The 57,671-nt window shown below is 34.4% G+C and carries 52 protein-coding genes and 10 pseudogenes (2 of these 62 running past the window's edge); 24 read left to right on the top strand and 38 right to left on the bottom strand.

The genetic code is table 11. The features are described 5' to 3' along the window. The 5 genes and pseudogenes from N7U66_RS22415 to prfB all read right to left on the bottom strand — a co-directional run. Window positions 1-453 carry the 5' portion of an outer membrane beta-barrel family protein gene (locus tag N7U66_RS22415; RefSeq protein WP_390886615.1) on the bottom strand. Its footprint begins 168 nt before the window's first position, so 453 of the gene's 621 nt are visible here — the first part of the coding sequence; the start codon lies at window positions 451-453; the stop codon falls past the left edge of the window. A 226-nt stretch (window positions 454-679) separates the two neighbouring features. Further along, entirely contained in the window at window positions 680-1,603 is a 924-nt protein-coding gene (locus tag N7U66_RS21260) for a carboxypeptidase regulatory-like domain-containing protein (RefSeq protein ID WP_313791382.1), read from the bottom strand. 107 nt (window positions 1,604-1,710) lie between these two features. Beyond that, the gene (locus N7U66_RS02505) at window positions 1,711-2,070 is read right to left on the bottom strand and encodes an ArsC/Spx/MgsR family protein (protein ID WP_267677184.1); all 360 of its coding nucleotides are present in this window, start codon (window positions 2,068-2,070) and stop codon (window positions 1,711-1,713) included. Window positions 2,071-2,139: 69 nt separating this feature from the next. Then, window positions 2,140-2,488 (bottom strand): annotated as a pseudogene (gene arsC / locus N7U66_RS02500) (arsenate reductase (glutaredoxin)). A 39-nt stretch (window positions 2,489-2,527) separates the two neighbouring features. Then, window positions 2,528-3,633: pseudogene (gene prfB, locus N7U66_RS02495) on the bottom strand (peptide chain release factor 2). Window positions 3,634-3,818: 185 nt separating this feature from the next. Here prfB and N7U66_RS02490 point away from each other — a divergent pair. From N7U66_RS02490 to N7U66_RS02475, 4 genes are all read left to right on the top strand, one after another. Next, window positions 3,819-4,838, top strand: a complete 1,020-nt coding sequence (locus N7U66_RS02490; protein ID WP_267677183.1) for a threonine aldolase family protein — start codon at window positions 3,819-3,821, stop codon at window positions 4,836-4,838. A gap of 221 nt (window positions 4,839-5,059) precedes the next feature. Beyond that, window positions 5,060-6,436, top strand: coding sequence for a hypothetical protein (locus N7U66_RS02485; RefSeq protein ID WP_267677182.1), 1,377 nt, complete (start codon window positions 5,060-5,062; stop codon window positions 6,434-6,436). Then, window positions 6,405-7,292, top strand: coding sequence for an OmpA family protein (locus N7U66_RS02480; RefSeq protein WP_267677181.1), 888 nt, complete (start codon window positions 6,405-6,407; stop codon window positions 7,290-7,292). The genes N7U66_RS02485 and N7U66_RS02480 overlap by 32 nt, the downstream gene beginning before the upstream one ends. Before the next feature lie 268 nt (window positions 7,293-7,560). Beyond that, the gene (locus N7U66_RS02475) at window positions 7,561-8,091 is read left to right on the top strand and encodes a hypothetical protein (RefSeq protein WP_267677180.1); all 531 of its coding nucleotides are present in this window, start codon (window positions 7,561-7,563) and stop codon (window positions 8,089-8,091) included. A 59-nt stretch (window positions 8,092-8,150) separates the two neighbouring features. Here the strand turns inward: N7U66_RS02475 and N7U66_RS02470 are convergent, their stop codons facing one another. Next, window positions 8,151-8,474 carry a YbaB/EbfC family nucleoid-associated protein gene (locus N7U66_RS02470; RefSeq protein ID WP_267677179.1) on the bottom strand — a complete coding sequence of 108 codons (324 nt, stop codon included), beginning with the start codon at window positions 8,472-8,474 and terminating at the stop codon, window positions 8,151-8,153. 139 nt (window positions 8,475-8,613) lie between these two features. On the opposite strand from N7U66_RS02470, the gene N7U66_RS02465 reads away from it, so the two are divergent. From N7U66_RS02465 to N7U66_RS02455, 3 genes are all read left to right on the top strand, one after another. Continuing rightward, on the top strand, window positions 8,614-10,683 hold the full coding sequence (locus N7U66_RS02465) for a S9 family peptidase (RefSeq protein WP_267677178.1): 2,070 nt from the start codon (window positions 8,614-8,616) through the stop codon (window positions 10,681-10,683). Window positions 10,684-10,754: 71 nt separating this feature from the next. Further along, window positions 10,755-11,795 carry a PLP-dependent cysteine synthase family protein gene (locus N7U66_RS02460; protein ID WP_267677177.1) on the top strand — a complete coding sequence of 347 codons (1,041 nt, stop codon included), beginning with the start codon at window positions 10,755-10,757 and terminating at the stop codon, window positions 11,793-11,795. A 136-nt stretch (window positions 11,796-11,931) separates the two neighbouring features. Next, window positions 11,932-13,191, top strand: a complete 1,260-nt coding sequence (locus tag N7U66_RS02455; RefSeq protein WP_267677176.1) for an aminotransferase class I/II-fold pyridoxal phosphate-dependent enzyme — start codon at window positions 11,932-11,934, stop codon at window positions 13,189-13,191. A gap of 69 nt (window positions 13,192-13,260) precedes the next feature. Here N7U66_RS02455 and N7U66_RS02450 read toward each other — a convergent pair. Both N7U66_RS02450 and N7U66_RS02445 read right to left on the bottom strand, forming a co-directional pair. Further along, window positions 13,261-14,380, bottom strand: a pseudogene (locus N7U66_RS02450) (GTP cyclohydrolase). 60 nt (window positions 14,381-14,440) lie between these two features. Further along, window positions 14,441-15,409, bottom strand: coding sequence for a transporter (locus N7U66_RS02445; protein ID WP_267677175.1), 969 nt, complete (start codon window positions 15,407-15,409; stop codon window positions 14,441-14,443). Window positions 15,410-15,528: 119 nt separating this feature from the next. On the opposite strand from N7U66_RS02445, the gene N7U66_RS02440 reads away from it, so the two are divergent. The 5 genes from N7U66_RS02440 (at window position 15,529) to N7U66_RS02425 (ending at window position 21,047) form a co-directional block, all read left to right on the top strand. Then, window positions 15,529-15,792 (top strand): DUF4834 family protein, encoded by a 264-nt coding sequence (locus tag N7U66_RS02440; RefSeq protein ID WP_267677174.1) that lies wholly within the window; start codon window positions 15,529-15,531, stop codon window positions 15,790-15,792. Window positions 15,793-15,846: 54 nt separating this feature from the next. Next, window positions 15,847-17,637 (top strand): hypothetical protein, encoded by a 1,791-nt coding sequence (locus tag N7U66_RS02435; RefSeq protein WP_313791381.1) that lies wholly within the window; start codon window positions 15,847-15,849, stop codon window positions 17,635-17,637. Window positions 17,638-17,732: 95 nt separating this feature from the next. Continuing rightward, entirely contained in the window at window positions 17,733-18,290 is a 558-nt protein-coding gene (locus N7U66_RS21255) for a YfhO family protein (protein ID WP_313791380.1), read from the top strand. Then, on the top strand, window positions 18,283-19,566 hold the full coding sequence (locus N7U66_RS02430) for a glycosyltransferase family 4 protein (RefSeq protein ID WP_267677173.1): 1,284 nt from the start codon (window positions 18,283-18,285) through the stop codon (window positions 19,564-19,566). The genes N7U66_RS21255 and N7U66_RS02430 overlap by 8 nt, the downstream gene beginning before the upstream one ends. 14 nt (window positions 19,567-19,580) lie before the next feature. Next, entirely contained in the window at window positions 19,581-21,047 is a 1,467-nt protein-coding gene (locus N7U66_RS02425) for a lipopolysaccharide biosynthesis protein (protein ID WP_267677172.1), read from the top strand. A 73-nt stretch (window positions 21,048-21,120) separates the two neighbouring features. Here the strand turns inward: N7U66_RS02425 and N7U66_RS02420 are convergent, their stop codons facing one another. Together N7U66_RS02420 and N7U66_RS02415 are read right to left on the bottom strand one after the other, a co-directional pair. Continuing rightward, on the bottom strand, window positions 21,121-21,564 hold the full coding sequence (locus N7U66_RS02420; RefSeq protein WP_267677171.1) for a hypothetical protein: 444 nt from the start codon (window positions 21,562-21,564) through the stop codon (window positions 21,121-21,123). A 338-nt stretch (window positions 21,565-21,902) separates the two neighbouring features. Further along, on the bottom strand, window positions 21,903-22,835 hold the full coding sequence (locus N7U66_RS02415; RefSeq protein ID WP_267677170.1) for a hypothetical protein: 933 nt from the start codon (window positions 22,833-22,835) through the stop codon (window positions 21,903-21,905). Window positions 22,836-22,961: 126 nt separating this feature from the next. Here N7U66_RS02415 and N7U66_RS02410 point away from each other — a divergent pair, with 126 nt between their 5' ends. The 3 genes from N7U66_RS02410 (at window position 22,962) to N7U66_RS02400 (ending at window position 24,518) form a co-directional block, all read left to right on the top strand. After that, window positions 22,962-23,180: a hypothetical protein gene (locus N7U66_RS02410; protein ID WP_267677169.1), complete on the top strand. Its 219-nt coding sequence runs from the start codon at window positions 22,962-22,964 to the stop codon at window positions 23,178-23,180. A 17-nt stretch (window positions 23,181-23,197) separates the two neighbouring features. Continuing rightward, window positions 23,198-23,479, top strand: a complete 282-nt coding sequence (locus N7U66_RS02405) for a DEAD/DEAH box helicase (RefSeq protein WP_267677168.1) — start codon at window positions 23,198-23,200, stop codon at window positions 23,477-23,479. Between the two features lie 259 nt (window positions 23,480-23,738). After that, window positions 23,739-24,518, top strand: coding sequence for an SDR family NAD(P)-dependent oxidoreductase (locus N7U66_RS02400; protein ID WP_267677167.1), 780 nt, complete (start codon window positions 23,739-23,741; stop codon window positions 24,516-24,518). Window positions 24,519-24,575: 57 nt separating this feature from the next. Here N7U66_RS02400 and N7U66_RS02395 read toward each other — a convergent pair whose 3' ends face one another. Continuing rightward, the gene (locus N7U66_RS02395; protein ID WP_267677166.1) at window positions 24,576-25,271 is read right to left on the bottom strand and encodes a hypothetical protein; all 696 of its coding nucleotides are present in this window, start codon (window positions 25,269-25,271) and stop codon (window positions 24,576-24,578) included. Between the two features lie 201 nt (window positions 25,272-25,472). On the opposite strand from N7U66_RS02395, the gene N7U66_RS02390 reads away from it, so the two are divergent. Further along, window positions 25,473-26,576, top strand: a complete 1,104-nt coding sequence (locus tag N7U66_RS02390) for a DUF3667 domain-containing protein (protein WP_267677165.1) — start codon at window positions 25,473-25,475, stop codon at window positions 26,574-26,576. A 3-nt stretch (window positions 26,577-26,579) separates the two neighbouring features. Here the strand turns inward: N7U66_RS02390 and uvrA are convergent. Beyond that, window positions 26,580-29,377, bottom strand: a pseudogene (gene uvrA, locus N7U66_RS02385) (excinuclease ABC subunit UvrA). Between the two features lie 242 nt (window positions 29,378-29,619). Between uvrA and N7U66_RS02380 the strand changes: the two are divergent. Together N7U66_RS02380 and N7U66_RS02375 are read left to right on the top strand one after the other, a co-directional pair. Next, window positions 29,620-30,204 carry an RNA polymerase sigma factor gene (locus tag N7U66_RS02380; protein ID WP_267677164.1) on the top strand — a complete coding sequence of 195 codons (585 nt, stop codon included), beginning with the start codon at window positions 29,620-29,622 and terminating at the stop codon, window positions 30,202-30,204. Window positions 30,205-30,261: 57 nt separating this feature from the next. Then, complete coding sequence (locus tag N7U66_RS02375) at window positions 30,262-30,405, top strand: hypothetical protein (RefSeq protein WP_267677163.1); 144 nt, start codon at window positions 30,262-30,264, stop codon at window positions 30,403-30,405. 67 nt (window positions 30,406-30,472) lie between these two features. On the opposite strand, the gene N7U66_RS02370 is transcribed toward N7U66_RS02375, so the two are convergent. Next, window positions 30,473-31,129, bottom strand: a complete 657-nt coding sequence (locus N7U66_RS02370) for an endonuclease III domain-containing protein (protein WP_267677162.1) — start codon at window positions 31,127-31,129, stop codon at window positions 30,473-30,475. 45 nt (window positions 31,130-31,174) lie between these two features. Between N7U66_RS02370 and bcp the strand changes: the two genes are divergently transcribed. Next, on the top strand, window positions 31,175-31,633 hold the full coding sequence (gene bcp, locus N7U66_RS02365; protein WP_267677161.1) for a thioredoxin-dependent thiol peroxidase: 459 nt from the start codon (window positions 31,175-31,177) through the stop codon (window positions 31,631-31,633). Between the two features lie 66 nt (window positions 31,634-31,699). On the opposite strand, the gene N7U66_RS02360 is transcribed toward bcp, so the two are convergent. Both N7U66_RS02360 and N7U66_RS02355 read right to left on the bottom strand, forming a co-directional pair. Next, window positions 31,700-32,815 (bottom strand): DUF2914 domain-containing protein, encoded by a 1,116-nt coding sequence (locus N7U66_RS02360; protein WP_267677160.1) that lies wholly within the window; start codon window positions 32,813-32,815, stop codon window positions 31,700-31,702. A 140-nt stretch (window positions 32,816-32,955) separates the two neighbouring features. Beyond that, a pseudogene (locus tag N7U66_RS02355) lies at window positions 32,956-34,406 on the bottom strand (TonB-dependent receptor). Between the two features lie 95 nt (window positions 34,407-34,501). Between N7U66_RS02355 and N7U66_RS02350 the strand changes: the two are divergent. Beyond that, a pseudogene (locus N7U66_RS02350) lies at window positions 34,502-35,277 on the top strand (MBL fold metallo-hydrolase). A gap of 77 nt (window positions 35,278-35,354) precedes the next feature. After that, entirely contained in the window at window positions 35,355-35,792 is a 438-nt protein-coding gene (locus N7U66_RS02345; RefSeq protein ID WP_267677159.1) for a hydrolase, read from the top strand. Between the two features lie 4 nt (window positions 35,793-35,796). Here N7U66_RS02345 and N7U66_RS02340 read toward each other — a convergent pair whose 3' ends face one another. The 14 genes and pseudogenes from N7U66_RS02340 to N7U66_RS02280 all read right to left on the bottom strand — a co-directional run bounded on the left by N7U66_RS02340 (window position 35,797) and on the right by N7U66_RS02280 (window position 49,258). Next, window positions 35,797-37,530: a hypothetical protein gene (locus N7U66_RS02340; protein ID WP_267677158.1), complete on the bottom strand. Its 1,734-nt coding sequence runs from the start codon at window positions 37,528-37,530 to the stop codon at window positions 35,797-35,799. Next, window positions 37,518-38,741, bottom strand: coding sequence for a DUF4249 domain-containing protein (locus tag N7U66_RS02335; protein WP_267677157.1), 1,224 nt, complete (start codon window positions 38,739-38,741; stop codon window positions 37,518-37,520). Before N7U66_RS02335 ends, N7U66_RS02340 begins: the two co-directional genes overlap by 13 nt. Then, window positions 38,729-39,067: a hypothetical protein gene (locus tag N7U66_RS02330; RefSeq protein ID WP_267677156.1), complete on the bottom strand. Its 339-nt coding sequence runs from the start codon at window positions 39,065-39,067 to the stop codon at window positions 38,729-38,731. The genes N7U66_RS02335 and N7U66_RS02330 overlap by 13 nt, the downstream gene beginning before the upstream one ends. Then, window positions 39,027-39,980, bottom strand: coding sequence for a DUF4249 domain-containing protein (locus tag N7U66_RS02325; protein WP_267677155.1), 954 nt, complete (start codon window positions 39,978-39,980; stop codon window positions 39,027-39,029). Before N7U66_RS02325 ends, N7U66_RS02330 begins: the two co-directional genes overlap by 41 nt. 277 nt (window positions 39,981-40,257) lie before the next feature. Next, window positions 40,258-40,716, bottom strand: a complete 459-nt coding sequence (locus N7U66_RS02320; RefSeq protein ID WP_267677154.1) for a hypothetical protein — start codon at window positions 40,714-40,716, stop codon at window positions 40,258-40,260. Next, window positions 40,700-42,769 carry a TonB-dependent receptor gene (locus tag N7U66_RS02315; protein ID WP_267677153.1) on the bottom strand — a complete coding sequence of 690 codons (2,070 nt, stop codon included), beginning with the start codon at window positions 42,767-42,769 and terminating at the stop codon, window positions 40,700-40,702. Before N7U66_RS02315 ends, N7U66_RS02320 begins: the two co-directional genes overlap by 17 nt. Beyond that, entirely contained in the window at window positions 42,726-42,989 is a 264-nt protein-coding gene (locus N7U66_RS02310; protein WP_267677152.1) for a hypothetical protein, read from the bottom strand. Before N7U66_RS02310 ends, N7U66_RS02315 begins: the two co-directional genes overlap by 44 nt. Before the next feature lie 9 nt (window positions 42,990-42,998). Further along, window positions 42,999-43,409: a hypothetical protein gene (locus N7U66_RS02305; RefSeq protein ID WP_267677151.1), complete on the bottom strand. Its 411-nt coding sequence runs from the start codon at window positions 43,407-43,409 to the stop codon at window positions 42,999-43,001. A gap of 619 nt (window positions 43,410-44,028) precedes the next feature. After that, window positions 44,029-44,688 carry an alpha/beta hydrolase gene (locus N7U66_RS02300; RefSeq protein ID WP_267677150.1) on the bottom strand — a complete coding sequence of 220 codons (660 nt, stop codon included), beginning with the start codon at window positions 44,686-44,688 and terminating at the stop codon, window positions 44,029-44,031. Continuing rightward, window positions 44,688-45,017 (bottom strand): hypothetical protein, encoded by a 330-nt coding sequence (locus N7U66_RS02295; protein ID WP_267677149.1) that lies wholly within the window; start codon window positions 45,015-45,017, stop codon window positions 44,688-44,690. Before N7U66_RS02295 ends, N7U66_RS02300 begins: the two co-directional genes overlap by 1 nt. Before the next feature lie 4 nt (window positions 45,018-45,021). Further along, a pseudogene (locus tag N7U66_RS02290) lies at window positions 45,022-46,273 on the bottom strand (dihydroorotase). Further along, a complete protein-coding gene (locus N7U66_RS02285) occupies window positions 46,270-48,123 on the bottom strand; it encodes a vWA domain-containing protein (protein ID WP_267677148.1) in 1,854 nt (617 codons plus the stop codon). Before N7U66_RS02285 ends, N7U66_RS02290 begins: the two are co-directional and overlap by 4 nt. Window positions 48,124-48,249: 126 nt before the next feature. Then, complete coding sequence (locus tag N7U66_RS21250; RefSeq protein WP_313791379.1) at window positions 48,250-48,456, bottom strand: hypothetical protein; 207 nt, start codon at window positions 48,454-48,456, stop codon at window positions 48,250-48,252. Then, window positions 48,434-49,258 carry a glycosyltransferase family 2 protein gene (locus N7U66_RS02280; RefSeq protein ID WP_313791378.1) on the bottom strand — a complete coding sequence of 275 codons (825 nt, stop codon included), beginning with the start codon at window positions 49,256-49,258 and terminating at the stop codon, window positions 48,434-48,436. Before N7U66_RS02280 ends, N7U66_RS21250 begins: the two co-directional genes overlap by 23 nt. A gap of 128 nt (window positions 49,259-49,386) precedes the next feature. Here N7U66_RS02280 and N7U66_RS22790 point away from each other — a divergent pair. After that, window positions 49,387-51,289: pseudogene (locus N7U66_RS22790) on the top strand (M61 family metallopeptidase). A gap of 71 nt (window positions 51,290-51,360) precedes the next feature. Here the strand turns inward: N7U66_RS22790 and N7U66_RS21245 are convergent. The 9 genes and pseudogenes from N7U66_RS21245 to N7U66_RS02230 form a co-directional block, all read right to left on the bottom strand. Next, window positions 51,361-51,567 (bottom strand): sensor histidine kinase, encoded by a 207-nt coding sequence (locus N7U66_RS21245; RefSeq protein WP_313791377.1) that lies wholly within the window; start codon window positions 51,565-51,567, stop codon window positions 51,361-51,363. Continuing rightward, window positions 51,530-52,129: a sensor histidine kinase gene (locus N7U66_RS21240; RefSeq protein ID WP_313791376.1), complete on the bottom strand. Its 600-nt coding sequence runs from the start codon at window positions 52,127-52,129 to the stop codon at window positions 51,530-51,532. Before N7U66_RS21240 ends, N7U66_RS21245 begins: the two co-directional genes overlap by 38 nt. Beyond that, window positions 52,101-52,427: a GAF domain-containing protein gene (locus N7U66_RS21235; protein ID WP_313791375.1), complete on the bottom strand. Its 327-nt coding sequence runs from the start codon at window positions 52,425-52,427 to the stop codon at window positions 52,101-52,103. The genes N7U66_RS21240 and N7U66_RS21235 overlap by 29 nt, the downstream gene beginning before the upstream one ends. A gap of 237 nt (window positions 52,428-52,664) precedes the next feature. Next, complete coding sequence (locus N7U66_RS02255) at window positions 52,665-53,429, bottom strand: TIGR02757 family protein (protein ID WP_267677144.1); 765 nt, start codon at window positions 53,427-53,429, stop codon at window positions 52,665-52,667. A 55-nt stretch (window positions 53,430-53,484) separates the two neighbouring features. Continuing rightward, window positions 53,485-54,143 (bottom strand): annotated as a pseudogene (locus N7U66_RS02250) (ABC transporter ATP-binding protein). A gap of 51 nt (window positions 54,144-54,194) precedes the next feature. Further along, the gene (locus N7U66_RS02245) at window positions 54,195-54,464 is read right to left on the bottom strand and encodes a DUF5916 domain-containing protein (RefSeq protein ID WP_267677143.1); all 270 of its coding nucleotides are present in this window, start codon (window positions 54,462-54,464) and stop codon (window positions 54,195-54,197) included. After that, entirely contained in the window at window positions 54,436-55,293 is an 858-nt protein-coding gene (locus tag N7U66_RS02240) for a DUF5916 domain-containing protein (protein WP_267677142.1), read from the bottom strand. Before N7U66_RS02240 ends, N7U66_RS02245 begins: the two co-directional genes overlap by 29 nt. A 4-nt stretch (window positions 55,294-55,297) precedes the next feature. Then, a pseudogene (locus N7U66_RS02235) lies at window positions 55,298-55,971 on the bottom strand (DUF5916 domain-containing protein). Next, window positions 55,968-56,693: a carbohydrate binding family 9 domain-containing protein gene (locus N7U66_RS02230; protein WP_267677141.1), complete on the bottom strand. Its 726-nt coding sequence runs from the start codon at window positions 56,691-56,693 to the stop codon at window positions 55,968-55,970. The pseudogene N7U66_RS02235 and the gene N7U66_RS02230 overlap by 4 nt, the downstream one beginning before the upstream one ends. Before the next feature lie 218 nt (window positions 56,694-56,911). Between N7U66_RS02230 and msrA the strand changes: the two genes are divergently transcribed. After that, entirely contained in the window at window positions 56,912-57,433 is a 522-nt protein-coding gene (gene msrA / locus N7U66_RS02225) for a peptide-methionine (S)-S-oxide reductase MsrA (protein WP_313791374.1), read from the top strand. Window positions 57,434-57,600: 167 nt separating this feature from the next. Then, window positions 57,601-57,671: the 5' portion of a hypothetical protein gene (locus N7U66_RS02220; protein ID WP_267677140.1), read on the top strand. The gene runs 244 nt beyond the window's last position; only the first 71 of its 315 coding nucleotides appear in the window; the start codon lies at window positions 57,601-57,603; its stop codon lies off the right edge, out of view.

Raw genomic sequence — 57,671 nt, 5'->3', positions numbered from 1 at the left:
GTAGTTCTTTTTATTAAAATCACCACTTGTTGGTTGGTCTAACGTTAATCTTGTGTTTTCCATTCGAAGACCTAATAAATACGAAAACTTACCAATCTTACTTCCATATTGGGTATAAAAAGCGGTCAAGTACTCTCTGTAATTAAACCGATTAGTTAAATCGGTATTCACTTCAAAAGTATTGGTGTCTGCATTTAGAAACTGCACAATGTAATCTGTGTTTTGGTCATTAAAATTCCCGCGATAACCCGCTTCAAATTGTGATTTTTCACCAATAGGAAGTACATAATCGGCTTGCAATAAGATGCGTTGTGAATCGACAAGGTTAGCCACCAATTCAGAAGTAATACCGTTAACGTTTACTGAAGAATTCTCATTGTCATAGCTGTCTTCATACTGAAAATCAAAGGTAAATTTATGTCCGCTAGTATTAAATTGTTTATCAAAATTCACAGCATACTGAATGGTTTTTTCATCTTCTAATTCCGGATCTAGCCTTATACTTGAACTCAGTAAATTTTCATTCTCATCATAAATATTCAGAATGTTTGTCGTGTTGTTTTGATCGTCACCTAAACTGTAGAGTAGAGAAGTGGTTAAAGAGGCAGAATCTGTAATGTACCACTCGACACCTAAATTGGTGTTGAAGTTTTTACGAACGCGGTCAAAATCACTACTTTCATCTAAAAAAGTATCTCGGATAGTCCTCTAGCAATCCGGTAAGCGTGTCTATTTTTCTGTTGAAATATTGAGAATAGGAAGAAGAGCGGCCAGGCACCTCCCGATAATTATAACTCGTAGTATTAAAAATATTTAAATCTCCAGTTCTATAATTAATGTTACCGTAAATACCTGCAGAGGGATTGTATCCAACGTTTGTAGTCATGGCACCATTTAAGCCCTGTAATTTACTACGTCTTAAAATGATATTTATGATACCTCCAGTACCTTCAGCATCATATCGCGCAGATGGGGAGGTAATTACTTCTACCTTTTCAATAGATTCGGCAGGAAGTTGCCTTAAGGCTTCAGTAGAATTTAAACCGACTAATCCCGAGGGTTTTCCGTTTATTAAGATGCGCACATTGTCGTTCCCGCGTAAAGCGACATTACCTTCAACATCTACAGAAACAGAAGGGACATTGTCTAATACATCACTTACAGTACCTCCGCGAACGGTGAGGTCTTTACCAACATTATATATTTTTTTATCGAGCTTAATTTCTACGGTAGTCGTTTCGGCAATGAGTTCAATGCCTTCCAATGCTTCCGCATTTTCTTCCAAATAAATGGTGCCGTAGTTGGCGTCTTTTGTTATCGTCTTATCACCAATAGTCACCGTTTTATAGCCTATATACTCTATACTAACACTGTAGTTCCCTGTTTTTACAGCGATATTATAATCACCGTTTTGGTTCGTAATCCCACCGGTTATTGTTTTTGCATCATTTTTACTCGTAAAAATAATTGTTGCATATTCTAAAGGTATTTTAGAGGATTCGTCCGGAATCTTACCGGAAATGTTTACCTCGACCTGAGGCTTTTGCGCTGCTATATTTAAAGAGAATAAGAAAAGAAAAGCGTAGGTAATTGTTTTGAACATATTATTAGTTTTGCAATGTAAGACTGCAAAAATAAAGGATGGTTTAAACGTCCTTGGTTAAATCTATGTTAAATAAAAATCCTATAAAATCATTTCACCGCGCTTTTTTACTTAAGAATATCAAATATCTTTTTAGGAGGTTTACCAATAACAGCCTTTTCGCCATTGATAATAATGGGGCGTTCTATAAGTTCCGGATGACTTATCATAATATCTATAAGTTCGCCATTGGTAAACTCAATACCAGATTCCATAAGGTGTTTAAATTTTTCAACCCAAAGTTTTTCCCCTGTTCTAATAAGTTCTATGGGGGAAATTTTAAGTAGATTAATTATTTTTTCCAGTTTTTCTTCATCAAGTGGTTTATCTTGGTATTTAATAACTTGATGATTGTGTTTGCTGGTTTCTAATATTTCGATGCAAGCGTTTGAATCTTGAGAATCGGGGTTGTGATATATCACTATCATTCGTTAGTTGAATTTAAGAGATTTTGCTATTAATCATTAAAAGCTAGTTAAGGATAGCTTTGTTTTTTTTCATACGTCTAATATTTTTTTTATCGATTCCGGTGGGCGACCAATGACCGCTTTGTTTTTATTAATCACTATAGGTCTTTCAATAAGTTTGGGATGCTTAACCATCGCATCAATAACTTCTTGAGCGCTTAAATTTAAATCTTTATAGTTTTCTTTCCAAATACTTTCATTTTTCCTGGCTAAATGTATTGGTTCTATCTCTAGTAAAGAAATAATATTTGTTAATTCTTTGGCTGTAAGCGGGTTGTTTAAATAGTTTATTATTTCAAATGCTTTTCCTGAGGCTTCTAAAATAGCTAAGCCCTCTCTCGGACTTACTGCATCTTGGATTATGATATATTTTTAACATATTTTATGTATTAAGAAAGTGGAAGTTTAATCCTATTAATTACAATTGATCGTCTTTGCCTTGTTGTCCCATCATCATTAGATAGGCTTTTAGAAACGGCGTAATATCACCATCCATAACGGCATCTACATTTCCTGTTTCATGTCCTGAGCGCACATCTTTTACCAATTTGTAGGGATGCATGACGTAATTGCGAATTTGACTTCCCCATTCAATTTTCATTTTCTCAGCTTCTATATCCTCACGTTGTGCCAATTGCTTTTGTAGTTCAATTTCATACAATTGCGATTTCAGCATTTGCATAGCACGAGATCTATTGTCATGCTGCGAGCGTGTTTCACTGCATGATATTTGAATGCCCGAGGGTTTATGGGTTAATTGCACTTTAGTTTCTACTTTATTCACGTTTTGCCCTCCAGCACCACTAGAACGCGCCGTGGTAATTTCAATATCAGCTGGATTAATGTCTATTTCAATAGAATCATCAACCAAAGGATACACATAAACAGAGGCAAAGCTCGTATGGCGTTTTGCATTGCTATCAAAAGGAGAAATCCGGACCAATCGATGCACTCCATTTTCACCTTTAAGCCACCCAAAAGCATACATGCCTTCAATTTCTAGTGTCACGGTTTTTATTCCTGCGACATCGCCTTCTTGTAAATTAAGTTCTTTGACTTTGAAACCGTTTTTTTCAGCATACATTAAATACATCCGCATAAGCATATTTGCCCAATCGCAACTTTCAGTACCCCCAGCGCCGGCCGTAATTTGAAGTACAGCACTCAGCGTGTCCCCTTCTTCAGAAAGCATGTTCTTGAACTCTAAATCTTCAATAGCAGTAAACGCTTTTTCATAACGGGTTTCTACATCGTTAGCGGTCGCTTCCTCTTCTTTATAAAAGTCGTAAATAACCTCTAAATCTTCAACCAGTGTATGTGCATTGTTATAGTCTTCGACCCATTTTTTTTGCTCCCGTAGCGATTTCATAATCACTTCAGCAGCTTTAGAGTCATTCCGAAATTAGGATCAAAGGTTTGTTCTTCCTCATTCGGATTTCTATGCGCTTGGCATCAATGTCAAAGATATTGCCTTAGCTCAGTAAGGCGGTGTGAAAGATCTTTAATTTGATCTGATGTAATCATGGTATTGTAGTTTAAAACAAAAATAGAATTAATAGCAAGATTTGAAAAGTATTAAGTAGTTATTTTATAGTTTTATACACAAATAATTTAGTTCGAAAAACACCTATTGAAACCCATGGTATTTAATATATTGATTATTAGTGTTTTAAAAGGTTTAAAGAAAAAAATAAATAACAAAAAAATAGATGAGAATAGATCTAAGAAGTGATACAGTAACAAAACCGTCTAAAGGCATGTTAGAAGCCATGCAGCAGGCGAAAGTAGGAGATGATGTTTATAAGGAGGACGACACGGTAAATGCTTTAGAAGACCGTTTGGCCAAAATGTTTAATAAATCTCATGCCTTGTTTTTTCCAAGCGGAACCATGGCAAACCAAACCGCTATTAAATTGCACACCAATCCCGGAGATCAGGTCATTTGTGACAAATATGCCCATATTTTTAATTATGAGGGAGGTGGTGCATCGTTTAATAGTGGCGTCTCTTGTAAATTAATAGATGGGCACAGAGGGATGTTTACTGCAGATCAGGTAGAAGCGGCAATAAATCCGCCGGACTTTTACCATAGTCCCTTAACAAAATTAGTGGAAATTGAAAATACAACCAATAAAGGCGGTGGTGCGTGTTGGGAGTTTAATGAATTGGTAAAAATTCGTAAGGTCTGTGATTCACATCATTTGGGATTTCATTTAGACGGTGCGCGTTTTTGGAATGCTTTCGTTGCAAAAGAGGAAACCACTCAGGATTATGGCAACCTGTTTGACACGATTTCTGTTTGTTTAAGTAAGGGGTTGGGATGCCCGGTGGGATCTGTTTTAATTGGTGATGAATCGTTTATGAAAAATGCCATCAGAATTCGAAAAATTCTTGGTGGAGGGATGCGACAAGTAGGATATTTAGCTGCTGCGGGTTTATATGCATTAGATCACAATGTTGAAAAACTAAAGGAGGATCATAGTAAAGCTAAAGACATTGCTGTTACTTTAGAGAGCTTAAAAAGGGTAGGTAAAGTAGAGCCCGTAGAAACCAATATTATTATTTTTAGTTTGAATGATATCTCTCAGGAGAAAAGTTTTCTTGAAACCTTACAAAGTAAAAATATTTTTATCAGTAGCTTGGGTCAAGGGAAATTGAGAATCGTTACGCATTTAGACTATACTCAGGAGATGCATCATGTCTTTTTAAATGTATTACGTGCTTTATAAAACATCTTATTTGTTTTATAAAGTGTTGATTTTTAGGGGTTAAATCGGTATTACAAGTTTGAGCGAACTTATGTGCGGTTCATCGAATTCTTCTCTGTGTTATGTTAATAAAAGAAGAATAGAGTTTGATTGCATCTAATTTTATACGAAATTAGTAGGAGAGGCTATAAGTCTTCTTAGGGTCTTAAACGTTAAAATTAACCATTAAAATCTCAACTAAAATGAAAAACGTATTACTAACATTATTATCTTTTGTAGTCTGTTCTATCGGATTTGCACAAGATTTACCAACGAATCCTGAACCAGGAAAATGTTATGTTCGATGTGTAACACCGGACGTCCGGGTGAATCAAGATGTGTCCATTCAGGTAGCGCCAGCATACAAAAAACTAAAAGTTGTACCTGCTCAGTATGGTACAGAGAAAGAGGAAGTGGTCGTTCAATCAGCTGGAAAAGAATTATCAGTTGTTCCAGCAAGATATGAAACACAAACTTTTGAAGTTGAAGTAAAAGGGCCAGCACAACGACTTGAAAAAATTGCGGGAACCACAGATGTAATCACAGAAGAAATGGTAACAAAAGAGGGGTATCAAGAGTTGTCTGTTGTACCTGCAACCTATAAGACGGAACTTTTTGAAGTCACTGCTGCCGATGTAGCACAAACCCTATCTGTCATTCCTGCTAAAATGGGGACTGAAATATTTGATGTTGTGGTTCAAGAAGCGAGCCAGCGGTTAGAAGTTGTACCAGCTAAATATGAAACAAGAACAGAGACCATTGTTGTTCAACAAGCATATCAAAAACTAGAAACTGTTCCAGCCCAATATGAGACTAGAACAGAAACAGTAATAGTTGCTAATGCAGGACAACGTATGGAAGTGGTACCTGCAAAATGGACCACGGAAACAGTAGAAGTTGTGGTACAACCAGCATCAACCAAATTAGAAATTATCCCTGCGCAATATGGCACAGAAAATGTGGAAGTTGTGGTAGCTGAAGCTGGGCAGCGTTTAGAAGTTATCCCTGCAAAATGGGGAACGGAAACCTTATCCTACAAGAAAAGAGAATATGGATCTACTTTAACGGTAGTACCAGCAAAGTTTTCTAGCGATTATCAGGTGGTTGAAACTAAGCCAGCAACGGCTAAGTGGGGAATGAGTGAGACACCTGCTGCAGATTGTGCCTCTAGTGATCCTAACGATTGTAGATATTGGTGTTACAAAAATGTGCCGGCGCAAAATATTACCGTAAATACTACGGTTTTAGCTAATGACGCACAAGTGATAACAAAAGCCGGTTGTGATATGGCTAATACTAATAGTGAAGCGTGTGGCATGGGAACTTACACTAGAAAAGTTGTACTGACTCCAGCGACTACTAAAGTAATAGACATTCCAGCTGTCACTAAAATGGTTAAAAAAACGGTGATGGTTACGCCAGCAACGACAAGAACTATAGAGGTGCCTGCTGTAACTAAAATGATTAAAAAAACGGTTTTGGTTTCTCCAGCAACAACCGCGAGTCATAGATATTCCTGTTGTAACCAAAGAAGTTACCGGAAGAGTCATGGTAAGTCCTCCAACCACAAAGGTTATTGATATCCCTGCCGTAACGAAGGAAGTAGAGAGAACAGTCATGGTGACACCTCCAACAACAAGAGTCGTTGAGATTCCCGCAGTCACAAAAACGATGAAGCGTACTATTGTTGCCCAGCCAGCAACAACTACTGTTTTAGAAATTCCTGCAAAAACAGCATCTATGAAGCGAACAGTATTGGTAACCCCTCCAACAACACGAGCCGTTGATATTCCTCCTGTATCGACGACTATTAAAAAGACAGTTATTTCACCTGAAACGATACGGGTAGTAAATATTCCTGCCGAAACGCAAGTGATGAAACGCACGGTAATGGTGACTCCTCCAACAACAGTTGTTAATGATATACCGCAAAAAACAGCACCTTTAACACGTACCGTTTTGGTGAGTGATGCTAGAGTAGATGAAGAAACGATTCCAGCCATACATAAAACAATTACTAAAGAAGTGTTACAAACAAAAGGCGGCTTAACGACTTGGAAAGAAGTGGATTGTAAAATAGTGGAGTATAACGATCTTAATATTAACTGGGACTTAGGTTCTGCTACACTAACACCTGCTGCTAAGGCCGAGATTGATGCCATACTGTTACCTGTATTATCTAATGGGGTTTCAGTTGAAATTGCATCCCACACAGATTCTAGAGGGTCTGCTGCGTCAAACAAATCTTTATCTGAAAGAAGAGCTCAAGCCGTAACTAATTATTTAATTGCTAAAGGAATTAATTCCTCTAGAATTGTCTCTAACGGCTATGGAGAATCGAGATTAACTAACAGATGTTCAGATGGTGTTTCTTGCACAGAAAGAGATCACTTAGCGAATAGAAGAACTCAATTTAGGGTTATCGATGCGAACTAAGTAGTAGGTAAACATAATTTATATTTAAAAAAGTAAAAAGGAGCCTGAGCAGTTGGGCTTCTTTTTTTATTTAAATAGGTTTTTTTAAACTAAAAACGGGGTGAAATGTTAAATTCTCAAGATTAAATGCGTTTTTTATCGTTAAAATGCACTTTTTATTTGTTTGTATGAATAATTTGAATTATGTTCGCTTTATAGATGCAACTAAATGATAATCAAGTAGTTGTTTTGAATATAAATTTACAGCTCCATTTAACCTATTGTACCTATGAAACGAGCCTACCTCACTTTATTTTTAACCTTTGTTTGGTTATTTGTCCTAAATGCGCAAAAAGCGGTTTATGAATTACCACAAAGAATAGCTTCTTCAGAGGTGTTGAAAACAGATGGATTAATACAGCCTCATCTAGACGATTTTATGCGTTTATGTAAAGAGTATGACATTAACTGCACCGATAAGCTATTCAAGTTAAAAGAAATAGCTATTGTCGACTCCTTAAAAATGACATCAAGAGGAGGGACATTAGGTATGTTAGTTAGAAACGACAACCATGATGTTGAAAAAATAATTTTTAGCTGGATGACACTTTTAGATAAAGAAATTTTAAAGGTAGTTGCGTTCCATGAATTTGGACACTATTTTTTAGGCTATAAGCATACATGTAAAGATTGTAATATTATTATGGCTGAAGTGAATACAAGCTATTTTGATATTGTTAAAGACTGGGAGTATCAAGTGGAACAATTATTTATTAATTCACCTGAATATTTAAAAAAAGAAAGTCTTATAAAAAATTAGTCTGCTAAGGACTTATTTATGATTAGTTGATACAAAAAATCCTGCCTAGGCAGGATTTTTTATTTAAAGAGGTCCATTCCAGGAATATTAGGCATGCCGTCTTTGGCAACAGCAGCTATTTCTGTTTCGTTAACATTGGTCGCTTTTTCTATAGCCTTATTCAAGGTTAATATCAAATAGTCTTCAAGCTGCTCCTTGTCCTCCAAAAGAGAATCGTCAATGTCAATAGACTTAAACAGTCTGTTTGCAGTGAGTGTCACTTTCAATAGGCCATCACTACTATTTTCATCAATTAAGACGGAGTCTAAACGTTTTTTTGTTTCCTCTACTCTTTGCTGGGTTTCTTTTAATTTTCCCATCATTCCCATTAAATCTCCAAACATAATTTCTATTTTTAATGTTATAAAATACAAAGTTATTAAATTAGATAGTTATTAACCAATTTAATATCTATTGAAAAATCTAATCATTTTATTCCTTATAAGTTTTACTTTTGTTTTACTGTGAACACAAAATTTAAATATGACAAAAAATCACGCTTCTATTGAAGCTCCATTGGCAAAAAAAATTGAAAAAAAATTAGAAATCCATGATGATATCCGGTTGGACAACTACTTTTGGATGAATGACAGAGACAATCAAGAGGTTATTAATCATTTAAATTCGGAAAACACGTATACAAAAGGAAAGCTTAGACATACAGAACCTTTTCAAAAGACCCTGTTTGAAGAAATGAAAAGTAGAATTAAGGAAGATGACACTTCTGTGCCTTATAAACTGAATGGGTATTGGTATATTACTAAATTTGAAAAAGGTCAAGATTATCCCATATATACAAGAAAAAAGGAAACCTTAGAAGCAGACGAAGAGGTGCTTTTCGACTGTAATGAAATGGCCAAAGGGCATGCTTACTTTAGACTAGCGGGCATTTCTATCAGCCCAGATAACACTATGGCTGGTTTTTCGTTTGATACAGTGAGTCGCAGACAATATACATTGCAAATTAAAAACTTAATAACCGGAGCGGTATTTTCAGACAAAATTGAAAACACTACCGGCAGTTCTACTTGGGCAAACGATAATAAAACTTTATTTTATGTAAAAAAGGATGAAGTTACACTGCGTTCAGATAAGGTCTTTAAACACAAATTGTACACAGATGTATCAGAAGATGTTTTGGTATATCATGAAGACGATGAAACGTTTAATTCCTATGTATACAAATCAAAGTCTAAAAAATTCATTATTATAGGTTCCTCTAGTACGCTTACTACAGAGTACCGCATTTTAAATGCAAACACACCAGATGGTGAATTTAAAATTTTTCAACCAAGAGAACGTGAATTAGAATATTCAATCTCACATTACGGGGATCATTTTTACGTCATCAGCAATAAAGATGGTGCCACCAATTTTAAGCTACAAAAAACCCCTGAAACTCAAACAGGAAAAGAACACTGGACGGACGTATTACCACATAGAAAAGAGGTTCTTCTAGAAGATATAGAGATTTTTAAAGATTATTTGGTAGTTAATGAGCGTGAAAATGGCATGAACAAAATTCGAATTATCAATTGGAATGGGAGTGAAGACTACTATTTACCATTTGATAATGAGACCTACACCGCAAGCATAGGTAACAACCCCGATTTTAATAGTGATACATTACGCTACAGTTATAATGCCCTAACCACTCCAAGTTCTGTCATTGATTATAATTTTAAAACAAAAATCAAAGCGGTTAAAAAAGAACAGGAAGTTTTAGGCGGAACCTTTGATAAAAACAATTATGAATCCAAACGTGTTTGGGCCACCGCAAGAGATGGTGTAAAAGTGCCCATGTCCATTGTCTACAAAAAAGGAATGGAGTTGAATGGCGAAAACCCAACGTTACAATATGCGTACGGCTCTTATGGGTCCACTATAGACCCTTATTTTTCAACCATTAGATTGAGTCTTTTAGATCGTGGATTTATATATGTCATTACCCATATTCGAGGGGGTGAATATTTAGGTCGTGAATGGTATGAAAAGGGTAAACTTTTATCTAAAATGAATACTTTTACCGACTTTATAGACTGTTCAAAATATTTAATCGAGAACAAGTACACTTCTAAAGACCATTTGTATGCTATGGGAGGAAGTGCAGGAGGTTTATTAATAGGCACCGTTATAAATCTAAACCCGGAATTATATAATGGCGTCATTGCCGCAGTTCCTTTTGTAGATGTTGTAACTACCATGCTAGATGATAGTATTCCACTTACAACAGGGGAGTATGATGAATGGGGAAATCCTAATGATAAAACCTATTATGATTATATGAAGTCTTATTCTCCATACGATAATATTCGTGCACAAGACTATCCAAATATTTTGGTTACTACAGGCTTACATGACTCTCAAGTGCAATATTTTGAGCCTGCAAAATGGGTGGCTAAATTGAGAGAATTTAAAACAGATAAAAATAAATTATTATTTCATATCGATATGGAAGCTGGTCATGGTGGTGCTTACGGACGATTTGAAAGCTTAAAAGAAGTTGCATTAGAATATGCTTTTTTATTAGATTTAGAAGGAATTGACCATTAAAAATAAATTGCTTATTTTTGCGGGGTTTAAGGTTGCATTTCTAACTAATGGTAACTGATTAAATATTGTTTATGGCACACAACAAGCAAGTTTTTGATAATGTATTGGACTTAATTGGCAATACACCCATGATAAAACTGAAAAAAATGACATCTGAGTTTAAAGGTAACTTTTTAGCTAAAGTTGAAGCGTTTAATCCAGGGCACTCTTCTAAAGACAGAATCGCACTTTACATAATAGAAGAAGCAGAAAAGCAAGGCATTATTAAACCTGGCGACACCATTATTGAAACGACTTCCGGTAATACTGGTTTTAGTATTGCAATGGTGAGTGTTATCAAGGGATATGATTGCATCTTAGCGGTGAGTTCTAAATCTTCGGCAGATAAAATAGACATGTTGAAAAACATGGGCGCCAAAGTGTATGTTTGCCCTGCGAATGTAAGCGCAGATGATCCTAGATCTTATTATCAAGTGGCAAAACGATTACATGATGAGATTAAAGGTTCGGTTTATATCAATCAATATTTCAATCAATTAAATATTGATGCCCATTACGCGTCTACAGGTCCTGAAATTTGGAATCAAACGCAAGGCGAAATTACTCATTTAGTGGCCTGTAGTGGAACTGGGGGGACTATTTACGGTACAGCTAAATATTTAAAAGAGCAAAACCCGAATATTAAAATAATAGGAGTCGATGCTTTTGGTTCGGTTTTAAAAAGTTATCACGAGACTAGAGAATTTGATGAAAAGGAAATTTATCCATATCGCATCGAGGGTTTAGGAAAGAACTTGATACCAACAGCTACAGACTTTGATCTTATAGATAAGTTTATTAAAGTAACTGATGAAGAAAGCGCACATACCGCTCGTGAAATAGCAAAAACAGAAGGTTTGTTTGTGGGGTACACCTCGGGAGCTGCCATGCAAGCTGTAAAGCAATTAAATGCAGCTGGAGAGTTTAAAGCTACCGATAATATTGTTGTCATTTTTCCAGATCATGGCTCGCGTTACATGAGTAAAGTATACAGCGATAAGTGGATGAATGATCAAGGCTTTTTTGATAGTAAAAATGAAGAAGCAGCTCAAGCGATACAATACATTAAATAAAAGAAAAGATATTACTAAAAGGCTGATGTTGATGAACATCGGCTTTTTTTATTGTTAATAATAGAATGTAAAAAGATTATGCAAAAAACTGAGAATTGCGTAATTTTGTAAATTCTAAACTAACTAGAAAACATACATGAAAGATTTATTTGCAAAAATATACAAGGACAAAGGGCCTTTAGGAAAATGGGCGGAGCAGGCAGAAGGTTACTTTGTGTTTCCTAAACTGGAAGGCCAAATTTCAAATCGAATGAAATTCCAAGGAAAAGAAGTGGTCACGTGGAGTATTAATGACTATTTAGGCTTAGCGAACCATCCTGAGGTTCGTAAGGTTGATGCAGAAGCTGCTGCAGAATATGGTTCTGCATATCCTATGGGCGCTAGAATGATGTCTGGTCACACAGAACTGCATGAGCAATTACAAAATGAATTGGCAGCCTTTGTAAGTAAGGAAGCAGCTTATTTATTGAACTTTGGTTACCAAGGTATTATGTCTACCATTGATGCTTTAGTAGCAAAAGATGATATTATTGTTTATGATGTAGATGCACATGCCTGTATTATAGATGGCGTTCGTTTACATATGGGGAAACGCTTTACTTACAAGCACAATGATGTAGAGAGTTTAGAAAAAAACTTGGAACGTGCCACAAAAATGGCAGAACAAACTGGAGGTGGGATTTTAGTTATTTCTGAAGGGGTGTTTGGAATGCGAGGAGAACAAGGACGATTAAAAGAAATCGTTGCCCTTAAAAAGAAATTCAATTTCAGATTGTTAGTCGACGATGCACACGGTTTTGGAACATTAGGAAAGACAGGAGCAGGTGCTGGTGAAGAACAAGGTGTTCAAGACGATATTGATGTGTATTTTGCAACATTTGCAAAATCATTAGCGAGTACAGGTGCTTTTATTGCTGGTGATAAAGAAATCATGGATTATCTAAAGTATAACTTGCGCTCACAAATGTTTGCAAAGTCGTTACAAATGCAATTAGTCGTTGGTGCACTGAAACGTTTAGATATGTTGCGTACCATGCCGGAGTTGAAACAGAACTTATGGAAAATTGTTGACGCCTTACAATCCGGTTTAAAAGACAGAGGTTTCGATATCGGTACAACACAAAGTTGTGTGACACCAGTGTACTTAAACGGAAGTATACCGGAGGCTATGGCTTTAGTAAGAGACTTGCGTGAGAATTATGGTGTTTTCTGCTCAATAGTTGTGTATCCTGTAATTCCAAAAGGATTAATTTTATTACGAATGATCCCAACGGCAACACATACCTTACAAGATGTTTCAGATACTTTAGATGCTTTTGATGCGATTAGAACCCGTTTGGAAAACGGAACTTATAAACGTATGTCTGCAGCTTTAATGAAAGCCATGGGTGAGTAGTTCTATTAATACAATATAACATACATAAAAAAAACCGATTCAAACGAATCGGTTTTTTTATTTACAATTTTAAGTGATATTTTTTTTGTACGTCTTTCTGCGCTTTATAACGACAGGATCAAAATGTTTCCATATTTTGTGTATCGCTTCATTGTCTTCTAATTCGGAGTTCTATAACAGTTAATAATTCCTTTTTTAGTAAATGTTTCGTAATATTCATTAAAAATAACGGCATGTACACCTTTGTTCTGATAGTCTGGATGGACACCAATGAGGTAAAAAACAACGTCTTTACTCGTTTTTTTAGCCTTTAACAATCCGGCAAAACCAAAGGGGAATAATTTACCATTCATATCTTGTAAGGCCTTAGCAAAACGCGGCATTACGATGGCAAAGGCCACCATGTTATCCTGTTCGTCAACAATAAACTTAATGTATTACGGGTTGACAAAAGAGATGAACTTCTCTTTAAAATACTCTTTTTGAATGGGTGTAATCTCTACAAAAGAAGATAGTGAAGAATAGGATGCATTAAATAAATCAAACATCTTATCGGCATAAGGCATGACTTCAGATGTTTTATTGAGTTGCAGCGCTCTTAACTTGTAACGCCTTTTAATAAGTTCTTGTGCCTTTTTAAAAAATTCAGGTTTTACATTTTTAAAAGGAAACTTACTTTCAGAATACGACTTTTCAACAGTATAGCCTAGGGCTTCATAGTGTTTAATATAGTACTCGTGATTATACCAGGTAATCATATTGCTAATCTGATCAAAGCCTTCGGTCATCACACCCACTTTATCTAAATTGGAAAATCCAACGGGACCTTCAGTGTATTCTAAGTGGTTCGCTTTACCAATGGCGTTGACTTCTTTTAAAAGTGCGGTTGAAACGTCTAAATCATCAATAAAATCAAACCATCCAAAACGCATTTTTTCTGGTTTTTTTTATTGACTTCCAACCAATTAATTATGGCTGCAACACGACCAACAAGCTCATCATTTTTATAAGCTAGAAAAAAAGTAGCTTCAGCGTCTTTAAATATGGGATTTTTGTCCTGATCAAAAGTGGCCATTTCCTGACTAATAATAGGAGGTACCCAATATTTTGAATCTTTATAGAGCGAAAAGGGAAAGGTTACAAAGGCTTTTAATTCCTTCTTGTTAGAGACCTTTTTAATTATAATCATAGGCTAGTCTTCATCATCAAAATCAATTTCTATTTTATCTTTGGTATGTTTAGTTTCACCTTACGGTAATTCTAAATCTTTATTGTCTTTTTTCTTTTTTCTTTTTTTATTAGCTCTTCGTTCCGCGGTTGCTTCGGCAGACGTACCATTATCTATGCTGGGGTCCTTATGAAAATCTAAACGGTAAGACACGCCCGGATTAACTCCAAAAACAGAAGGCGTGTCTTTTGTGTTAAAGGTTAAAGCTGTATCTAATTGGAAATTTTTACTCCATAAATAAGCTCCGCCAAAACGAAATAAATTATCGGCATAAAAATCACTTTTAATTCCCTGCGTTTCTCCAAATAAAACCCATTGCTCACTAATAGCTTTCGTGAGTGTTAAAATATATTGAAAATCCGAATCGTCCGAACCTATTCTATCTTTTGAAAAATTCATAATAAACACCCATCCACTTGAAAAATTATTTTGTGTTGCTATCATGACTTTCGGGCTAAATCCTTCAACGCCAGGTGCTGTATACGGATTATCTTTTGAATCGAAATTAGCACCTACATAGACAGCTACTGCAGGAATTAATGAGGACCATTGAAAGCGTTTATTGGCATGATAACTATACAAACTAGCGTTGTCTTCCCGGTTTTTATACGGATCATAAATCAAATATTTAGCTCCTAAGGTGACGTGTTTAAAATTAGACCGTTTCACTTCGTTTGAGATGGACGAACGAAAATCTGTTTTTGTATCATTTTGATAAGACCCTTCAAGGTTAATTTCTAATTGCGGAAAAAGCAATCCATAACGCGCAGCAAAATCAACACCAAAACCTTCTACGTTATATTTTAATGGGGTGTGCTCTTCTTTAACAGTAAAAGGTCCAGCTTCAAATTGAACAACATTAGTGCCTACAGAAAAGGCTGATCTTGATACCCCGGGGCGGTTGGAGTTTATGACCTCGGTGTATTGCGCATGCGCCGATATACATACTGCGAAAACCAAGAGTGTTAGATATCGTTTCTCTAAAAACATAAGTAAGTTGTTTAGCTCCAAATATAGAGATTTTATATTTTTTTTAAGTATTTAAAACTGAAATTACAGGCTAAGTATTGTATTTTTGTATGAAAAAATAATTCTATTAAATTGTTCCTATGCAATTATTACGAACCATACTTATAATTTTAGTTGTTTATTATGGCTTCAAAATTTTATCTCGACTGTTTGGACCACTTTTTTTCAAGTATCTTAAAAAGAAAGCGCAACAACGTTTTGGTGGTCAATTTGGTGGTTTTCAAAACCAAAAACCACCACAAAAGCCTCAAAATGAAGGGGAAATAACGATTGATAAGATGCCCGACAATAAATCCTCAAACAAAACTGTTGGCGAATATGTAGATTACGAAGAAATTGATTAATTTTCACTTTCAAAGTTTTCATTTATATTCATGCAGTCAACCATAAAAAAAATCTTGCCACACATACTCGTATTTGTTGGCTTTATTATACTTTCATTAGCTTATTTTAGTCCTGTCTTAGAAGGTAAAGAGATTCTTCAGAGTGATATTGTGCAGTACAATGCCATGGCAGAACAACAGCGCAATTTTAAAGCTCAAACGGGGGAAGAAACCTATTGGACCAATAGTGCTTTTGGTGGGATGCCAACCTATCAGTTAGGTGCCCGATATCCAAATAATTACATTAAAAAACTGGATTTGGTTTTGCGATTCTTACCCCGTCCAGCAGATTACCTCTTTCTGTATTTTATTGGTTTTTATATTCTGCTTTTGTGTTTGAGAGTGAATTTTAAATTGGCAGCTCCGGGCGCTTTAGCCTTTGGGTTTTCGACGTATTTAGTAATTATTACGGGTGTAGGCCATAACAGTAAAGCACATGCGATTGCTTATATGCCCTTGGTTCTAAGTGGTATACTACTCACATTTCAAAGAAAATATATTTTAGGATTTATTGTTACCGCCATAGCCATGGGGCTGGAACTGGTGGCTAATCATTTTCAAATGACCTACTATTTGATGTTACTTGTAATAATTATAGGTGTCGTTTATTTGATAGATGCTTATAAAAAGAAAGTCTTACCACATTTTTTTAAATCAGTAGCGCTATTACTTGTAGCTGTCATTCTTGCTGTAGGAATGAACGCGTCAAATATTTTAGCCACTCAAGAGTATGTAAAAGAAAGTACTCGCGGAAAAAGTGAGCTAACCATAAATTCCGACGGTTCACCAAAAGCTGTTGAAACAGGATTATCAAAGGAAAAAATTACAGAATATAGTTACGGATTTTTAGAAACGTTTAATCTGTTCATTCCGAGGTTGCTAGGTGGTGGTATGGGGGAGAATGTAGGAGAGGATTCTGCTTTTTATGCCTTTTATCTAGCTCAAGGGGCTTCACCAGCACAAGCTAAAGAAGCCGCTGAAAGTGTGCCCACTTATTGGGGAGACCAACCTATCGTTGAAGCGCCTGCCTATGTAGGTGCAGGCATTCTGTTCTTATTTGTTTTCGCACTATTTTTAGTTAAGGGCCGATTAAAATGGTGGTTAGTAGCAGGAACTTTAGTCTCTCTTTTATTGTCCTATGGAAAGAATTTAGGTTTTCTAACCGACTTTTTTATTGATTTTGTGCCACTTTACGACAAGTTTAGAGCAGTCACTTCGATACAAGTAATCCTAGAATTGTGTATTCCCGTACTGGCAATTTTTGGCTTAGTACGATTATTTAATGACTACGAAAAGGATGAAAACAAAATTAAAGCTTTGAAATTCTCGGTACTAATTACAGCCGGAATGGCTGTAATATTTCTCATAAGTAGATATACCGGAATTTTAGGTTTTAATTTTGAAGGCGCACGTGATGCTTCTTTTAAGGCTAATTATGGCAAACCGTTTTTAGACGCTATTGTGACCGATAGAAAAATGATTTTCACGAAAGACACGTTAAGAAGTTTATTATTTGTATTACTTTCAGGTGGGATTATTTATTTGTTTATTAAGAAAAAATGGTCGGAAGTAAAAGTCATTATTGCATTTGCCGTCTTAATAGTATTTGATCAAGTGGGCGTTGACCGTCGCTATGTAAATACTGAAAATTTTGTTGCTTCTAGATATGTTCAAAAACCATTTCAAACGAATACGGCAGATAAAAAAATATTCTCAGATCATGGGAACTTTAGGGTTTATGACATTAGTTCTGGTGAAGGCAGAGCGACCTCGCAAAAAGTAAATGCCATGACTTCGGCTCATTAAGTGCACCGTATTTTCATAACTCTCTCAATGGGTATCACGCGGCAAAACTGAAGCGTTTCGATGAGTTGTTTGATTTCTACATTTCAAGAAACAATATGAATGTTTTAAATATGCTAAATACTAAATATATCATTGCTGAAGATGAATCACAAAAACCATATGCTTATGTAAATGAAGCGGCTAATGGTAACGCCTGGTTTATTGAGGCCATGCAAAAAGTGGGATCGGCTAACGACGAAATGCTTGCATTAGATAAAATTGACAATAAAAAGTTGGCGGTCTATACTTCAGAACGGACGTTAAAACCAATTAATAAATTAGATTCTTTAGCGTCTATAAAAGTAGTGGAGTATACCCCTAATTATATAAAATACAACGCTTATAATAATAATGATGGGTTCGCTGTTTTTTCTGAAATCTATTATAATAACGGGTGGAAAGCATTTATAGATGGTCAATCAGCCCCGATTGAAAGAGTCAATTATGTTTTAAGAGGATTAGAGATCCCAAAAGGAAAACACACCATAGAATTTAAATTTGAACCAGAGGTCGTAAAAACGGGAAGTGCTATTTCTTTAGCCAGTTCTGCCGTATTGTTACTATTGTTAATAGGAGGTGTGTTTTATGAGTTTAAAAACAAAAAGGTTGAATAAGAAAAAAGTTTTAATCATTACCTATTATTGGCCACCAGCAGGAGGTCCAGGAGTACAACGCTGGTTAAAATTTGTAAAATACTTGCCTGAGTTTGATATTGAACCTATCGTTTACTGCCCTTACAATCCTATTTATCCACAAAAGGACGAAAGTTTATTGGCTGAAGTTTCAAAGAAGTTAAAGGTTTTAAAGCAACCTATAAATGAACCTTATAAAATCGCTAATTTCTTTTCAAAAGATAGTAAAACCATTAGTAAAGGGATTATCCCGGATGAAAAAAAACAGAGTTTGGCACAAAAAGCCCTATTGTTTATTCGGGGTAATTTTTTTATTCCGGATGCGAGAAAGCACTGGATAAAACCATCTGTAAGGTACTTAATGACTTATATTAATGACTTTAATATAGATACTATTATTACCAGTGGACCGCCACATAGTTTACACTTGATTGGACTGCAGTTAAAAGAAAAAACAGGTGTAGAGTGGTTAACCGATTTTAGAGACCCATGGACTACTATAGGGTATCATAAGCAACTAAAATTGACTCATGCTTCTAAAAAAAGGCACAAGGCATTAGAACGAGAAGTCTTAAATACAGCAGACTCAATTATTGTAACAAGTGATAATACCAAGAGTGAATTTTCTAAAATCACTAACAAGCCAATAACCGTCATAACAAATGGTTATGATATAGAGAAAACTGAAAACATAATATTGGATTCCCAATTTACAGTATCACATATTGGTTCATTATTATCAAAACGAAACCCTCAAATATTATGGAAAGTACTGAGTGAGTTAATTATAGAAAATGATGATTTTGCTAAGAGTTTTAAACTAAATTTGGTTGGTTCAGTAGGGGCTTCTGTGCTAAAATCCATTAAAGATTATAATTTAATGAGCCATCTTACTGTTGTAGGTTATGTGTCACACAAAGAAGCACTTAAATTTCAAAAACAATCACAAGTATTATTACTTATTGAAATAGATTCTATAGATACTAAAGCAATTATTCCTGGAAAATTATTTGAATATATGGTTTCTGAAAGACCAATACTAGCGATTGGGCCAACAAATACAGATGTTGAAAAAATAATTAAAGAAACAAACACCGGGCATTATTTTAATTATGATTCTACTACCGAGTTAAAACATCACATTTTAGTGCATTTTAAATCATTTCAGAAAAATACTTTAAAAACAAACCCCATAGGCTTACAAAAATATAGCCGCAAAAATTTAACTCAAACATTAGCGCAACTCATTCTTAAATAACAGCAGGCAAGTTTATGGGAATAGTGATTAAGCAATCCATACAGAATACGGTAACCACGTATATAGGTTTTGTAATAGGTGCCATCAATACCTTATTTCTTTACACCCACTTTTTAACCAAGGAATACTTCGGTTTGGTAGGTTTTGTACTGTCTACAGCCAATATAATGATGCCGCTATTTATGTTTGGCGTGAGTAATACATTGGTTAAATTTTACACATCTTATAAAACTAAAAACCAGCAAAATGGTTTTTTAACCCTGATGTTGTTTTTACCACTATTGATGATCATTTCTGTCGGATTGTTTGGAACATTAGGTTATGAATGGATTAGTAACTGGTTAGCGAGGAAGAACAGCATTATTAAGGATTACACCTGGTTAATTTATGTTATCGCTGTAGCTATGGCGTATTTTGAAATCTTTTTTGCTTGGAGCAAAATTCATTTCAAAAGTGCTTTTGGGAATATTATGAAAGAAGTGTTTCATCGAGTTTGTGTAATGATATTACTCATTAGCGTTTACTTAAAATGGCTTACTGTTTCCCAATTTGTATATAGTTTAGGAGGCGTTTATGTTTTAAGAATGCTAATCATGACAATCTATGCGTTTAGTATACGTTTCCCAAAGGTTAATTTTAATTTTAATTTTAATGTGGGTTCTGTTTTAAAATACAGTTTTTTAATTATCATTGCGGGTTCTGTGGCGATGTTAATGTTAGACCTAGATAAATCGATGTTGGGCTTACTGGTGCAAATTGATAACATCGCCTCGTATAATGTCGCTATATTTATTGTAACAGTGATAGCCGTACCATCCCGAGCCATGCATCAAATCACCTATCCATTAACGGCGAAATTAATGAATGAGAAAAACTTTAAAGACCTTTCTAATTTATATAAAAAAAGCGCTCTAAATCTTTTAGTTGTTGCTGGTTTGCTGTTCATCTTAATAATTGCAAATATAAAAGAGTTATATACCATATTGCCTCAAGATTACAGTCAAGGGTTGTATGTGGTTATTATTACGGCAATTATTAAATTATTGGATAATCTTTCAGGGAATAATAACTCTATTATATTTAATTCAGATTATTATAGAATTATTCTCTTTTTTGGCCTTCTCATTATTATGGTGGCTATTGTTTTAAATTTTATATTCATACCCAAATACAATATAAATGGGGCGGCGACTGCTAGCTTTTTTGCGCTTTCACTTTACGGTATTTTGAAAGTATGGTATGTTAATAAGAAGTTTAAAATGCATCCGTTTAGTAAAAAAACGGGACCGACTTTACTATTAATAGTGTGCATTTCTTTACTGTTCTATTTTTGGGATTTCAATTTTGATCCAATTATTAACATAGTTTTCAAATCATTAATAATTAGCATAATCTATGGTGTTTTAGTACTTCGCCTGAAGCTCTCGAATGATATTTCAGATATTATTAGTAGAATAATAACACATAGAATTAATAAGTAAAAACTCCTTTTATTTTGTTGTCTTAAACAAAATAAAAGGAGTTGTAAGTATCATAGTACATAGGACTTGGGACTTAATTAAATTCGCTATAGGTGTGTAATGATTTCAAGGTTTCTTCATAAAACAAGATGGCAGAAATTAAGTTAGACTTATCTGAATAAGGTAATATCTTGTTTTGAAACTCAAGTGTATTATTAAAATAATTATCGGTTGCCTCGTGTTGATCCTCTAAAGCCTTTCTATGATCTTTGGTATCAGGAATTCCTAAAGAACTCATAGTGACTCCGGGCATAGTTGCAAAGGCAATGTTAGGTAATATTTTAACAATCACTTCTATTCTCTCAATATATAAGGTCAATAATTTTCCCTTTTGCAATTGGCTAAGTTCATCACGGTCATGGTATTTTGAGATGCCTACTTTTCCATTAATGATGGATAGGGGTTGATCTTTTTGAGCAAAACATATGCTCACTATTAGTAAAAAAGCAAGGCTTAGTAAAGTAGGTTTTGTTTTCATTTTTTTAGGATTTAAATTAGTTTATGTTGAATTATAGTTGTCAAAAGTTTATTTAAAATTATCTGTTACCTTTTCTTGAACCAGAATTTCGTGTTTGTGTCCCTTTGGAAACAGAGGTGTTGGAACGTGTACTTCTTGATTCTGACTTTCTAGATCGCGTTGCTCCGGTTGCTGATTTCTGACTTCTTGAAGCAGAGGCTATACGGGTATCATTTGCTCTAGATGTGTTCGAATTTGAACGCGTTCTCGTTTTATTAGGTGTAGAAACGGTTCTGTTAGATCGGTCATTACGCGCTTGTGAACTATTACGTGTTCTTGTATTCGTAGCATTTCTTGTCCTAGGAGTGTTTGATTGCGCTCTCGGTATTTGGAGTTGTAGAATTACCTCTAGTTCTAGGTGTTGATGCATTGCCTCCGGTTCTTGGTGTAGTAGTAGAAGTAGTGCCTCTCGTTCTAGGTGAAGACGTATTGCCTCTCGTTCTTGGGGTTGAAACAGAATTGTTTCCTCTAGTTCTAGGCGTAGATACGTTATCACGCGTTCTTGTTCTAGTTGGCGACGAAGCTCTAGTTCTTCCATTTGTATTAGAAGCATAGCTTCTGTTTCTTGAGATCGTATTACCTCTTCTACTAGCGACAGCTGTTGTTCTTCTGTAATTATTAGTATACGGTCTGTTATATCTATAACGTATAGGTGTATAATGTTGTCTGTAAGGTCTGTTATAAACGACGCAATGGTTGTAAGCAGGTATTGCATAATATCTATGCCAAGGTCTGTAAACATACCCTCTGTTGTATACATTTATATATCCTGTACAGTGATCGAAAGTATTGTATCTATTATAATGTACATACAACCCGCCAACTCTAGTAATAAATCCGCGGTTGTTGTAGTTAATATAAATATCTCCAGCCTGAGTAATGCGACCGTAGTAATCATAATAAATAGGTGTGTTTTCAATTTGAATAATGGCACCGTACTCGTCATATTGTACATATGCGCTGTAATCATAACCAGAATTAAAACTTATGTTAACATTAGGCGAGCCTATAGAGACATTAACTTTTGGTCCGTAATTAGGCATGTAAAAATCAAATTGCCCATCTGCATAAACAGAAAACTCAATACCTTGTTCGTTAAAAATAAAAGACTTCCCATATCCTCGGTAAGATGATACTATCGTTTCTGAAGTTTCTTCTTTGTTAATTGCCTCTGCATTTACAGTTATACTTGTAAGAAGTAAGGCTGATAAGAAATACATTAATTGTTTCATAATATTCGTTTTTAAGATTGAACACTAACAGAAATACAAGCATCGTGCCAAAACTATATTGCTGTCGTTTTGTAAGTTGGGTAATTACCGTTAACTTCGCAGTATACTTACCATAAGCAGAAAAACATGTCTTTAAAAAAATTAAATCCTGAAATCAAAGAAGCATTAGAAAACAATAATATTACGATGCTAACACCATTTCAAAAAGCGGTATTACCAAAAATAAAAGGGGGTGCCGATTTATTTTGTATTGGAGACAAAGACGCTGGTAAAACAACCGCAATAATCATTGCAACCATGCAAAAATTGAAAAGTCAAGCTTTTGAAGATGCACCCGAGCACTAATTATTGTTGAAAATAAGGTGGAAGCGTTAAAATTAAAAGAGGCGTTTTTAAAATTTAGTAAACGCACAGATTTAAGAATATATACCGCCTACGAAGAGCAAACGTTGGATCAACAAAAAGAAGAAATCTATTACGGACAAGATATATTAATAGCGACTCCCAAGCGTTTAAATAGGTTGTTTTTGTTGAATTCTGTTAATGTGAGTCAATTAAAACTTTTTATTATTGAGGATGCCGTATTCGCTGAAAAAGGGATGCATTTTGCAGATGTTAACCGTATTCCGAGAAAGCATGGATAAATGTCAGTACCTTATTTTTGCTGAAAAATTAACACCACGATTACAGCGCTTTGAAGAGACATTTATGTATAATGCTCAAATTATTAAAGGGTAATATTCCTCTATCTAAGAAGGAAGTAGTGCAAAACTTAGTTTTCTCAAGTTCAACGACGAATGCCTTCGCCACTCCAATTGACTCTATTTTATTTAATGAAGCATATTATAAATTTCTTAACAATATTATGTGGTTTCCTATTTTATCTTTACCAAAACTTAAAATATGAAAACAGCATTAATTACAGGAGGAAGTAGCGGAATAGGTAAACAATTTGCTCAAATTCATGCAGAAAAAGGAGGGGATTTGGTTTTGGTTGCTAGGAGCGAAAAGGAGTTGTTAGATATAAAACGAGAGTTAGAGTCCAAATATAAAATTAAGGTTTTTGTCATAACTCAAGATTTAGTTAAGTCCAATGCGGTTCAAGCCATTTACGATGAAGTTAAAAGGCAGAACATTAGTATAGATTACCTAATTAATAATGCGGGTTTTGGTGGCATAGGAAAATTTCATGAAAGAGAGTGGCAAAAAGACCATGACATGATCCTTTTAAATATTATGGCTTTGACGGCTTTAACCCGTTTGTTTTTACCTGATTTTGTAGAGAGAAATGAAGGTCGAATTCTTAATGTATCCTCAACGGCGAGTTTAATGGCAGGGCCTTTGCAAGCTGTATATTTTGCAACTAAGGCTTATGTTACTTCTTTTAGTAATGCGATAGCAGAAGAATTACGGGATACAAATATTACTGTGACAAACTTAATGCCCGGTGCCACCGAAACAAATTTTGGTAAAGTATCGGGTATGGATAAGACAGCGATGTTTAAAAGCACAGCCAGTGCAAGACAGGTTGCAGAGGATGGTTATCAGGGCATGATAGACGGAACCCTAGATGTTATTTACGGTTTGACTTTTTCTCAAAAAGCGATGATGTCTATGCTACCACTAGTTCCTAAAAAAATGATACTCTCACAAATTAGAAAAATGCAAGAAGTAGAGGAGTAAAATAAAAAAACTCACAAACTTAGATTTGTGAGTTTTTTTTATTTGTAAGCCAAGCAGTTACTTTCTTTTCTTAAGTTTCTTCTGCTTCTTAACTTTACCATCTTTCTTATAATAATAGTAGTCGTCATTATCATTGTGATCATTCCAATCATTATCGTCATGCGTTCCATAATGACTTGTAGAACATCCAGTAACGCCACAGAATCCACAACCTTGATTTCTAAAATTAACGTTGCCAAAGATGTCTATAATTTGTCCGCGTCTGTTGTATTTTAAATGTAAACCTCCAACTTTCGTTAACCAACCTTGTCTGTTATATTGCATATAAACAGAACCTAGACGTTTGACTTGGCCTACACGGTTATAGTTTACAAAAACGTTACCAATACGTCTTACTTTTCCATCCCTGTCATGCGTAATAATAACCCCTCGGTCTCTTGGAGTAGAAAACCTTACTTGTGTTCCAGGCGCTCCAAAGGTTCCATTTACGCTGGTGCGCCTGGTATTCGATCTTCTATAATACCCCTCATCATGTGAGTTATGATTATCATCAATATTGGTATTGAAATCAAATGAGCCATCAGGAAAAACTAAAAATTCTACACCACGCTCAATAAATTGGATTGGATCATCAAAACGGTAGCGATTACTAGTCAAATCTTCACCTTGTGATGCAGATTCAACTTTTTCTGCTGCTGTTACAGTTGTTAATCCCATTAACAAACCTGTAAATAATAGTACTAATTTCTTCATAGTAATACGGATTTAGATTTTGTGCCTACTCTTTAGCTTTTCGGCTTACGCTATTTGCTATTGATACTTTCAATTCGCGTGCCAAACTTGCTAACGCCTATTTTCACTAGTGGTTTCCAAAGAATTAAAACAAGATTAATTAATGATTTACAGGGGCATTTCAATTAAAATGATTATTTTTAAAATTGAAAACCGCTATAAATGTCTATTTCTTACTCCACTTGTAAAAATTGTGAAAAACAGTTTCAAAGTCGCTATGATTTTTGTCCATATTGTGGTCAGAAAGATAGGGAAGAGCTAACCTTAAGCTTGCTTTTTAGTAACACCATAAGTAACTATTTCTCTGTGGATGCGCGCTTTTTTAAAAGCTTTTTGCCATTGCTTTTTAGACCGGGCTATTTAGCCGAAAAATTCATTGGAGGAAAACGTTTACTCTATTTGCACCCCGCACAATTATACCTTTTTATTTCAGTGGTATTTTTCTTTTTGTTTTCTTTTAGTACTCGAAAACAAATAGACAGCGTAAATAGTCGTTTTGATAATTTTTTTAGTCCTACACAGGTTACAAATAGTAGTGTTAGTGGTAAGGGAACAACTGATTCTACTACTTTAGAAGTACTAAACACTAATAAAGAAAAAGATTCTATAGCAAAGACAGAACTTCGTAAAGTTTTAAATGACAATGTTTTTTTAACCGGGTTGACGCAAAAGCAAGTAGATTCCTTAATAGAGACTGAAAAATTTAAAAATAATAGTGTTTTGAGCTCCAGTTTTAATGAAAGCAAAATCGATTCATTAATCGCGGCAAAAGCGTCAGATCATGAGATTTATAGTGCAATGGGCTTGAAAGAAACGGATGGCGCTTTTAAAAGACGTTTATATACTCAAGGATTGAAATTTTATAAATCTAAACAAGGTGGAAGTATTTTACAGACCTTTTATGATACCATACCGATTGCCATGTTTTTCTTATTGCCCATTTTCGCCTTAATTCTTAAACTATTGTATTACAATAGGGGCCGTTACGCGCATCATTTGGTTTTTAGTTTTTATTATTTTGCTTTTCTATTTTCCGTGTTTACTATTATTCTGACGTTGAATTTTATTATGGAGATCCCAAACTGGGTAGTTCTAGTAATCACGTTGTCTACATTTAGCTATTTACTAATCGCTATTAAGCACTTTTATCGCCAGGGATTGTTTTTAAGTTTTATTAAAAGTGGATTAACGGCGTTCTTATTTTTGGCCCTGGTAATACCTATTACAGTGATTTTTTTAGGATTGTTTTCTTTTATGTTTTACTAAAAACTAGAGCTTTTCTTGCAGATATTTTCCCGTTTCTGAAGCCTTAACCTTAACAATCTCTTCAGGGGTGCCGGAAGCTACTAAATGACCTCCGTATTCACCGCCTGTAGGTCCTAAATCTATGATGTAGTCGGCACATTTTATAAGTTCTAAATTGTGTTCTACAACAATAATGGAGTGTCCTTTTTCAATTAAGGCATTAAAGGATTTTAACAACTTTTTAATGTCGTGAAAATGTAATCCCGTGGTGGGTTCATCAAAAACAAATAATGCCGTTTCTTTAGTGTTTCCTTTTCCTAAAAAAGAGGCCAGCTTAATACGCTGTGCTTCTCCTCCGGATAATGTTGAGGAACTCTGACCTAAAGTAACATAGCCCAATCCCACATCTTGCAACGGTTGTAATTTCGTTTTTATTTTTGTGACGTGGTTCTCATCAAAAAATACGATGGCATCGTCAATAGTCATATTTAAAATATCATCAATATTTTTATCGGCAAAAGTGACTTCCAGGACTTCTTTTTTAAAACGCTTCCCTTTACAGGTTTCACATTCTAAATGCACATCGGCCATAAACTGCATTTCAATGGTAACTTCGCCTTCACCTTTACAGGTTTCGCAGCGTCCGCCATCAACATTAAAACTAAAGTGTTTCGCGGCATAATTTCTAATCGTACTCAATTTCTGTTTACTGTATAGCGCACGAATATCATCATAGGCTTTAATGTAGGTCACTGGATTAGAACGAGAGGACCTCCCAATAGGATTTTGATCTACAAACTCGATGTGTTTCACATTGCTATAATTTCCTTTGAGCTCTGTAAATTGACCAGGCTTATCTCCAAAACCCGTGAGTTCTTTTTGTAATGCGGGATAGACTATTTTTTTAACTAAGGTACTTTTTCCACTACCAGAAACACCTGTAATGACGGTAAGCATCCCTAATGGAAAGCTGACGTTTATGTTTTTCAAGTTGTTTTCTCGAGCGCCTATAATGTCAAGACTATATTTCGAAGTGCGCCGTTTCTTAGGAACTTCAATTTTAAGTGTTTCATTAAGGTACTGTGCCGTTAGCGAATTGGAAGCTAAGATATCTTTATAGGTGCCTGTGGCCACCACATGCCCCCCAAAAGTTCCCGCTTACGGTCCGATATCAATAATTTCATCGGCCTCTTTCATAATATCTTCATCGTGTTCAACCACAATGACAGTGTTTCCTAAATCTCTTAAGGCTTTTAATACAAGTATAAGGCGCTCTGTATCCTTTGGATGTAACCCTATACTTGGTTCATCAAGAATATACATGGAGCCCACCAGGCTACTTCCTAGTGATGTTGCTAAATTTATACGTTGACTTTCTCCGCCAGATAAGGTGTTCGATTTTCGGTTTAACGTTAAGTAGTCTAAACCGACGTTGCTTAAAAAAGAAAGACGGTTATTAATTTCAGTCAACAATCGTTTTGCAATCGTGTGATCATGAGCATTCAATTCTAACTGTTTAAACCGGAGGCTCAATCTATCGAGGGGCATTTCAACTAAGTCTGTCAATGTAGCCCCGCTTATTTTAACATAATTCGCTTCCGGCCTTAAACGCTTTCCATGACAAACTTTACATTTTGTTTTTCCACGATAGCGTGACAACATCACTCTATTTTGGATTTTATAGGCCTTACTTTCTAGTTCGGCAAAAAAGGTATGTAGTCCTTCAAAATATTTATTACCGTTCCATATGAGGCTTTTATGTGCCTCACTCAATTCAAAGTAAGGTTTGTGAATAGGAAAATTAAAATGGTGTGAGTTATTAACTAATTGATCGCGATACCAACTCATGCTTTCACCACGCCATGGGAAAATAGCATTTTCATAGACCGAAAGTGCCGTATTGGGGATCACTAAATCATCATCTATACCTATGACGTCTCCATAGCCTTCACATTTAGGGCAAGCTCCATACGGATTGTTAAAACTAAATAAATGTACATTAGGCTCTAAAAAGGTAATGCCATCTAACTCGAACTTATTACTAAAATGGCGCATCTCTTTATTAGAAGACGCGCTTGATAGCGATTCAATAAAGCACTCACCTTTACCTTCAAAAAAGGCCGTCTGTATGGCATCTGCCAAACGATTAAAGAAATCCTCATCATCTTTAGTGACAATTCTGTCAACAACTAAAAACAGATCTTTTGTTTTTTCTGTAATATGTTCAGCAGCGTCTAGACGAATAATGTCGCCTTCCGCTTTAATTCTAGCATAACCTTGGGCATTAAGCGCCTTTAGTTTATCACTCATGTCACGACCTTCTTCTAAATGAATAGGAGCGAGGAGAAGCAGTTTTTTACCTATAGGGATACTTTTTATATATTTTAAAACATCTGAAACCGAATCTTTTTTTACTTCCTCTCCGGAATGTGGGGAATACGTTCTTCCAATTCGGCAAATAACAATTTGAGATAATCGTAAATTTCTGTGGAGGTACCAACGGTAGATCGTGGATTGGTTGAATTTACTTTTTGCTCAATGGCAATGGCAGGAGCGATGCCTTTAATATAATCGACTTTAGGCTTGTTTAATCGTCCTAAAAATTGCCTAGCATAGCTAGAAAGGCTTTCCACATAGCGTCTCCGGCCTTCTGCATACAGCGTATCAAATGCTAAACTAGACTTTCCTGAACCTGATAACCCTGTAATAACAACCAATTTATTTCTTGGAATAACGACATCTATATTTTTTAAATTATGCAATTTTGCACCTTTAATGATGATGTTATGTTTTGGATTAACTTCGGAAAGCTTAATGTTCATAGGGTTTTATAAATTTTAAGGGATACAAAGATAAGACTTCTATTTCAGCTTAAAAACAGATTATTGTGCAATAAAATGTTAAATATTCTGTTTTTTTTTGTTTTTTCGGAATGATTGTTGTTATATTTACCTTCATTAATAATTATTTAATTTTCAAGCCTATAGCATACAATTACTTTTTTAATTTACAAACCTAAATCTAATGCTGAAGTCCTACCTTCTGCAGTAAAAAAGTAATGATTATGCGACAAGAAATTATATCAGATGCTATTTTAGTTAGTAGCTACCTCAAAGGCGATGAAACTTCACTAGAAATTTTAATAAAAAGACACAAGCAACGTATTTATAGTTTTATCTATTCTAAAGTATATGATAGAGACGTGGCAGAAGATGTCTTTCAAGATACTTTTATCAAAGTTATAAAAACGCTGAAAAGAGGAAAATATAATGAAGAAGGTAAATTTTTACCTTGGGTGATGCGAATTGCTCATAATCTGGTGATTGATCATTTTAGAAAAAATAACCGCATGCCTAAGTTTGATAATAGTGGCGAATTCAGTATTTTTTCTGTGTTATGCGACAGTAGTTTAAATGCCGAAAAAGCCATTATAAAAGATCAGGTAGAAAGTGATGTGAGACGTTTAATTGAAGAATTGCCTGAAGATCAAAAAGAAGTGTTGGTGATGCGCATGTATCAAGATATGAGTTTTAAAGAAATTTCGGAGCGCACGGGAGTTAGTATTAACACCGCTTTAGGGCGTATGCGTTATGCCTTAATTAACATGAGAAAAGTGATAGAAAAACACAATATTATTTTAACGAATTAAAAATATACAATATAAGAGAAAAAGTCACGTTATTAATTTGAAACAAAAAGCAAATAAATGGCAAAACTTTACTCTCAAAATCCTAAAAAAGACAAAAAATTGAACCCAAAAGATGAGACAATACGTTTTATTCTTAATTACTCCAAGGCTTTAAGTGTTATAAATTATAAAAACATGGAGTTTGAAGCACTCTTGAATTAGACTAAAAATCCTGATTTTTTAAATCAGGATTTTTTTATTATTTTTTTCTAGAGGGGTAGGTTGAAAATTATTTTTTAACTTTTTCATAGTCTCTTAAAACAGAAGCTCTTCCAATGGTCTTTGTTATGATATCTTTATTTAAATCCCATCCACGGGCTGGAGAATACTCTCTGCCATACCATATCATTTGAAGGTGTAAATCATTCCATGTGTTTTCTCGAAATAAACGCTTCGCATCCTTTTCAGTTTGTGTCACGTTTTTACCATTGGTTAAATTCCAGCGATACATGAGTCTGTGAATATGAGTATCTACTGGAAATGCGGGGACACCAAACGCTTGTGACATTACAACACTGGCTGTTTTATGTCCTACGGCAGGTAAGGCTTCTAATGCTTCAAAACTTTGGGGAACAAGGCCCTCATGCTTTTCTATTAAAATATGCGATAGCCCGTGAATCCCTTTACTTTTCATTGGGGATAGCCCGCAAGGCCTGATGATGTCTTTAATTTCTTCAACACTCATTTTAATCATATCATAAGGGGTATCTGCTTGTGCAAATAACAAAGGGGTGATCTTGTTCACCCGGACATCTGTGCATTGCGCAGACAGTAAAACCGCAATCAATAGGGTGTAAGGATCTTTGTGGTCTAATGGAATAGGAATTTGTGGATATAGGGTATTTAACGTATTTATAACAAAGTCTACCTTTTCTTGTTTGGTCATTAGTTGTATTTTTGAGCGATACGAATGAATTTCAAAATTACAATTATGAATACACTAAAACAAGGCGATAAAGTACCAAATTTTACAGTTAATGATCAGGATGGTCATGCGATATCTTTGAGTGATTATAAGGGGAAGAAATTAATAGTTTTCTTTTATCCTAAGGCCAACACTCCTGGTTGCACAGCAGAGGCATGTAATTTAAGTGATAATTATAAAACGTTACAAGACCAAGGGTATTCTATTTTGGGCGTTAGTGCCGATACTGAAAAAAAACAGTCTAACTTTAAAAATAAGTTTCATTTCCCTTTTCCCTTATTAGCAGACACCAATAAAGACGTTATTGAAGCCTTTGGTGTATGGGGAGAAAAGAAGTTTATGGGAAGAACGTATGATGGAATTCACCGTAAAACGTTTTTAATTGATGAAAATGGGGTAGTTACTCATGTCATCGATAAAGTAAAAACCAAAGACCATGCGGCTCAAATATTAGATTTGTTATAGTCGTTTTACCTCAATCTTTTCCATTAAGTTAACTAGTGCATCACACAGGTCAAAGAGCCTTTTGGTTTAGAATTCTTTTTGAACCAACTTTCTAGGTCCGGAAGAAGCGTTGGCAATAAGCTCAAAATCTATAACGCCAAGCACCAATTCTTCTTCTGTGATGACTTCTACCTTCCAAGAACCAGACTTGATGTTGCTTTTAAAAGTATAACCACGGAATCCACCATCTCTTCCTCCAGTAATATTATAACCTATGTCTTCCACAATGTCCCACTGTTTACTCTTAGGGTTGTACCAATTCCAGCGGTGATATATTTTTTTTGATAAATCTGTTGGTGCAAAAATCGATGAAAAAACATATACATTTTCATCAGGATGGTGCACAAATTGTAATCGGTGACTTCTCCAAAATATATACCATTCATCCTTTTCGTAAGTCACCACATAATTATTACCATTCATTTCAATATTATGGGCCACGAGACCAGTGTCCATAGCCAAAGGGACGGGAGGAATAAGATTAAATAAATAAAAGGTGTTTATAGAAATATAGATGGCGAATATAATACCAATGAGTTTACCTAAGTGTATTTCAATCCGTGTACTAGGACTTATATAGTAAATACTAATAATGAGCAATAATGTGCAAATGAAGCTAATAACTCCTGAAAAAAGAAAAATAGCAGTACTCATCTCCTTTATTAATACAGGTACCATGAAGGCAAAGAATGTAAAGCTTATAAAAAAGTATATACTAAACTGTAGGTATTTATTAGAGATTCTTTTCTTTAAAAACTCATTAGCGACAAGTAGCGCGACCAAAATAATAAAAAAGGCTAAGGTCTTAGATAACGAAACACTTCTAGAAAAATAAATAACATAAGCACTCGAAAGGCCTCCGAAGAAAAACTGAATAGCCAAAGGCAAATACGCTTCAAAACGGCCAAGAATTGTGTTTTCCCAAGCCCCATCATCGACTAGATTATAGAGATATAAGGAAGCAGTAAGCGCGGTCATGTGAAGGCACAATACCACCATATCATACAACCTATCGATGCGCCCAAGCGTGAGCGTGTCGAAAATAAAACCTGCGATAAAAAAAAGGATAGGCATATATTTTTTATGCCGTGATAAGAAGTTTCTAGGCTTACTCTGCTTGGTTTGATCTACTGTTTTATTCATCTTATTTTATAGGCCTGTTTTGATACAAAATAAATGAATCTATCCATCCATAAGTAGACATATTTAATCATTTCAAATGAATATAGATAGCCGAGATAATTATCTGTAATCGATATATTATACAATATAATTGATATGACTTATTCGCGATTATGCGCTTCTTCCGTTTCGCATCCGAACAAACTTTTTTCCATTATTAAACTAGAAACGCCTTTTGGTAACATACTTTGCCAACCTTCTTCACCGAAGCGATCATACTTAATACTTTACGAGAGAAGACATTGAGTGTCGTTGGATCATAGTCTGTAATATCAACTACTTTTCCATTATACTTAAAGAATTTATACAATTCTTTCATTCTAGGGTGCACTTTTAAATTATCGCTAGTGGTTAATGTACCATCTTCATTTTCCATAGGGTAGAGATACACTCGTAAATCTTTAAAAAACAATTTACCAAAGGCTTCTAAAATACCACCACTTAAATGGCGATAATATTTCTCATCAAAAATATCTACTAAATTATTAACCCCCATGGCTAAGCCCATCCTGGCTTTTGTGTATTGTGAAAAATATTCTACTAATTTGTAGTATTCTTGGAAATTTGAAATTAAAACCGTTTGCCCGAGTGAACACAGCAGTTTCGCTCTATCCATAAAATCTTGCTCATCGATTTCTCCCTCTGCACGAAGATTAGATAGTGTAATTTCAAAAATAACCTGCGTTTGGTCTTCGTCTACTTTATTTTCTTTCAAAAACATGTCTAAAGATTTCTCATACATGTCCATATTTACTTTCGTTACAGGTCTAAAACTTCCGCGTAATGCTAATATGTTTCTTTTGTAGAGGACTCTAGCTGGCAGTACGTTGTTTCCATCTGGTGCAAACATTACGGCATCTGTCATGCCGTTTTTTACCAGTTGTAAACTCATTAAACGGTTATCCACTTCAGAAAATACGGGGCCGGAGAAGTTTATCGTATCAATTTCTAATTGATCTTTATCTAAATGATCATATAAATAGCGCAATAGTTTTCTTGGCGTATTGTACTTATAAAACGCACCATAAATAAGGTTTGTCCCCAATTTACCTAAAGTCTCTTGTTGTAAGCGGGCATCATTTTCTTTAAAACGAATATGCAATACAATCTCGTTGTAATCCTGTTCCGGATCCACTTGATATTTTATACCTACCCATCCATGTCCTTTGTATTTTTTAGCAAAATCGATAGTTGCTACCGTGTTGGCGTAGCTAAAAAACATTTTATGTGGATGCTTATCGCGTGTTATACGCTGCTCAATTAAATTTATTTCATGATCCAGCATTTTACGCAAGCGGGCTTCAGTCACGTAACGTTTATCATTTTCAATCCCATAAATGGCATCGCTAAAATCTTTATCGTATGCCGACATCGCTTTTGCTATGGTTCCGGAACCACCGCCTGCCCTAAAAAACTGACGTACAGTTTCTTGCCCAGCACCTATTTCAGAAAATGTCCCGTAAATATTTTCGTTAAGATTTATGCGTAATGCTTTATCTTTTAACGACGGAATAGTTTCTATATCTTTATCTCCTCTTAGTGTGATTTCCATAATAAATAGGCAACGATTTGTGTTACGTACAAAGGTATCAAATAAGTATAGCAAACAAAAAAAATAACTTATTTTTGTGAGAAACAATTTCTCTATTGAAAATCACTTTTTTAGGAACAGGAACGTCACAGGGTATTCCAGTTATTGGGAGTACACACCCTGTTTGTTTAAGTGACAATCCAAAGGATAAACGGTTGCGTGTTTCTGTTTTAGTGGAGTGGAAGAAATATACTTTTGTTATTGATTGTGGGCGGATTTTAGGCAACAAATGCTACGAGCTAATTGCACAAAATTGGATGGTGTTTTATTTACACATGAGCATGCCGATCATACCGCTGGACTTGATGATATTAGACCATTTTTTTTTAAACAAGGTGATATTGACATTTATGCACACCGTCGTGTCTTAGGCGAGTTACGAAAGCGATTCGACTATATTTTTACTACTGAAAATAAATATCCTGGAGCACCAAGTGTGCGTTCGCATAGTATTAAAAATGAAGCTTTTAAACTTAAGGATATAGAAGTGATTCCTATTGAAGGGTTTCATCATAAATTACAGGTTTTTGGATTTAGATTTGAAAATTTTGCTTACCTCACAGACATGAAGACTATTCCCGACTCTGAATTAGATAAACTAAAACATTTGGACGTGCTAGTATTAAATGCCTTGAGAGAAGAGCCACACCTATCGCATTTAAATCTTGAAGAAGCACTTGCTCTGATTGACAGACTTAAACCTAAGCGTGCTTATTTAACACACATTAGCCATCAATTAGGGTTTCATGACGAAGTACAACAGAAATTACCAAAAAACGTGTTTTTAGCTTACGACGAATTAACTATTTATATTCCAATTACTAAATCTTAAAAAATATTATACTTATGAAGAATCGCATATTTATGTATCTATTTATTTTTTCTTTATTGCTGTTAATCTTTCAGTATATGAATTCGAAGAAAATTTTTGACGACAGTAATAAAAAGGTTGCTAATACAGAAATACAGATTAAAAAATATCAAGATTCTATACTTCAATTGAATCAAGAGATTACAGATTTGTCTTATTTTAATTTTGATAGTAATGAGAAATCTTATTTCTATTTTGCTGATAAAGGATATGACATGTCAAAGCTGCTTCCAGCCATTCAAGACGGGTTATATACCCAAAATGAATTTGATGGAGACGAGCATCCATTAATACCTTATGGGTCTAGTGAAGGCAATAGAATGCAAATTAATATTGTACGTATTTTAAATCACAAATGGATTATTGCCGATTTTACAGACGGCCAATTTGAAGGCGAGCTTTTTATAACCTATGAAATTGACGAAAAAGGCGACTTGAAGTATAAATTGGTAGAATCTTTCTTATACCCCTTATAGCGTTTTACTTAACTTCAAAATAAGTATTAGAAAGAACATATTCTCCATCCTTGGTATAACCTTCAAACCTAATTTCATAGGTTCCATGATCATCTGAGGTATAGGTTTTAAAAGTCTCATTTTTGCTATTAAGTGTGATATTAGGAATCCAAAGTAATTGATTTCTATAATCCGGTATGTGTTTATATTGTTCCTGGTTTTGATACTGCGGCTGATAATTCATTTTATTACTTTCTGAGATAGTTATATTTGTATTTATAATGAACTCACCATTGATGGACGTTTTAAAGTCCTGTAAGAAGGTCGTGACCCCTATGACACCTTGATATAAGTTTGCACCATAAACATAGTCCCCTTGTACTATGCTAATAGATTCGATTTTTTTTGGATTGAAGTCAATCAAATCGTTGTTGTTTTGTACAATCATTCCATCTACAACAATCAGAGGTTTCAAATTTGTAATACTATTATTTTCTCTTGAAGCATTATCGGCATGCACTATTATTTGGTAATCATCCCCCTCTTTTCGCAGACCAGCTTCGGGAATGACTTCTATAAATGTTTCTCTAACCGTTTTAAATCGTGTATAGTCATCAAGCACATATTTTTTTGCGGTATTATAATAAAAGGGATCTCTTTCTATCGTCTTCATAATGCTATCTTGTTTATTTTCAAAATAGGCATTTTCAATTTGAGATTTTATGCTGCGTTGCTCTATAATTCTTTTTAAATCCTTACTGATACCTAAATTTTTAAATGTAAGCGCTTTGTAATTAGTCTTTTTAGGTTCAATTAATTCTATTTTAAAATCATCATTATTATCTTCAACAAGTTGTATCGTCATTTCTTCATATGTTAACAAATGATCAATATTGAAAAAAAATTGTCCTTGAGCATTGGTTTTCGACATTTTAAAAATAGGATTTTTGCTTACAATGGAAAGGGCTATATTTTTATTTTCGATATCTAATGGTTGGGTTGTATTGGTTATTTTACCCACCAATAATTTACCTCTCATTTCAGGGAAAAATACAATATTAGAGGTGTCTAATGTTGTATAATTTTGAGAAGTTTTATATTCAACAGAAACCGAATCTAATTTCTTAATAGAAAGACTATAGTTGCCGTTTTTTATTTTATCATTTACTAAAACATCTACAGCTAAAGCCTCTCTGTTTGTGTAATTTTTTTTTGAAATATTTAGGGTAATATTTCCGTTATCGTGTTGTTCTAGATTTAGCGTATTTGCTTTTGTTATTGCAATGGTTTCCGCGCTCTCACTAAGGGTTTGATTAACTGAAGAAAAGGGATTAATAATATTAATATCTTTCACATATCCACCTTTTATAGAATTATTTTTTGACCAATTGGTATAAGCTATTAACTTATAATTTCCAGTTCTTAATTGTGAAGGTATAAAAATGTGATGATTGGCACTATGATTTTTTATAGCCAAAGTTTGTTTTATGATAAGATTATTATCTGAATCGATTAGCTCGACATAGCCTACTTTACTTATAGCGCTCGGCTTATTTTCACTAAAAACGAATAACTTATAATATAAATATTCTCCCACCAAGGCAAAATCAGTAGTTGTGTGAAGGGTTGTATATTCGTTAGGAATTAATAATAATTCATTAAGGTTTACTGTTGATTTCTCTGCTTGGCCATTTGAAACAAATGACACTAAAAATGCAAATAATATTATTGTTGTTTTTTTCATAATTATTCTTGCCAAAATTCAGGTTTTATGTTAGAAGAAAAAGAAGTACAATCACCACATTGTGGACTAACAATTTTATAGGTATCAAATCCACCACTCAAATATTTATAATTATCAAAAGACAACCTTTCATAAAGTTTTGCACGTTGATCTAAATAATTATACTTAAGTATTAAATGGTTTATATTTAAATTAAGGACTTCTGTTTCGTCAGTTCTATATTCACAATCAAAGGGATATTTTGGTTGGGGAATACCTACATCAAAATAATTAAAAAACAATCTTTTAGAGGAAACAGATGCTACTTCAAAATATCCAGCAATTTTTTCGTTTTTATTATTTATAGATTCTATATTACCCACATTATATCCCGGCTGACTCTCAGAAAGTAAGCTCTCGTTAATTCCTAATTCTTTAATTATTTTGTAATAGTTGTAAGCTTCAAAGCTTTGCACATATTGTTTTACCAATATACTATATCTTTCTCTAAGCAAGCTATTTCTTTTGTCTAGAGTTCTTACGACGAACCTTTCAACAACATTATTATCAAGTTGATTTGTTGAAGTTTGAATAATACCAATTGACGCATTTGTCGTGTAACAAGTACGTTGATCTACTGTTTTTGGTTCCAGTCGTATTTCATATTCCTGACCAAAGTTTTGAACATTTGATATAATAGCATTCAGGCTGCTATAATAAGGAACAACAATTTTGTGAGTTTCTTCATATTCATATCTAAAATATTGCGCGCCATTAATATCATTTTCGCTGTTGACAAATATTTGGACTCCCTGATCATCACTGTATATAGCATACAGGCTATTTATTTGAGAAATAGGAGTAAGATTGGTTTCTAAAGACTGATACTGCTTACCATTTTTCGTTGTTATAAACAGTTTGTAACTCATGTTTTGGGAGGCTTCAAACTCTATGTTGGACACATATTTGCCCTCTGTATTTTGCGTGAAATGATATGTGTTACCTTGGCTATCTAATATTTGAACATTGGCATTATTCTCTAACTTTTGCTCATTTCCTTCAAGTAAGTACGTTCGTGACAGTTTAATTTCTTGAAATTTAAACTCATTGGTAATGGTTCCTTCAACTACCAAAACGCTTTCAAAAGCTTGTGTTTCTAATTCTATTTCTTCTATGCAGGTAAAGCAAATAAAAAGAGTGGCGACGAAGATGATTTTAAATATTTTTCTCATAATTAGTCTTCCCAAAAATCAGGTTTTATATTAGACGAAAACCAGGTGCAGTTACCACACTCAGGGCTAATAATTTCGTAAATAAAGCCATCTAGCGATACATCTAAAAACTTAAAATATTCTCCAGATCTCATTAAATTATACAAAACACGTCTATGATTTGGCGTTCCAGGTGAACCACCATCTAATCTGTAATCTAGTTTTAAATGATTTTTATTATAGTTATTCACACCACCAGCATCAGTTTCATATTCACAGTAATAGGCATAATCAGGTTGAGGCATATCTAAATCGGCATAATTAAAATATAGTCTTCTCGGAAGAAACAGAAGCGACATCAAAATACCCGACTATTTTTTCAACGTTATCATTTATAGAAATGAGATTTCCAATAACATATCCTGGTTGATTTTCTGAAAGTAGACTCTCACTAACACTCAAATCATGAATAATCTTATAAAAATTATAAGCTTCAAGGCTTTGAGAATATTGTTTAACCAATATGGAATATCGTTCTCTAAGGACGCTATTCTCTTTATCAATAGTTCTTACTGGGAATCTATTCACCGTATTATTATCAAATTGAGTTGTAGACGTTTGAATGATTTCAAATGATGAATTTGTAGTATAACAAATACGCTGCTCCTCTGTTTTGTCTACCAATACAATTTCATACTCAAATTCGATTAAATTGTCAACAACATTAGTTACAATAGCATTAAAATTACTGTAATAAGGAACAATGACCTTGGAGGTCTCTTCATATTCGTATCTAAAATATTTTGCTCCATTAGGGGCGTTATCACTATCAACCAATATTTGAACCTCATTCTCTTCACCCTCATTGTATTCTACATAAAGACTGTCTATTTGTGAAATAGGGGTGAGTTTAGTTTCTGTAGATTTATATTGTTTGCCATTACTGGTCGTTATATTTAATGTGTAACCCATATTAGGCACTGCTTCAAATTCAATATTAGACACATACACCCCTTCCAAATTTTGGGTAAAAGTATATAAATTACCTTGGTTGTCTAATATTTGAACATTGGCATTATTCTCTAACTTTTGCTCATTTCCTTCAAGTAAGTAAGTGCGTGACAGTTTAATTTCTTGAAATTTAAACGCGTTCGTAATCGTGCCTTCCACGACTAAAACACTTTCAAAATCTTGCGTTTCTAATTCTATTTCTTCTATGCAGTTAAAGCAAATTAAAAGAGTGGCGATAAAGATAACGTTAAGTATTTTTCTCATAATTAGTCTTCCCAAAACTCGGGTGGTATATTAGATGTGAATGATGTACAATCATCACATTGAGGTTTTATAAAAGATGTAAAAGAAGAGGCATTAAAGTATCCTTTCACATTTGTATTTGTGTTAAGTCCGGAAATATTACCCGAAACAAAGTCTCGGTCGACTTTCTGATAAAACAGTTTTTAAACCTTGCGTATGTAATTCTAATTCGTCATTGTAACTCAAACAAAGAAAAAAGACAGCAAGTAGCACTATTTTATATATACAATTCAATCGATTAAAATTTAAAATTATAGGTTATGGTCGGCACTGGAATAGAAAAAATAGAAGTTTTAAACGCTTGCACTTTTCCATCGTTATTTACAAAAAAAACAGAATAGGGATTGTTGCGACCAAGGACATTATATACTGAAATATTCCGGAAACTGTGCGCCAATTTATTAAGCTTATGATTACCTTCTATATTAAAACCAATATCTAACCGGTAATAATCTGGAATTCGAAATTGGTTTCTGTCACTGTATAGTACTTGTTCGCTGCCTGCAAAAATAAATTTTCCAACAGGGTAGGTAATCGGTCGTCCAGTTTGATAAATAAAGTTGGCAGACATGCTATAACGTTTCGTAATTCTATAATTGGTGACTAAACTAAAATCGTGAGGTTTATCATAATTTGCTGGAAAATATTCCCCATTATTAACTTGTTCTTGTGGAATATCGCTATTTAATTTTAGCATTGCTCTCGGAATAACTATACCCTAACCAACCATTAAACAAGCCCTTTTTCTTTTTTATTAATAATTCTACACCGTATGCTTGACCTTCACCTTGAAGTAGTTCTTGCTCCAAAGCTTCATTTAAAATTAATTCTGCCCCAATTTTATAGTCTAGAATATCAGACATTTTTTTATAATAGCCTTCAATGTTAATTTCTAAAGCACTGTTATACAGGTTTTTGTAAAAACCCAAGGTGTATTGATTCGCGCGTTGGGGTTTGGTATTCAAATCTGAAAGCTTCCAAGTGTCAGTAGGAGAAATGGTGGTGTTGTTAGATAATAAATGGATGTATTGCAGGGTGGTGTTGTAGCTCGCTTTTAATGAAAAAGTAGGGGTTAACAAATATCGCAATGAAGCACGATACTCTAATCCACTATAATTTTTAATACTCTCATTATTACCATAAGTGTTAACGGCTATGACAGTAGATTCCGCCCTTGGTTGCCCTTCTTCATAAACATTTTGAGTGTTTGGCCCTAAAGCAGAAAATCGAGAATACCGTAACCCAATATTAAAAAGTAATTTTTCATTGACCTCAAATAAATCTGAAATATAAATTGCAGATTCTAAACCTTTTTCCTGATTTAAATTTTTAGGAGTAAGGATAGAATTTTCTCCTAAGGGTTTAACATTTCCTGGATTAACCTGATACAATTTGGTGCTGATACCGTAGTCAAATTTATGCTTCGCACTATGAAAATATTTCAAGTTTAATTTCAGCTGCGTTTCATTAATTTTATAATCAAATTTAAAATCATTATTAGAATTTGCCTCGTAACCAATACCATATTTGTACTGGCTATTGACCGCTATCAATTCACTTTGATGTTTGTCATTTTTAAACGTGTGATTCCATTTCAAGGATGCTAAAGCATTATTATAACTAAAGATAGAATCTGAAGTTATGCTAAATTCATCTTCACTAAAGTATCCTGTGGCTTGAAATTTATTATTCTCATTAATTTTATGATTATATTTAATTAATCCATCGTAAAAGGAAGCTTTACTATTTTTTAATGATTCTTCATCCAAAGATCTTAATATCCAATTAGAATAGGTTGCCCGTGCAGCAGCCGTAAGTGCTATTTCGTCTTTTTTAATCGGTGTTTGTAAACTTAAACTTCCTGTAACTGGACCAATAGCACCTTCACCTGAAAATTTTTCATAGTTTGGTTCTTTAGATTTAATATCGAACACAGAAGAAAGTCTGCCTCCAAATTCTGCAGGAATACTAGCTTTATAAATATCCAGTGATCCTGTCACAAAAGGGTTAATAGCAGAAAAGAAACCTAAGAAATGCGAAGGGCTGTAAATTACCGCGTCATCTAAAAGAATTAAATTCTGGTCTGCACGGCCTCCACGAACGTTAAAACCAGCAGAACCTTCACCTGCTGTTTTTATCCCAGGCAGTGTTGTAGCAACCTTTAAAATATCGCGTTCTCCCAAAATAACAGGCACCGTTTTTAGGCCTTCTATATCTATTGAAGTCACTCCAACAATTCCTTCTTTAACATTGTTGTTAGCTGTTGACTCTAAAATAACTTCTGCTAAGGTCTCTGTAGCTTCCGTCAAATAAAATTTAAAAAAACCTTTGCTATATACCAAAAGCTGTTTTGAAAATCCGGTATAGCCTAAAAGTTTTGCTTCTATATTATTGAGTCCCAATGGCAGTGTAATAGAAAACCTTCCGTTTTTATTGGTAACGGTGTTTCTGTTTAGTTGATCTGCAATAATGGCCACACCCTGTATGGGTTCACCAGTAGTTTCGTTAATTACCAAACCGGAAACAACAACTTCGTTTTCGACTAAAGTCTCACTTTGTTTACCAATAGTGACTAAGTTTTTATTATTGTATTCGTTATAAAAGACCGTCTCAATTTCTAAAGGACGCGCATGCTCTTCCTCTTTGAAAAAATCGTCAGGTAATGCTTTAAATACCATGCTGTTATTTGTTAAAATAACTTTGTCCTCAAAAATAATATAGTTTATGGAGCGATCCAGTAAATAAATCATTTAGTATAAATTCTAAAGAGACCTCTTCATAGTTTTTAGATATTTTTTTGGAATCCAACCATTTGTCTATATAATAGAATGAAAGTTCCGTTTTCACCTCAATGGAGAGTAATACTTCTTTTAAACTAAGTTCCTCAAATGAAAGAGTAATATTCTCACTTTGCGCACATAACATATGCGAAGAAAGTAGAAATAAAGAGTATATAATAAGTTTCTTCATGTAGTTTAATTAGGCGTTATTCGTATTTAATTTGAAGGCAATGAAATGTATTAAGTAGAGATACAAACCTTCATCGTCCTCATTAAACTTTTTCTCATTTTCTTTACTCTCTTTTTTAATATCTTTTCTCAGGTCGGGGAATATTTTTCTTAGATCTTTTCTCGAGTCTATGGCATAGAAAACATTATTATATAACAAGAAATAACTATCTGATTCGCGGAATAAATAGGTGATTTGAATTCCTTTTATTTTTTCATCAATCGTCTTTTTTCTTTTCGCATAGAATTTAATGGAAGGCGAACTAAAAATAACCTCCAAAGGTCCGTGAAACGAGTCCTTTGTTTTCTTCAATGAGCCCTGCATTAATAAACCTATGATTCTGAAAACTGAAGGAATCAATTTTGTTTTTAATAAGCTCAATATTTAAAAAGCTCTTATTGCCCATAGGTTTGTAAATCAACTTATCATAAAGTATGTCGTATTTAAGCTCAATATTCATAAAATATTGTCCGTCATAAAACACATTACCTTTTTGGTAGTTGGCTTGAAGGAAAAAAATTATGATTTTCTACAGTAGGTTTATAAAGATGATAATACCGTTTACCGTTATATAATTTTGTGTTTTCGAGACCTATAATGTCATCAAAAATTTCCAAACCCTCGGGTTTGTTTTCTTGAGCTTCAGAAGAGAATACATATAATGTAAAAATGAAGCAAAATAATGGCCATTTTAACATTTTTATTTTTTGGCTTTTCATTGGTTGATAGCAGTTAAAATTATAATAAAATAGAATAAGGAAAGCACCAGAGACATAAATACGTCTCGCACTTCGTTATGGGTGTATAAAATTTGAGTTGAAAACAACACCTGATATAGGAGTGTTCCAAAAAAAAGGCAAAAGTTACCCCTTGATTTTTTTTTTGGAGATTAACAACATCAATAGCACAATCGAAGGTACTAAAAAACAGAAACAAAATTACTCATTTGTTAAAAAAACTAAAATATTACAGCATTCGTATTTAAAACATATAATTTTATTTAATTCTGAATTTTAAGTCTACTTTTTAACCAATCTCTAAACTCATAAAAATTTTGTGGCGCAACGCCATGACCAACAGGGAATTCACTGAATTGGTGTTTTATATCTAAAGCTTCTAAAAATTTTGGTGCTTGTCTTGCCCAATCGACAGGAATCACTTGATCTACAGAACCATGTGAGCAATAAAAATTTAAATGCGCATAATTTTCTTTAGGCTGTGTGTCAAATAAATCGGTATTTATATACCCACTCAAAGCAATGATATTTTTAACTTTTTCGGGATAGGTAAGTGCTACTGCATAGCTAAGGATGGTACCTTGGCTAAACCCTAAAAGAGAGACATTGTTTATATCAACAGGATATGTGGCTAAAACTTCATCTATAAAATGTGAAATCTTATCACGTGAGGCTATCGCTTGTTCATTATCACTCCATTTGCCTTTCTCTGCATCAAAGTTAATAGCATACCAAGCATTACCGTAGGGTTGCATCGTGTGAGGTGCTCTTACAGAAACAATGAAGAGTTCTTCCGGTAGTTCTTGAGCAAAAGAAAACAAGTCGTTTTCGTCACTGCCATAACCGTGAAACAAGAGGAGTAAAGGGGCGTTTTCTTGTAATGAAGACTCCCGAACGATGTGGTGTAAAGATAATGCTGCCATTAGTTACCCAAATTAGCAAACCATACCTGAAACTTCTCGCCTAATACTGGAACAAGCTTCATTTCTCCTTTTATAGCATAGATTAGCGCATACAACCAAAATGAGAATGTGATTATCCATAAAATGGTTCCTGTCCAACTATGTAAATACCGTTCAACCACGTTCGAAAAAATAAGCATGATAATTAAACCTATCATTTGTCTTATGTGAAAATTGGTAAAAGGATTCTTCTTTTCCAGATTCATAAATAAGGCTATTAATGTGCCTATAAATGTAAAATAGCTAAGTATCGCTAAAGACTTCCCTTCTGTAACAGTTTGTTGATTCATACAATTATAATTCAATTTTATTATTGGCGATAATGCCATAAACTTTTCCTTTTAAAACGGTATCTAAAAACAGGCTGTTTTTAGATTTAGAAAGTATGTTGTTTTCTGTAAACGTATATTTTGAGTCAGGGTTAAATAATGTCATATTGGCCATATGGCCTTCTTTTAAAAAACTAGGGTCTATCGCAAAGCGCTCTTTTCCACTCGTTAGTAGTTTGATGGTTTTTTTTGTCGAGAATAGGGTTTGTAATGCTCCAAAAGCACTTTCTAAACCTATAGTGCCATATGCAGCATAATCAAACTCGACCTTTTTATCTTCAATGGTTAATGGATTGTGATCACTGGTGACCATGTCTATAGTGCCATCAGTCACCCCCTCAAGAAGTGCTTTAATATCATGAGGCGTACGCAATGGAGGTAATACTTTAAAACGGGTATCAAATTCTTTTAATGCCGAATCATCCATAAATAAATTATGTATCGCTACACTACAGGTGACGTCTAATTTCTTTTGTTTAGCGACTCTAATCAATGCTACAGCTTCTGCTGTAGAAATTGTGGGAATGTGTAATTTACCTCCAGTATACTCTAAAATGGACAAGTCTCTCGGCAACTTGTAAGGCTTCAGCCAAATTAGGATTCCCTTTTAATCCCAAATTAGTGCTTGAAACGTGTTCATTCATTACCCCGTTGCCTGCTATTTTATTTTCTTGGGGAAATGAGCAGACCAATCCGTCAAAATTGCTCGCGTATTGCAATGCGATTTTCAATAAATTTGGGTTATCTATGGGTTTTTTATAATCTGAGAACGCCACTGCACCAGCGTTTTTCATGTCAAAAAGCTCCGCAAGATCAATGCCTTCACTATTTTTAGTTAATGCGCCAAAAGGCACTAAGTTGACAGCAGAATTTTGAGCTTTTGATTTTATAAAAGACACATCAGAATGACTATCTATTACGGGATAGGTGTTGGTCTGTAAGGCGACCGCAGTGAAACCTGATTTTGCTGCAGCTATTAGTCCGTTCGCAAGGGTTTCCCTATCTTCAAAACCGGGCTCTCCAAAACACACGCTGCTATCAAACCACCCTTGAGAAACATGAAGATTATCGTGTGCTATTTCTTTATAGTTCTTTTCGTTTTTAATGCTTTTGGCGATTTTAGAGATGTAGCCTTTTTCGATTAAAATATCCTGCGTTGCATTATGAAAATCGCTCTTAGCATCAATAATGGTAGCAGATTTTATGAGTACGTTCATTTAAAATATTTTAAGATGAGCATTTCAATAATTAAAAGCGCTAGCGCAAAAATAACAAACCATTTCCATAGCGCATTCACTTTATTATCATTTTTTATAGTTTCGAAAGCCGCTTCGATAGAGCTTACAACTGTACTTTTTTCTATCTTAGAAAGCTCCTGATAAACCAAATTACTTTCATTACGATTGTAATTATAACTTATGTTTTGTATGATTTCTGCTTTGTTTTGAATGCTATATATTCCAGCAGTGTCGGGCGTTTCATTAGTGGTTATTGTTACTTTATTATTAAAATAATGTTGTTGAGGAATTACTTTTTTGTCGCCATTCACTAGAGTCAGTACCGCATCTTGTTGTAAATCGGTGGCAATATCAAAGGTGTTTTCTTTACCAATGGTAAGAAATAGTTGCGCTAATTTCAAACTTTGCTTAGAAATAGTATAAAAGGTTGGCACTATTAAGTTCACCTCCTGAAAATTGGAATTTGTTTTATTTAATGGCGCACTAAAAACATACAGGTTCTTGTTTTCTGATAAAAATGGCTTTCCATCTTCAAATTGTAGTACTGGTGACGTATTTCCTATGGATTGTGGGTAATAGGACTGACTCTTCGGGTATTGAAAATTTGTCACTCGCTTTTCAAAAACACCGTCTCTATATATCGGATGCGAATAATTGATAGTGGTTAATCGTTTTTCTGTGTTAGATAGCGCTTGAAATGGTTGAAAGTTATAACTCCTTAATAATACGTTATAAGATGGTAAATCTATAGTTTGTGGTGGGATCAAAATGACCACACCACCATGAGTTGTAAAGCTCGTTAATGCTGTGTTTAGAGACGTAGGGATGTTTGATAATTCGTTTAATATAATTAAATTCTGATTCACAATATCACTATAATTTAGCTGTGGAAGCCGCGTGTTTTTATAGTCAAATTCGTCTTCAGCATACATGCGTTTTAAAAAAGAATCGCTGGCCTCACTAATGGCAAGCACGTTAACTTTGCTAGCCGTGTTAATATTAAAAAACAAGGTGTTATCAAATTGTAGACTGGTATCCTCAATCTTAATTTCTCCTTTAATACGCGTATTGTTTGGTATTGTAAATACGGTCTTGGCCTTATCTTCAAGACGTAAAGCCGTTTTACTTAATAAGTTTCCATCATGGTAAAGTGAAACCGGCAAGTTGTCTATTATAGACCCTGTATTCTCTAATGAAACGGTAATTTCTAAACTACTAGCACTGCGCTTAGAAATATAAACACTATCTATTACTGCATTATTTGTATTTGTAGGTTTTAGTTGTACCAGATGGGTGGTAATTAGTGAATCATTTAACCCTTTAAAAGGCATATCTTTTTGCTGAAAATCACTGATAAAAACTAAGTTTTTAATAGATTTTCTGTTTTTTGTAAAATACTTTTTTGCTTTTAAAAGCGCCGCCTGATAGGGGATTTGATTGGAAGCATAATTTAACTGCAACAAGTCAGTGGTCATGGCTTTAATGGTGGTAAAGCGATACATGTTATCATTGGTAATTAGTGCTATATTTTCATCTTGGGGAACATGGCTAATTAAATCTTGAATGGCACGCTTTAAAAGTTCTCCCTTTTCACCTTTAGCCTGCATACTAAAGGAGTTGTCTAAATAAATAACGGTTTCTTTTTTAGTGTCGAGCGTTTTATTTTTTGAAGCATAAGGTTGCGAAAAAGCGACGACTATGGTGGCAAGAAGCGCCATTCTTATAAATAAGATTAACCACCTTTTAATTTGTGAGCTTTTACGTGTTTGTAAGGTGATTTGTTTTAAAAATGCCACATTGGTAAATGCTTCCTTTCGGAATTTACGCAATTGAAACAAGTGAATGATTATAGGGATTAGCAGTAAGAATAGACCGTAAAGAAGTTCGGATGTTTAAACTGCATTGCTCATTTTGATTAAACAAATATAAAAACTAAAACTGATATACGAAGCGCTTTAACAAAAGAAAAAATAATCTTCCATAGACTGCATATTTCGCTCGTGTAAATAGGTTTTAATTACAATTTGTTGCTCTGTATTGGCAACGCTAATGATGCTTTGTGGTTTTTTTAAGCGCTCCGGATATTGAAAGGATTTCATCTCCTGATCATAAATGTGTTTTCCAATTTTCTTAGGATTATCACAAATCCAATGAAACGGCACCTTTAATGCAATGAGCTTTTTTGCAATTGTCTTGCCTTTTTTTCCCGCGCCCCGCGACCACCAAAGGTCTTATAGTATTATGATTTAGTTTTAAAAAATAATGGAGCTTGATGTCTATAAAACTGTTCTCGGCATAATGCGCATCGGTTCTAGAGGCTCTCGCTCCGTAATCCCTCCAATAATGTAACACGACATTGCAAGGAATGACTTGGTATTGGGCTTCATAAAAACGGAACGTTAAATCGTAATCTTCCGGATAGCGTAAGGGGTTAAAAGCATTTATGGACTCTAAATCGCTACGATGGATCATCCAACAAGGAGAAGGAATCACACATTCTTTATAGATTTCGGAGTAATTATTTCCTTTTATTGTTAATCCATTCAACCAAGTTTCATATTTCCGATACCCATCGCTAATGCCTTCTGCCGAAAAATAACTAACCAACCCTGTAGCAATATGTCGCTCGCCATTTTGCAGTAGTTTGTTTAATAAGACTTCAAGCTTTAATTCGTGCATGATATCATCACTATCCATTCGCGTGATATAGCTTCCTTTGGAATGAGAAAACCCCAGTTTTAGGGCAGAAATAATTCCGAAGCCCTCATTTTTTAAAAGTTGTATTCTAGGATCTCTTTTCGCGTAATGATTAACCAAATCATAACTGTTATCTGTAGAATGATCATCAACGATTAACAATTCCCAATGGGTGTATGATTGATTAACAATAGAGTTTAAACAGGCATCAAGGTAGTCTTGTGTGTTTTTAAAAGGAATCAATATACTTATGAGAGGCTCCGGCATGGGCGCAAGATACTAAGGAGAATGATGTTAATTAACATTAATTAACAAAATTTTGTAAGTCAAATTAGTAACAAGATGTACTTTTGAACGTCTTAAGAGAAATAAGACCATCAATAAAACTATTTAAAATGAGAAAAGAAGTATTATCTGCACTTTTTGCAGGATTAATTTTAGTAGGCTGTAATTCTACAAAAACAGCCACGGGAAAGAATGATTTAGCGATTGCCAATCCTATAGAAGCTAGTGTAGATTTAACAAAAGTAATCGATGACAAGGCTCCTGTGGTTATTAATCCAGGCCGATTTACTGAAGACGTCGTGACTTATAGACTGCCTCGAGTAGTGCAAGGCACGTATTCTGTTAGTGATTTCGGAAAGTATATAGACGATTTAAAAGCCATTGACTACAATGGTAATGCCTTAGTGGTTACTAAAACAGATACCAATACGTGGACGATTGCCAACGCCAAACAACTAGATAAGATTACTTATTATGTTAATGATACCTTTGACATGGAAGTTAAAGGTGGCGGTATAGGAAAAGAAGTTCCTTTTTCTCCAGCAGGAACCAATATTGAAGACACTAATTTTGTTTTAAACCTGCATGGTTTTATTGGATATTTTGATTCTTTAAAAAACGGGCAATACACATTAAAGGTTACTGCTCCACAGACCATGACCAAAACATCTGCTTTACAAGAAACAGGAACGGTTATGAATGCCGATGGAACTTCTATGACTTCTACGTATTTTGCGCCAAGGTATTTTGATATTACAGACAACCCTATGTTTTATGGTAATTTAGATGTCGAAGAATTTAATGTAGGCGATATTAAAATTGTATTAAGTGTTTATTCTCCAAACAAAGTGCACACTGCGGCTAAAGTAAAAGAAACTATGGAGAAAATGATGCAGGCACAGAAAACGTATTTAGGTGATGTTAATAGCACTCCAAGATATGACATCTACTTGTATTTATCTGAAGGTAAGCCGGAATCTCCAAAAGGTTTTGGAGCACTAGAGCACCATACTTCTACAGTTGTAGTATTGCCGTAATCTATGCCGGATGAAGCATTAGCGAGTAGCATGGTTGATGTCGTTTCACACGAATTCTTTCATATTGTTACCCCATTAAGTGTACACTCTGAAGATGTGCATTATTTTGATTATAATCAACCCACCTTTTCAAAGCATTTATGGATGTACGAAGGGGTAACAGAGTATTTTGCAACGCTATTTCAAGTGGATCAAGGTTTAGTTTCTGAAGACGAATTCTATGCTAAAATCATGGGTAAGATAAAAGCAGCATCTAGCATGAATGATGCCATGAGTTTTACAACGATGAGTGAAAATATTTTAGAAGAACCTTACGCAGCACAATATGTTAACGTGTATCAAAAAGGCGCATTGATTGGGATGTGTATCGATATTTTAATGCGAGAAGAAAGCAATGGAACTAGAGGTATTTTATCTTTAATGAAAGAATTATCTCTTAAATATGGAAAGAACAAACCCTTTACAGATGACGATTTAATTGCTGAAATTACTGAAATGACATACCCAAGTGTGGGCGCCTTTTTAGAAACGCATGTTGCTGGAGAAACTCCAATTAATTATAATGATTTTTTTGCTAAGGTAGGATTGATGTTACAGGAAGGAAAAGTACCAACCAATTACATTCAAAATGATGGTGTTTTAATTTTTGCTCCGAGACATGGCGACGATGACGATTCCTTTCTCAGAGGCGGTAAAAGATAATAGTTTTTGGACAGAAAATGGTGTGATACCCGGAGATGTTATTAAAACAGTAGATGGAAAAGCGTTAACCTTGCAAAATGCTAATGAAATATTAACCGAGGTTTTCATGTGGAAACCAGGAAGAGAAGTAGACGTACGTATAGATAGAAAAGGTGAAGAAATTGTTGTTAAGACAACATTAACACAGTCTTATACCATGGGTTCTAAGTTAACAGTAGATGAAAATGCTACCGAAAAACAAAATGCATTAAGAACAGCTTGGTTAAAGGGATAATTAGAAGAAACAGAAAATAAAAAAGACCAATTCATAACTTTGAATTGGTCTTTTTTATTATTCGTTTTATATTAATTTTCAATGGCTGCTATAGAAAATTGAAAGGTGGTACTTTCTCCTTCCACAGACGATACTGAAATACTACCTCCCAATGAATTTATTAATTTTTGAACGGTCGACAAACCTATACCATGCCCTTTATTGCCGTTTCTATCAACATTGCCAATGGTAGTAAATAATTCAAAAATTTCTTTCTGCTTGTCTTCTCGGAATGCCAACACCATTGTCTGTAATGGTAAACTGATAGAGTCCATCTATTTTATGACAATCAATGTTAATGATGATTTCTGTTTTGTCGTTATATTTTAGACTATTGCCTATAAGATTTAAAAAAACCTGCTCTAATGCCGCGCGGTTACAATAGAGTTCTTCATTTTTTCTCGGAAAATTAATTTCGCACTCTAAGTTTATGTTTAATAAATCAACAATCTCCTCTAAGAGGTGATGTAAATCAAAACTTTCATAATTGTCTTCTATTTTGTCACTTTCATAGTGCGCTAATAACCCCGTAATATATTCACTTAAAGTAAAAGAGGCGCTTTTTAAATAATTTAGGTATTCCATACCTTTTTTATCTAGTTTCGAACCGTATTTCATCTTTAATATATCTGAGGTCACTATCAAATTTGCTAAAGGCATTTTCATGTCGTGAGATACGGTTCCGGCAAACATTTTTAGTTCAGCATTTTTCTCTTTAAGAGTGATCTTGGTTTCGTTTAGTTCTTTGTTTTTTTTACGTAATTCAAATAAATTAACCACTTGACTGGCTAAAGAAATCAAAGAGGTTCTCTCGGAGTTCTGTGATTTGCCTTGGCTTAGTATCAAAGACACAAAGGGTGCCTAATTTATAACCTTCGGCATTCACCAAAGGGGCTCCCGCGTAAAAAATGGCATTGTGATCTTTAACTAATGGATTGTCACTAAAACGTTTATCCTTACGTGAATCCTCAACAATAAAAATATCATCATCAGTTAAAATGGCATGTCCACAAAAAGAAATGTCTCTAGGCGAATCGTTAAAGGGAACGCCATAATGAGATTTTAAAAAATTTTTATCAACGTCTAATAAGGTAACCAAGGCTATTGGGACTTCAAAAAGTGTCGCAATAAGAGACGTGATATTGTCAAAATCTCTTTCTCGGAAGTGTATCTATAAGGTTGTAGCTCTTTACCGCCTTTATGCGTTCTGCTTCATTTAAAGGGATTTCAGGACTTATCACTAGTTTTTTTTTAAGGATGAATCAAAGATAATATTATATCGCGTTGCTATGGGTACAATTGGCTGTAAAGTGTTAAAATTTTAACGTATTGAGTCTTAAAAGCTTTCAAAGACACCCAGTCCAAAGAGCGCAAAATCATATTTTACAGGATCTTGGACGTCCAATTGTCTCAAAGCCTTGTCTAATTCAGCTAATGCCTTCCCATCGTTTTGTTTTCGGTTTAATAGCCCTAACTTTCGCGCGACATTACCCGAATGCACATCTAACGGACAAGATAATTGAGCAGCCGAAAGGCTTTTCCATATCCCAAAATCTACACCTTGTTTATCCTTACGAACCATCCAACGCAAATACATATTAATACGTTTGGCTGCTGAATTTTTAAGGGGATCACTAATGTGTTTTTGGGTGCGCTGTAAATGTTCAATTTCAAAAAATGCCTTTTTAAAATAATGGATGGCCTCTTGTAAAGAGGACTTTTTAGCATGTTTGTTAAACACAGCTTCTAAACCATGGTGGTTTTTATAAATGTGCTGCAGGGCTTTAACAAATGTTATAAAATCGATACCATTAAAAGTTCTATGAACAAATGGCTCGAGTTTTTTTAAATCACTGTCTTGATGATTGCGTATGAAATCATAAGGGGCCTGTTCTAATAACCCCATCATTTTATTTGCATTATTAATGATGCTCTTTCGGTTTCCCCACGCAATGGTCGCTGCTAAAAAACCAGCAATTTCAATATCTTCTTTTTTACTAAATAAGTGGGGGATCTGTACAGGGTCACTATCAATAAACTCTAGGGTATTGTATTGAGCGACTTTAATATCCAAAAACTCCTTAAGTTCAGTGTTATTCATCGATAATGGGAGGGAAGTATTATTTGACTTTTAAGCGATTAGAATACTGTTTTTGTTACACAATCTTTCCATCTACCATGGTTAGTTTTCTATCGGCTAAATTTGCTAGTTCTTCATTGTGTGTCACAATAACAAAGGTTTGTCCAAATTGGTCTCTCAGTTTAAAAAAGAGATTGTGTAGGTTTTCTGCACTTTCACTATCTAGATTTCCTGAGGGCTCATCGGCAAAAATTAAGCTCGGATTATTAATTAATGCTCCGGCGACAGCAACACGCTGCTGTTCTCCTCCGGACAATTCATTTGGTTTGTGATTATATCTATGGGATAACCCTAAAAAATCAAGCAATTCTTTTGCGCGTTTAGTTGCTTCGGCCTTAGGTGTTTTTTTTATGAAAGCCGGAATACAAACATTTTCTACTGCGGTAAATTCGGGAGTAGTTGGTGAAACTGAAAAATAAATCCGATATGTTCATTTCTAAATTTAGCTAATGCTTTTTCAGACAGGTTACTAATATCAATGTCGTTTATAACTAAGGTTGCTTTTTCCTTCTTATCTATATAATCTAAAGTCCCTAATATTTGAAGTAATGTGGTCTTTCCAGCGCCGGAAGCGCCAACAATAGATACAATTTCTCCCTTTTTAATGTGAACGTTTACACCTTTTAAAACATGTAAATCGTCGTAATATTTATGAATATTTTCCGCTTTTATCATCAAAATTTTTATAAAAAATGAAAATACTACTTTACAACCTAATGCGCAACTTTAAATGGTTTTTGAACGCTTTTTAAACACATTTTTTAAATCGTTATAATCTATAAAATAAACCATCCGTAAAGAAAACGTATTGCGTTGTTCCTGTTTGAACAAGTCGTCCATGCTGTCAAAAAATCCAGCTTCAGAATTATTAGAAAAATTAAAAATCTGATTTCTGTACAATGCGGTGAGTTGACTTCCAGGTGCAAATTGCCAGGTGTAACTTAAATCTAAATTCCATGTATTAAAGTTAATATCTCGGTGAGTAATCCGGAGCATTGCTTATTGTAGATTTTGTATACACTTGAGATTCTTTTAAATACCCATTGTCCTGAAGGACATACATACTGTTGTCATAAGTCACGGTACTTAAGTAATTTCTAAAACTAAGTGTTAAAGCATTAAAAGAATTAAAATTATAACTCCCGTAAATACTAGCCTCAATATCTATTCTATCTCTTTGTCCAAAAATAATGCGATCATCAATTTCCTGTCCATTGACATAACCTCTGTCTCCGGAATAATCATCATATTCAAACCCAAGCACCATAAGGAAGTTGTCATTAAATTTAAATCTCGGATTTAACCCAAACCACCAATTATTAAAATTCTGTCTATCATCATCTAAAAAGCGACCATAACCCATGTTGGCATCTAGAGCAAAAAATAAGTTATAATTGCTAGACATCCATGTATTTGCTTGTGCATAATCTTCGGTAATGAAATAGCTATCAAAACCATTTCTAGGCTCAAAATAATCGTATTGCTTTCCTATATTCCAGTTCGCGTTAATTCCAAAATTGTGAAGCTTTTTGGTTTGACCATTAAAATTAAAACCAGTATTTGCTCCCGTATAAGTATTTGGATTGGCTAATTGATTGTAATTAAACCAAGAGCCTAGATACATTTGATTAAAAAAGGAGGTAGGCTCAAAAATACGATAACTAACATCTGCTGAGACATTACTATAATTGTTCCTGAACAGAATCCCCAAGTCATTAATATTATAATTTTCATCGGCGTAATCATACACTAGGCTATAGCGTATCTTTCCGCTATTTTTACCTGCTCCTATTTTTGCCGTATAGCCACTTTCTCTATTTGGCACATCATTAAACGAACTTCTTTTTTACTTCGGCAATCGCACCGTAGGTGTTTTTTTTATTGATTAAATCGAAGAGTAACCCCGTGACATTAGCATCTCTAAAATCGCCATCACGTGTGACATTAGTATTAATTAAGGTCACCGATGAGTTTTTATTAAACTGCTGGTCTAGCACCATAATATTGTAGTTCGTGAGTGGCTCTACAAGTTCTTGTCGTCTTGAGAAATAGGTCTCTTCTAAATTTGTCTCAGGATTTATTCTATTGTCACGAGACTCTATATCTGCATACGTCTTTTTAGTCACTGCATTAAAAAAACCAATACCTAATCCCTTTTTTGTTCTTCCGAAACTTTCACAGCATTCAAGAGTTGCACTTTGCCTGGGTATTCAATAACTGTTTCATTACTGTTTAAATTTAAGCTTCCCGATGGTGCATCACCCACACGTCGGGAATAAAATAAATTTCCTTTATTGAATAAGTCTACACCTTCTTTAAAAAATTGTCTTTGCTCAGCAAATTGTTGTTCGAATGGGCCTAAGTTTAATTCTACATTATCAAAACCGGCCTGACTAAAATCGGGAATTAGTGTGGCATCTAGCGTTAGATTTTCGGTAATGCCATATTTTACATCTAATCCCGCAGCAAAATCAGTTTCAGTCGCTCCATCAAAAGAGGTCACCAAACCGAGGCGTAAGGAAAAAAGCTCAACCGTGTTGGAGGTGTAATATTTTTTATTCCTATTAATTCGGCATTATATAGACCAATATTTCCCTTGGTAACATCTATAGCGTTCCAAGTCATTTGCTCACGAGTTTTTCTATAGTGTCTATGAAACTGAACGCCCCATACTGGATTTTTCTGTTGTGTGAAACGCAAGGCTCTGTATGGAATTTTAATTTCAACAATCCAGCCATCATCTACAATTTTAACACTGCTTTCCCATACCGCATTCCAGCCAAAATCTTCTCCGTTGCTAGGGCTTTCAACGGCATCTGCTTGTGTACGCGAACTAAAAACAAAAAATTCAGTATTGTTTTGAGCGTCATTATTGGGGTTGAATATTAATCCGAAAAAATCAGATTGTCCAAAGTTATCTCTTTGCGTAAATTGGCGCATGATATCATTCGGATTGTCATAGCAATACGCCGCAACATAAATGCCTGAGTCGTCATAAGTCATACGTACGGTAGTTGTCTTGTTTTCTGCTGCTTTATCTCCAACTTCCGGTCTAAATTCTGTGAAATCTGTAGCTATTTGCGCGACGTTCCAAGCGTCATCATCTAACACACCGTCTATTTGAGGAGGCGTCTCTGTACGCTGTATTTGATACACTTTTTTATCTTGAGTGGCAGCACTCAAAGTCCATAGGATCACTATGGAGAAAAACAAATAATATTTCATTAGTAGTTTGATTGGTTAATGATTGATAGTCTAAAGACTACCAACGTTTAGCATTGTTACACTTTGTATTTACAAAACTACTTTTGTACCTCGCTATTATTCATAATTAAAAGTTAAAAAACAAGGCCTTTAAGGGCCTATACTGTTAAAATGAACATTTTTAATTAACTTTAGATCATGGAGAATAAAATTTTAAAAATCGCCACATTTGCTGGTGGTTGCTTCGGTGTACAGAAGCCGTTTTTAATAGGGTAGAAGGGGTTGAAAAAGTAATATCAGGCTATACTGGTGGCCAAATAAAAAATCCAGCCTATCGTGAAATAACTTCAGGACGCACTGGTCATGCTGAAGGAATTCAACTGCATTACAATCCCGACAGTGTATCCTACTTAGAATTGTTAGAAATTTTCTTTGCGACTCATGACCCAACCACCCTAAATAGGCAAGGCCACGATATTGGTACGCAATACAGGTCTGCTATATTCTACGCTTCGGAAGATCAAAAAAATCAAGCAGAGGCTTTTATCTCGCACTTAGACGCTGAACAGGTTTTTGATTCAGAAATAGTCACAGAAGTAACCCCTTTGGGGGCATTCTATACTGCAGGGAAAGAACATCAAGAGTATTACGAACGACATACGGATGCTTCCTATTGTCAATTTGTAATTCATCCAAAGATTAAAAAACTAAACACCTACTATAGTGATAAATTAAAAGGAAACAAAAAGAACGTGCTTTAGAAAATAAGAAAAACCAATAGATTTTTAATAATTATAGGTTCCTTTAATATCTTATTTCTTTGTGTTTTGTAACAAATGACATATTTTGTTTACTAATACTTGGCAAATGACAGCTTTGTTTGGAACGTTATTTGCATGATTATCTATGCAACGCAATTTTTAACTATATGAATTTAGAACACTTAAACAAATACAAAAAATTAGCCGCTAGTATCCTTTTTGACGCTATAGGATACGC

Source organism: Lacinutrix neustonica, from assembly GCF_026625145.1.
GTDB lineage: Bacteria > Bacteroidota > Bacteroidia > Flavobacteriales > Flavobacteriaceae > Lacinutrix > Lacinutrix neustonica.
Note: the sequence above shows the minus strand (reverse complement) of the source record. Positions and strands in the feature narration are given on the sequence as shown.

Coding starts and splice junctions, on each gene's coding strand:
- N7U66_RS02370 (WP_267677162.1), bottom strand. CDS start 31,129: ATGACCAAACAAGAAAAGGTAGACTTTGTTATAAATACGTTAAATACC.
- N7U66_RS02475 (WP_267677180.1), top strand. CDS start 7,561: ATGAAACGAGCCTACCTCACTTTATTTTTAACCTTTGTTTGGTTATTT.
- N7U66_RS02390 (WP_267677165.1), top strand. CDS start 25,473: ATGTCTATTTCTTACTCCACTTGTAAAAATTGTGAAAAACAGTTTCAA.
- N7U66_RS02295 (WP_267677149.1), bottom strand. CDS start 45,017: ATGAATCAACAAACTGTTACAGAAGGGAAGTCTTTAGCGATACTTAGC.
- N7U66_RS02345 (WP_267677159.1), top strand. CDS start 35,355: ATGAATTCGAAGAAAATTTTTGACGACAGTAATAAAAAGGTTGCTAAT.
- N7U66_RS02280 (WP_313791378.1), bottom strand. CDS start 49,258: ATGCCGGAGCCTCTCATAAGTATATTGATTCCTTTTAAAAACACACAA.
- N7U66_RS02395 (WP_267677166.1), bottom strand. CDS start 25,271: ATGAAGAAATTAGTACTATTATTTACAGGTTTGTTAATGGGATTAACA.
- N7U66_RS02245 (WP_267677143.1), bottom strand. CDS start 54,464: ATGCTCCGGATTACTCACCGAGATATTAACTTTAATACATGGAATTTA.
- N7U66_RS02315 (WP_267677153.1), bottom strand. CDS start 42,769: ATGATTTATTTACTGGATCGCTCCATAAACTATATTATTTTTGAGGAC.
- N7U66_RS02255 (WP_267677144.1), bottom strand. CDS start 53,429: ATGAATAACACTGAACTTAAGGAGTTTTTGGATATTAAAGTCGCTCAA.
- N7U66_RS02480 (WP_267677181.1), top strand. CDS start 6,405: ATGGTAAGTCCTCCAACCACAAAGGTTATTGATATCCCTGCCGTAACG.
- N7U66_RS02465 (WP_267677178.1), top strand. CDS start 8,614: ATGACAAAAAATCACGCTTCTATTGAAGCTCCATTGGCAAAAAAAATT.
- N7U66_RS02455 (WP_267677176.1), top strand. CDS start 11,932: ATGAAAGATTTATTTGCAAAAATATACAAGGACAAAGGGCCTTTAGGA.
- N7U66_RS21260 (WP_313791382.1), bottom strand. CDS start 1,603: ATGTTCAAAACAATTACCTACGCTTTTCTTTTCTTATTCTCTTTAAAT.
- N7U66_RS02470 (WP_267677179.1), bottom strand. CDS start 8,474: ATGTTTGGAGATTTAATGGGAATGATGGGAAAATTAAAAGAAACCCAG.
- N7U66_RS02310 (WP_267677152.1), bottom strand. CDS start 42,989: ATGAAGAAACTTATTATATACTCTTTATTTCTACTTTCTTCGCATATG.
- N7U66_RS02325 (WP_267677155.1), bottom strand. CDS start 39,980: ATGAGAAAAATACTTAACGTTATCTTTATCGCCACTCTTTTAATTTGC.
- N7U66_RS02375 (WP_267677163.1), top strand. CDS start 30,262: ATGGCAAAACTTTACTCTCAAAATCCTAAAAAAGACAAAAAATTGAAC.
- N7U66_RS02420 (WP_267677171.1), bottom strand. CDS start 21,564: ATGAAAACAAAACCTACTTTACTAAGCCTTGCTTTTTTACTAATAGTG.
- N7U66_RS02380 (WP_267677164.1), top strand. CDS start 29,620: ATGCGACAAGAAATTATATCAGATGCTATTTTAGTTAGTAGCTACCTC.
- N7U66_RS02485 (WP_267677182.1), top strand. CDS start 5,060: ATGAAAAACGTATTACTAACATTATTATCTTTTGTAGTCTGTTCTATC.
- bcp (WP_267677161.1), top strand. CDS start 31,175: ATGAATACACTAAAACAAGGCGATAAAGTACCAAATTTTACAGTTAAT.
- N7U66_RS02445 (WP_267677175.1), bottom strand. CDS start 15,409: ATGTTTTTAGAGAAACGATATCTAACACTCTTGGTTTTCGCAGTATGT.
- N7U66_RS02300 (WP_267677150.1), bottom strand. CDS start 44,688: ATGGCAGCATTATCTTTACACCACATCGTTCGGGAGTCTTCATTACAA.
- N7U66_RS02425 (WP_267677172.1), top strand. CDS start 19,581: ATGGGAATAGTGATTAAGCAATCCATACAGAATACGGTAACCACGTAT.
- N7U66_RS02230 (WP_267677141.1), bottom strand. CDS start 56,693: ATGAAATATTATTTGTTTTTCTCCATAGTGATCCTATGGACTTTGAGT.
- N7U66_RS02415 (WP_267677170.1), bottom strand. CDS start 22,835: ATGAAACAATTAATGTATTTCTTATCAGCCTTACTTCTTACAAGTATA.
- N7U66_RS02440 (WP_267677174.1), top strand. CDS start 15,529: ATGCAATTATTACGAACCATACTTATAATTTTAGTTGTTTATTATGGC.
- N7U66_RS21255 (WP_313791380.1), top strand. CDS start 17,733: ATGAATGTTTTAAATATGCTAAATACTAAATATATCATTGCTGAAGAT.
- N7U66_RS02360 (WP_267677160.1), bottom strand. CDS start 32,815: ATGAATAAAACAGTAGATCAAACCAAGCAGAGTAAGCCTAGAAACTTC.
- N7U66_RS02505 (WP_267677184.1), bottom strand. CDS start 2,070: ATGATAGTGATATATCACAACCCCGATTCTCAAGATTCAAACGCTTGC.
- N7U66_RS02410 (WP_267677169.1), top strand. CDS start 22,962: ATGTCTTTAAAAAAATTAAATCCTGAAATCAAAGAAGCATTAGAAAAC.
- N7U66_RS02460 (WP_267677177.1), top strand. CDS start 10,755: ATGGCACACAACAAGCAAGTTTTTGATAATGTATTGGACTTAATTGGC.
- N7U66_RS02490 (WP_267677183.1), top strand. CDS start 3,819: ATGAGAATAGATCTAAGAAGTGATACAGTAACAAAACCGTCTAAAGGC.
- N7U66_RS02320 (WP_267677154.1), bottom strand. CDS start 40,716: ATGCTAAAATTAAATAGCGATATTCCACAAGAACAAGTTAATAATGGG.
- N7U66_RS02400 (WP_267677167.1), top strand. CDS start 23,739: ATGAAAACAGCATTAATTACAGGAGGAAGTAGCGGAATAGGTAAACAA.